At 73.5% G+C, this 56979-nt stretch carries 53 protein-coding genes and 1 riboswitch (2 of these 54 running past the window's edge); of the genes, 10 read left to right on the forward strand and 43 right to left on the reverse strand.

The window, feature by feature from the left end; all coding sequences use genetic code 11:
* Together WA788_RS26960 and WA788_RS26965 are read right to left on the reverse strand one after the other, a co-directional pair.
* Positions 1-275, reverse strand: the 5' portion of a protein-coding gene (locus tag WA788_RS26960; protein ID WP_335981508.1) for an ABC transporter ATP-binding protein. Its footprint begins 982 nt before the window's first position; the window shows 275 of its 1257 coding nt (coding positions 1-275); its start codon is at positions 273-275; its stop codon lies off the left edge, out of view.
* Positions 276-310: 35 nt separating this feature from the next.
* Positions 311-1540, reverse strand: coding sequence for a polyamine ABC transporter substrate-binding protein (locus tag WA788_RS26965; protein WP_335981510.1), 1230 nt, complete (start codon positions 1538-1540; stop codon positions 311-313).
* A 397-nt stretch (positions 1541-1937) separates the two neighbouring features.
* On the opposite strand from WA788_RS26965, the gene WA788_RS26970 reads away from it, so the two are divergent.
* A complete protein-coding gene (locus WA788_RS26970; protein ID WP_335981512.1) occupies positions 1938-3095 on the forward strand; it encodes an adenosine deaminase in 1158 nt (385 codons plus the stop codon).
* A gap of 4 nt (positions 3096-3099) precedes the next feature.
* Positions 3100-3807, forward strand: a complete 708-nt coding sequence (locus WA788_RS26975; protein ID WP_335981515.1) for a glycerophosphodiester phosphodiesterase — start codon at positions 3100-3102, stop codon at positions 3805-3807.
* A gap of 120 nt (positions 3808-3927) precedes the next feature.
* Here WA788_RS26975 and WA788_RS26980 read toward each other — a convergent pair whose 3' ends face one another.
* Complete coding sequence (locus WA788_RS26980) at positions 3928-5373, reverse strand: gamma-aminobutyraldehyde dehydrogenase (RefSeq protein WP_335981516.1); 1446 nt, start codon at positions 5371-5373, stop codon at positions 3928-3930.
* A 206-nt stretch (positions 5374-5579) separates the two neighbouring features.
* Between WA788_RS26980 and WA788_RS26985 the strand changes: the two genes are divergently transcribed.
* The 5 genes from WA788_RS26985 to WA788_RS27005 all read left to right on the forward strand — a co-directional run bounded on the left by WA788_RS26985 (position 5580) and on the right by WA788_RS27005 (position 11180).
* Positions 5580-6041: an Lrp/AsnC family transcriptional regulator gene (locus WA788_RS26985; protein ID WP_335981623.1), complete on the forward strand. Its 462-nt coding sequence runs from the start codon at positions 5580-5582 to the stop codon at positions 6039-6041.
* A gap of 2 nt (positions 6042-6043) precedes the next feature.
* Positions 6044-7423 (forward strand): aspartate aminotransferase family protein, encoded by a 1380-nt coding sequence (locus WA788_RS26990; protein ID WP_335981517.1) that lies wholly within the window; start codon positions 6044-6046, stop codon positions 7421-7423.
* A gap of 192 nt (positions 7424-7615) precedes the next feature.
* Complete coding sequence (locus tag WA788_RS26995; RefSeq protein WP_335981520.1) at positions 7616-8410, forward strand: ABC transporter ATP-binding protein; 795 nt, start codon at positions 7616-7618, stop codon at positions 8408-8410.
* 61 nt (positions 8411-8471) lie between these two features.
* Positions 8472-9662, forward strand: coding sequence for a hypothetical protein (locus WA788_RS27000; RefSeq protein WP_335981522.1), 1191 nt, complete (start codon positions 8472-8474; stop codon positions 9660-9662).
* Positions 9663-10103: 441 nt separating this feature from the next.
* Entirely contained in the window at positions 10104-11180 is a 1077-nt protein-coding gene (locus tag WA788_RS27005) for an LOG family protein (protein ID WP_335981625.1), read from the forward strand.
* Between the two features lie 6 nt (positions 11181-11186).
* Here WA788_RS27005 and WA788_RS27010 read toward each other — a convergent pair whose 3' ends face one another.
* From WA788_RS27010 to rpsB, 9 genes are all read right to left on the reverse strand, one after another.
* Positions 11187-12263 (reverse strand): ABC transporter ATP-binding protein, encoded by a 1077-nt coding sequence (locus WA788_RS27010; protein WP_443034100.1) that lies wholly within the window; start codon positions 12261-12263, stop codon positions 11187-11189.
* On the reverse strand, positions 12260-13867 hold the full coding sequence (locus WA788_RS27015; RefSeq protein ID WP_335981629.1) for an ABC transporter permease: 1608 nt from the start codon (positions 13865-13867) through the stop codon (positions 12260-12262). Before WA788_RS27015 ends, WA788_RS27010 begins: the two co-directional genes overlap by 4 nt.
* A 143-nt stretch (positions 13868-14010) precedes the next feature.
* Positions 14011-15117, reverse strand: coding sequence for a thiamine ABC transporter substrate-binding protein (locus tag WA788_RS27020; RefSeq protein WP_335981524.1), 1107 nt, complete (start codon positions 15115-15117; stop codon positions 14011-14013).
* Positions 15109-15252, reverse strand: a riboswitch (TPP riboswitch). Its footprint overlaps the gene before it by 9 nt.
* Before the next feature lie 81 nt (positions 15253-15333).
* The gene (rlmN, locus tag WA788_RS27025) at positions 15334-16452 is read right to left on the reverse strand and encodes a 23S rRNA (adenine(2503)-C(2))-methyltransferase RlmN (protein ID WP_335981526.1); all 1119 of its coding nucleotides are present in this window, start codon (positions 16450-16452) and stop codon (positions 15334-15336) included.
* Between the two features lie 79 nt (positions 16453-16531).
* Positions 16532-17575, reverse strand: a complete 1044-nt coding sequence (locus WA788_RS27030; protein WP_435130954.1) for a phosphatidate cytidylyltransferase — start codon at positions 17573-17575, stop codon at positions 16532-16534.
* A gap of 32 nt (positions 17576-17607) precedes the next feature.
* A complete protein-coding gene (gene frr / locus WA788_RS27035) occupies positions 17608-18165 on the reverse strand; it encodes a ribosome recycling factor (protein ID WP_335981631.1) in 558 nt (185 codons plus the stop codon).
* Positions 18166-18283: 118 nt separating this feature from the next.
* Entirely contained in the window at positions 18284-19093 is an 810-nt protein-coding gene (pyrH, locus tag WA788_RS27040; RefSeq protein WP_335981529.1) for a UMP kinase, read from the reverse strand.
* A 244-nt stretch (positions 19094-19337) separates the two neighbouring features.
* On the reverse strand, positions 19338-20174 hold the full coding sequence (gene tsf / locus WA788_RS27045; RefSeq protein WP_335981531.1) for a translation elongation factor Ts: 837 nt from the start codon (positions 20172-20174) through the stop codon (positions 19338-19340).
* A gap of 114 nt (positions 20175-20288) precedes the next feature.
* Positions 20289-21200 carry a 30S ribosomal protein S2 gene (gene rpsB / locus WA788_RS27050; protein ID WP_335981532.1) on the reverse strand — a complete coding sequence of 304 codons (912 nt, stop codon included), beginning with the start codon at positions 21198-21200 and terminating at the stop codon, positions 20289-20291.
* 533 nt (positions 21201-21733) lie between these two features.
* Between rpsB and WA788_RS27055 the strand changes: the two genes are divergently transcribed.
* Positions 21734-22198: a peptidoglycan DD-metalloendopeptidase family protein gene (locus WA788_RS27055; protein WP_335981533.1), complete on the forward strand. Its 465-nt coding sequence runs from the start codon at positions 21734-21736 to the stop codon at positions 22196-22198.
* A 108-nt stretch (positions 22199-22306) separates the two neighbouring features.
* Here WA788_RS27055 and WA788_RS27060 read toward each other — a convergent pair whose 3' ends face one another.
* The 18 genes from WA788_RS27060 to proS form a co-directional block, all read right to left on the reverse strand.
* Positions 22307-23191, reverse strand: coding sequence for an LLM class F420-dependent oxidoreductase (locus WA788_RS27060; protein ID WP_335981535.1), 885 nt, complete (start codon positions 23189-23191; stop codon positions 22307-22309).
* Positions 23192-23220: 29 nt separating this feature from the next.
* The gene (locus WA788_RS27065; RefSeq protein ID WP_335981633.1) at positions 23221-23778 is read right to left on the reverse strand and encodes a TetR/AcrR family transcriptional regulator; all 558 of its coding nucleotides are present in this window, start codon (positions 23776-23778) and stop codon (positions 23221-23223) included.
* A gap of 65 nt (positions 23779-23843) precedes the next feature.
* Positions 23844-24683 (reverse strand): RNA polymerase sigma factor WhiG, encoded by an 840-nt coding sequence (gene whiG / locus WA788_RS27070; protein ID WP_335981539.1) that lies wholly within the window; start codon positions 24681-24683, stop codon positions 23844-23846.
* A 279-nt stretch (positions 24684-24962) separates the two neighbouring features.
* On the reverse strand, positions 24963-26255 hold the full coding sequence (gene dprA, locus WA788_RS27075) for a DNA-processing protein DprA (protein ID WP_335981542.1): 1293 nt from the start codon (positions 26253-26255) through the stop codon (positions 24963-24965).
* Complete coding sequence (locus tag WA788_RS27080) at positions 26255-27964, reverse strand: YifB family Mg chelatase-like AAA ATPase (protein ID WP_335981545.1); 1710 nt, start codon at positions 27962-27964, stop codon at positions 26255-26257. The genes dprA and WA788_RS27080 overlap by 1 nt, the downstream gene beginning before the upstream one ends.
* A complete protein-coding gene (locus WA788_RS27085; RefSeq protein WP_335981548.1) occupies positions 27964-28326 on the reverse strand; it encodes a YraN family protein in 363 nt (120 codons plus the stop codon). Before WA788_RS27085 ends, WA788_RS27080 begins: the two co-directional genes overlap by 1 nt.
* A gap of 78 nt (positions 28327-28404) precedes the next feature.
* Positions 28405-28731 (reverse strand): DUF2469 domain-containing protein, encoded by a 327-nt coding sequence (locus WA788_RS27090; RefSeq protein ID WP_103890395.1) that lies wholly within the window; start codon positions 28729-28731, stop codon positions 28405-28407.
* Between the two features lie 89 nt (positions 28732-28820).
* Entirely contained in the window at positions 28821-29561 is a 741-nt protein-coding gene (gene lepB, locus WA788_RS27095) for a signal peptidase I (RefSeq protein WP_335981554.1), read from the reverse strand.
* Positions 29562-29613: 52 nt separating this feature from the next.
* Positions 29614-30510: a signal peptidase I gene (gene lepB, locus WA788_RS27100; protein ID WP_435173679.1), complete on the reverse strand. Its 897-nt coding sequence runs from the start codon at positions 30508-30510 to the stop codon at positions 29614-29616.
* 154 nt (positions 30511-30664) lie between these two features.
* Positions 30665-31825, reverse strand: coding sequence for a signal peptidase I (lepB, locus tag WA788_RS27105; RefSeq protein ID WP_335981557.1), 1161 nt, complete (start codon positions 31823-31825; stop codon positions 30665-30667).
* The gene (lepB, locus tag WA788_RS27110; RefSeq protein ID WP_335981559.1) at positions 31818-32525 is read right to left on the reverse strand and encodes a signal peptidase I; all 708 of its coding nucleotides are present in this window, start codon (positions 32523-32525) and stop codon (positions 31818-31820) included. Before lepB (WA788_RS27110) ends, lepB (WA788_RS27105) begins: the two co-directional genes overlap by 8 nt.
* 45 nt (positions 32526-32570) lie before the next feature.
* A complete protein-coding gene (gene rplS / locus WA788_RS27115) occupies positions 32571-32921 on the reverse strand; it encodes a 50S ribosomal protein L19 (protein WP_335981562.1) in 351 nt (116 codons plus the stop codon).
* Between the two features lie 147 nt (positions 32922-33068).
* On the reverse strand, positions 33069-33890 hold the full coding sequence (gene trmD, locus WA788_RS27120; protein ID WP_335981637.1) for a tRNA (guanosine(37)-N1)-methyltransferase TrmD: 822 nt from the start codon (positions 33888-33890) through the stop codon (positions 33069-33071).
* A 1-nt stretch (position 33891) separates the two neighbouring features.
* On the reverse strand, positions 33892-34464 hold the full coding sequence (gene rimM / locus WA788_RS27125) for a ribosome maturation factor RimM (RefSeq protein ID WP_335981563.1): 573 nt from the start codon (positions 34462-34464) through the stop codon (positions 33892-33894).
* 162 nt (positions 34465-34626) lie between these two features.
* Entirely contained in the window at positions 34627-34866 is a 240-nt protein-coding gene (locus tag WA788_RS27130) for an RNA-binding protein (protein ID WP_335981566.1), read from the reverse strand.
* A gap of 2 nt (positions 34867-34868) precedes the next feature.
* Positions 34869-35309: a 30S ribosomal protein S16 gene (gene rpsP, locus WA788_RS27135; protein ID WP_202236462.1), complete on the reverse strand. Its 441-nt coding sequence runs from the start codon at positions 35307-35309 to the stop codon at positions 34869-34871.
* A gap of 147 nt (positions 35310-35456) precedes the next feature.
* A complete protein-coding gene (locus WA788_RS27140) occupies positions 35457-36047 on the reverse strand; it encodes a hypothetical protein (protein ID WP_335981570.1) in 591 nt (196 codons plus the stop codon).
* Positions 36048-36336: 289 nt separating this feature from the next.
* Entirely contained in the window at positions 36337-37749 is a 1413-nt protein-coding gene (proS, locus tag WA788_RS27145; RefSeq protein WP_335981572.1) for a proline--tRNA ligase, read from the reverse strand.
* 126 nt (positions 37750-37875) lie between these two features.
* Here proS and WA788_RS27150 point away from each other — a divergent pair, with 126 nt between their 5' ends.
* Entirely contained in the window at positions 37876-38403 is a 528-nt protein-coding gene (locus tag WA788_RS27150; protein WP_335981574.1) for a DUF402 domain-containing protein, read from the forward strand.
* 112 nt (positions 38404-38515) lie between these two features.
* On the opposite strand, the gene WA788_RS27155 is transcribed toward WA788_RS27150, so the two are convergent.
* From WA788_RS27155 to nsdA, 6 genes are all read right to left on the reverse strand, one after another.
* On the reverse strand, positions 38516-39067 hold the full coding sequence (locus WA788_RS27155) for a GNAT family N-acetyltransferase (RefSeq protein ID WP_335981576.1): 552 nt from the start codon (positions 39065-39067) through the stop codon (positions 38516-38518).
* A gap of 116 nt (positions 39068-39183) precedes the next feature.
* Positions 39184-40731, reverse strand: coding sequence for a signal recognition particle protein (gene ffh / locus WA788_RS27160; RefSeq protein ID WP_335981579.1), 1548 nt, complete (start codon positions 40729-40731; stop codon positions 39184-39186).
* 108 nt (positions 40732-40839) lie between these two features.
* Positions 40840-43272 carry a [protein-PII] uridylyltransferase gene (locus tag WA788_RS27165; RefSeq protein ID WP_335981581.1) on the reverse strand — a complete coding sequence of 811 codons (2433 nt, stop codon included), beginning with the start codon at positions 43270-43272 and terminating at the stop codon, positions 40840-40842.
* A gap of 162 nt (positions 43273-43434) precedes the next feature.
* Entirely contained in the window at positions 43435-43773 is a 339-nt protein-coding gene (locus tag WA788_RS27170) for a P-II family nitrogen regulator (RefSeq protein ID WP_328469991.1), read from the reverse strand.
* Complete coding sequence (locus WA788_RS27175; protein ID WP_335981585.1) at positions 43770-45098, reverse strand: ammonium transporter; 1329 nt, start codon at positions 45096-45098, stop codon at positions 43770-43772. The genes WA788_RS27170 and WA788_RS27175 overlap by 4 nt, the downstream gene beginning before the upstream one ends.
* Positions 45099-45293: 195 nt before the next feature.
* The gene (gene nsdA, locus WA788_RS27180) at positions 45294-46763 is read right to left on the reverse strand and encodes a transcriptional repressor NsdA (RefSeq protein WP_435130827.1); all 1470 of its coding nucleotides are present in this window, start codon (positions 46761-46763) and stop codon (positions 45294-45296) included.
* A 191-nt stretch (positions 46764-46954) separates the two neighbouring features.
* Here nsdA and WA788_RS27185 point away from each other — a divergent pair, with 191 nt between their 5' ends.
* Positions 46955-47677 (forward strand): bifunctional DNA primase/polymerase, encoded by a 723-nt coding sequence (locus tag WA788_RS27185; RefSeq protein WP_335981589.1) that lies wholly within the window; start codon positions 46955-46957, stop codon positions 47675-47677.
* Between the two features lie 111 nt (positions 47678-47788).
* On the opposite strand, the gene ftsY is transcribed toward WA788_RS27185, so the two are convergent.
* From ftsY to WA788_RS27220, 7 genes are all read right to left on the reverse strand, one after another.
* Positions 47789-48997 (reverse strand): signal recognition particle-docking protein FtsY, encoded by a 1209-nt coding sequence (ftsY, locus tag WA788_RS27190; RefSeq protein WP_335981591.1) that lies wholly within the window; start codon positions 48995-48997, stop codon positions 47789-47791.
* A 16-nt stretch (positions 48998-49013) separates the two neighbouring features.
* Positions 49014-49589: a TetR/AcrR family transcriptional regulator gene (locus WA788_RS27195; RefSeq protein WP_335981639.1), complete on the reverse strand. Its 576-nt coding sequence runs from the start codon at positions 49587-49589 to the stop codon at positions 49014-49016.
* Between the two features lie 22 nt (positions 49590-49611).
* Positions 49612-50445, reverse strand: a complete 834-nt coding sequence (locus WA788_RS27200) for an alpha/beta fold hydrolase (RefSeq protein ID WP_335981593.1) — start codon at positions 50443-50445, stop codon at positions 49612-49614.
* Positions 50446-50546: 101 nt separating this feature from the next.
* Positions 50547-51977, reverse strand: coding sequence for a sugar porter family MFS transporter (locus tag WA788_RS27205; RefSeq protein WP_335981595.1), 1431 nt, complete (start codon positions 51975-51977; stop codon positions 50547-50549).
* A gap of 227 nt (positions 51978-52204) precedes the next feature.
* Entirely contained in the window at positions 52205-56011 is a 3807-nt protein-coding gene (locus WA788_RS27210; RefSeq protein ID WP_335981597.1) for an AAA family ATPase, read from the reverse strand.
* 380 nt (positions 56012-56391) lie between these two features.
* Positions 56392-56595 carry a hypothetical protein gene (locus tag WA788_RS27215; RefSeq protein WP_335981598.1) on the reverse strand — a complete coding sequence of 68 codons (204 nt, stop codon included), beginning with the start codon at positions 56593-56595 and terminating at the stop codon, positions 56392-56394.
* 309 nt (positions 56596-56904) lie between these two features.
* Positions 56905-56979: the 3' end of an acylphosphatase gene (locus WA788_RS27220; protein ID WP_335981600.1), read on the reverse strand. It continues 207 nt past the right edge of the window; only the last 75 of its 282 coding nucleotides appear in the window; the start codon falls outside the window, past its right edge; it ends in the stop codon at positions 56905-56907.

A 56979-nucleotide genomic window follows, 5' to 3' on the forward strand; every position in this document is an offset into this window, starting at 1 on the left:
ACCGGGCGCTTGTACGGCGGCAGGGCGGTGACGTCCTGGCCGCCGAGGTGCACCGCGCCGGTGGAGGGGGCCTCCAGGCCGGCGATCATCCGCAGGGTGGTGGTCTTGCCGCAGCCGGAGGCGCCGAGCAGCGCGAAGAACGAGCCGGCCGGCACGGCCAGGTCGAGCGGGTGGACGGCGGTGAAGGCGCCGTAGGACTTGCTGATCCCGGTGAGGCGGACGGCGTCGGCGGAGGGCTGCGGGCTCGGGCTCGGGCTCGTGCTGGGGGTCGTCATGGGGTGTCCTCGGGGGGTGCGGGTGCAGGCCGGGGTCAGGCGCCGATGAGCTTGGCGAACTTGTCCTCGTACCGCGCGTCCTCGGCGTCGCTGAGCGAGCGGAACGCGTGGCCGCGGGCGTCCATCGCCGCGTCGGGGATGATCAGCGGGTTGCTCGCCAGCTTCGGGTCGATCTTCGCCAGGTACGGCTTCACCCCGGCGACCGGGCACACGTAGTTGATGTACGCCGAGACCTGGGCGGCGACCGCGGGCTCGTAGTAGTAGTCGATCAGCCGCTCCGCGTTGGCCTTGTGCCGCGCCTTGTCGGGGATGAGCAGGTTGTCGGTGGAGGAGACGAAGCCGGAGTCGGGGAAGACGTACTCGATGTCCGGGTCGTCGATACGCAGTTGGACCAGGTCGCCGGCCCAGGCGACGCAGGCGGCGATGTCGCCCTTGCTCAGGCCGTCGGTGTAGTCGTTGCCGGTGAACTTCCGGATCTGCTGGCTGTCGACGGCCTTCTGGATGCGGGCGACGGCCGCGTCGAAGGTGTCGTCGGTGACCTTCTCGGGCAGCTCTCCCATGTCGAGCAGGGTCATGCCGATGGTGTCGCGCATCTCCGAGAGCATGGCGACCCTGCCCTTCAGCGAGCCGTCGTCGAGGAGCTGGGAGACGGAGGTGACCTTCCGGCCGCCGGTGGCCTTCTTGTTGTAGGCGATGCAGGTGCTGATGCCCTGCCAGGGGTAGGAGTAGGCGCGCCCGGGGTCCCAGTCGGGGCTGCGGAAGCGCTGTTCGAGGTTGGCGTAGGCGTGCGGCAGGTTGGCGGAGTCCAGCTGCTGCACCCAGCCGAGCCGGATCATCCGCCCGGCCAGCCAGTCGGTGAGCACCATCAGGTCGCGGCCGGTGTCCTGGCCGGCGGCGAGCTGCGGCTTGATCTTGCCGAAGAACTCGACGTTGTCGTTGATGTCCTCGGTGTACTTGACCTTGATGCCGGTGCGCTTGGTGAAGGCGTCCAGCGTCGGGTGGTGCTTGCCGTCGTCGCTGACGTCGATGTACTCGGTCCAGTTGGAGAAGTCCACCACCTTCTCCTGCGCCGAGTGGTCGGTGGAGGCGGTCTCGCCCTTGCGGCCGGCCGCGGGGATGCCGCAGCCGGTGAGGCCGGCGCCGGCCACGGCGCCGAGCCCGGCGACCCGCAGCAGCGAGCGGCGGGCGAGCGCGGCCCGCCGCCTGGTCATGCTGCGCGCCATGGCGGCACGCTGGGGCGGGGAGAGGGTCTCGAACTGCTCCATGGGTGGTGCCCTTCCGAGGGTTCGGCCGGGTGGCGCCGGGCGGGTGGGCCGGGGCGGCCGGATGGACCGGCCCGCTCGGGCCGGGACACCCCGCCGGGGTCGCGAATCCATGTACCAGCGTGGTCAAAGCCTGGATTGATCGCTGATCCTGGCAGAGCCAGCCGCCTCCAACAAGGGATTCCGTTGTTGCCTTTTGGTTAATCGACGGATTCTGTGCCCTGTCCGTTCATCGCACCGATCAGCCCGAAGCGCGCGTGAACAGCCACGCGCCGGCCGCCGGCCGCGCCTTCTCCCCCCGCCCCGGCGCGGCCCTCGGGACGGGCGGGCGCGCGGATTACGATGAACGGCACCGGCCGGCGCCCCGGCCGTCCCGCACGTCCCACCGGAGGAACCCCGCATGCCCGAGACCGCACCCGGCCCCTCCCCCGCCGCCGGGACCGCCCCCGCGGGCAGCGCCCCCGCCGCCGCACCCGCCACTGCGCCCGGCACCGCACCCGGCACCGGGCTGGACGCCTTCATCGCCGGGCTGCCGAAGGCCGAACTCCACGTCCACCACGTCGGCTCCGCCTCCCCGCGGATCGTCTCCGCCCTGGCCGCGCGGCACCCGGACTCCAAGGTGCCCGCCGACCCGGCCGCGCTCGCCGACTACTTCACCTTCCGGGACTTCGCCCACTTCATCCAGGTCTACCTGTCCGTGGTGGACCTGATCCGCGACGCCGAGGACATCCGGCTGCTGACGTACGAGGTCGCGCGGGACATGTCCCGGCAGCAGATCCGCTACGCCGAGCTGACCGTGACGCCCTACTCCTCGACGAACCGGGGCATCCCCGAGCAGGCGTTCATGGAGGCGATCGAGGACGCGCGCAAGGCCGCGGAGGCGGAGTTGGGCGTGGTGCTGCGCTGGTGCTTCGACATCCCCGGCGAGGCGGGCCTGGCCTCGGCGGAGCAGACCGCGCACCTGGCGCTGGACCTGCGCCCGGAGGGCCTGGTCTCCTTCGGCCTGGGCGGGCCCGAGATCGGGGTGCCGCGCCCGCAGTTCAAGCCGTACTTCGACCGGGCCAGGGCGGCCGGGCTGCACAGCGTGCCGCACGCCGGGGAGGCCACCGGGCCGCAGACGATCTGGGACGCCCTGAACGTGCTGGGCGCCGAGCGGATCGGCCACGGCACCAGCGCCGTGCAGGACCCCCGGCTGCTGGACCACCTCGCCGAGCACCGCATCCCGCTGGAGGTCTGCCCGACCTCCAACATCGCCACCCGGGTGGTGACCGACATCGAGGAGCACCCGATCCGGCGGATGGCCGAGGCGGGCGTGCTGGTCACCGTCAACAGCGACGACCCGCCGATGTTCGGCACCGACCTGAACACCGAGTACGCGGTGGCCGCCCGGCTGCTGGGGCTGGACCGCGCGGGGGTCGCGGAGCTGGCGAAGAACGCGGTGCACGCGTCCTTCCTGGAACCGGCGGGCAAGGCGCGGCTGGCGGCGGAGATCGACGCCTACACGCTGTCCTACGGCGCCGCCGCGGGCGGTCCCGGCGTCCCCTCCGCGCGGGGCTGACGCCGTGGCCGCGCGCCCTGGGCGCCGGGTAACGGTCGTCGCCCACAGGGGCGACCCTTACGCCCACCGCGAGAACACGCTGCCGTCGGTGCGTTCGGCGCTGCGCAAGGGCGCGGACGTCGTGGAGGTGGACGTCCGCCTCACCCGGGACGGCGTGCCGGTGCTGCTGCACGACCCGACGCTGGAGCGGCTGTGGGGCGTCGTGGCGCCGGTGGCCTCGCTGGCCTACGACGAGGTGGCCGAGGCGACCGGCGGCGGGGTGCCGTCCTTCGCGGCCGCGCTCGCCGAGCTGCTGGCCGGCCCGGACCGGACACGGATGCTGATCGACCTGACCGAGGCCGACCAGGCGCCCGCGGCCGTCCGGGCGGTACGGGAGGCGGGTGCGGCGGACCGGGTCTACTACTGCGGGAAGCTGGCCGCGATGCGCCAGGTGCGGGCCCTGGAGCCCGCCGCCGAGATCGCGATGACCTGGACGACGTCCGCGCGCCCGGCCGACGCGCTGCTGGACGGCCTCGCCCCGCGCTGGCTCAACCTCCGCTTCGGGCTGGCCGATCCGGCGACGGTGGCGTGGGCGCACGACCGCGGGCTGCTGGTCGCCGCCTGGACCGCCGACTGGCGCCGCTCGATGTCCCGCCTGGTCGCGGCCGGGGTGGACGCGGTCACCACCAACCGTCCGGAGGTGCTGCTGCGGCTGCGCGCGAAGGCGGCCTGAGCACCGTACGGTGCCCGGGCACCGTACGCGGCCCGGGCACCGTACGCGGCGCGTGGCCGTGACGCGCCGGCGGCCGGTCCGCACTCCTCGGTGCGCACCGGCCGCCGGCGGCGTTCGCGCTCACGCCTCCAGCGAGGTCATGACGTGCTTGATGCGGGTGTAGTCCTCGAAGCCGTACGCGGACAGGTCCTTGCCGTAGCCGGACTGCTTGAACCCGCCGTGCGGCATCTCGGCGACCAGCGGGATGTGGGTGTTGATCCACACGCAGCCGAAGTCGAGCTTCTTCGACATCCGCATCGCCCGGCCGTGGTCCTTGGTCCACACCGAGGAGGCCAGGCCGTAGTCCACGTCGTTGGCCCAGGTGACCGCCTGCTCCTCGTCGGTGAACGACTGGACGGTGATGACCGGGCCGAACACCTCGCGCTGCACCGCCTCGTCGTCCTGCCGCAGCCCGGAGACGACGGTGGGCGCGTAGAAGTAGCCCTCCTCGCCGACCCGGTGGCCGCCGGCCTCGACCTTGGCGTGCGCGGGCAGCCGGTCGACGAACCCGGCGACCTGGGCGAGCTGGTTGGCGTTGTTGAGCGGGCCGAAGAGCACGTCCTCGTCGTCGGGCAGGCCGGTCCTGGTGGCGGCGGCGGCCTTGGCCAGCGCCGCGGTGAACTCCTCGCGCACGCCCTCCTGCACGAGCACCCGGCAGGCGGCGGTGCAGTCCTGGCCGGCGTTGAAGAACCCGGCGAGGGCGATGTCCTCGGCGGCCTTGGCGAGCGCCTGGCTGTCGAGGTCGTCGAAGACCACCACCGGCGCCTTGCCGCCCAGTTCCAGGTGCACCCGCTTGACGTCCTTGGCGGCGGACCCGGCGACCTCGATGCCGGCCCGGACCGAGCCGGTGATGGACGCCATCGCCGGCACCGGGTGCTCGACCATCAGCCGGCCGGTGTCGCGGTCGCCGCAGACCACGTTGAACACGCCCTTGGGCAGCACCCCGGCGATGATCTCGGCGAGCAGCACGGTGGAGGCCGGGGTGGTGTCGGAGGGCTTGAGCACCACGGTGTTGCCCGCCGCGATCGCCGGGGCGAACTTCCACACCGCCATCATCATCGGGTAGTTCCACGGCGCGACCTGCGCGCACACCCCGACCGGCTCGCGCCGCACGATCGAGGTCAGGCCCTCCATGTACTCGCCGGCCGAGCGGCCCTCCAGCAGCCGGGCGGCGCCGGCGAAGAACCGGATCTGGTCCACCATCGGCGGGACCTCCTCGCTCGCGGTGAGCGCGAGCGGCTTGCCGGTGTTCTCGCTCTCCACCGCGACCAGTTCGTCCGCGCGCGCCTCGATGGCGTCGGCGATCCTCAGCAGCGCCTTCTGCCGCTCGGCGGGCGTGGTGTCGCGCCAGCCGGGGAAGGCCGCCCGGGCGGCGGCCATCGCCGCGTCGACGTCGGCCCTGCCGGACAGCGGCGCGGTCGCGTACGCCCGGCCGGTGACCGGACTGACCACCTCGGTGGTGCGCCCGTCGGCGGCGTCGCGGAATTCTCCGTCGATGTGGTTGCGCAGAGTACGGAGTTCGGTCACGGCGCTTGCTCCCTGGTCCATCCGGTTCGTGTCCATGTAGTGAGACGCCGCCCAGCTTAACGCCAGGACTGCCGTATTCGACACGCCCGCCGGGCTACAACAACCGATTCAGTGTTGCAGGCGGCTTAACACAACGGAATTCATCGTGCGGGGCTTGCGGGACCGTCGACCTCTCCTGCACAGTGGTGCGCGTGGCCACTCGTGACATGAACGGCGCCTCCGCCTCGATAGACGCGGTCTCGAAGGCGATCATCGAACAGCTCCAGGAGGACGGGCGCCGCCCGTACGCGGCGATCGGCAAGGCGGTGGGGCTGTCCGAGGCCGCGGTGCGCCAGCGGGTGCAGAAGCTGCTGGACCAGGGCGTGATGCAGATCGTCGCGGTGACCGACCCGCTCACCGTCGGCTTCCGCCGCCAGGCGATGGTCGGCGTCAACATCGAGGGCGACCTCGAGCCGGTCGCCGACGCGCTCGCGGCCCTCGACGAGGTCGAGTACGTGGTGCTCACCGCCGGCTCGTTCGACCTGCTGGTGGAGATCGTCTGCGAGGACGACGACCACCTGCTGGAGATGATCAACAAGCGCATCCGCGCGCTGCCGGGCGTCCGCACCACCGAGACCTTCGTCTACCTCAAGCTCCGCAAGCAGACCTACACCTGGGGAACCAGATAGCCATGACCGCTTCGCACGCCGAGCAGCCCGACCAGTCGAAGTCCGCCTACGACCACCTGTGGATGCACTTCACCCGCATGTCGGACTACCAGGACGCCCCGGTGCCGACCATCGTCCGCGGCGAGGGCGCGTCCATCTACGACGCGCGCGGCAAGCGCTACATCGACGGCCTGTCCGGGCTGTTCGTGGTGCAGGCCGGGCACGGACGCCACGAACTCGCCGAGACCGCCTACAAGCAGGCGCAGGAGCTGGCCTTCTTCCCGATCTGGAGCTACGCCCACCCCAAGGCGGTCGAGCTCGCCGAGCGGCTGGCCGGGTACGCGCCCGGCGACCTGAACAAGGTCTTCTTCACCACCGGCGGCGGCGAGGCGGTGGAGACCGCCTGGAAGCTGGCGAAGCAGTACCACAAGCTGACCGGCAACCCCACCAAGTACAAGGTGATCTCGCGGGCGGTCGCCTACCACGGCACCCCGCAGGGCGCCCTGTCCATCACCGGACTGCCCGCGCTCAAGGCCCCGTTCGAACCGCTGGTGCCCGGCGCCCGCAAGGTGCCCAACACCAACATCTACCGCGCCCCGATCCACGGCGACGACCCGGAGGCGTTCGGCCGCTGGGCCGCCGACCAGATCGAGCAGGAGATCCTCTTCGAGGGCCCCGACACCGTGGCCGCGGTCTTCCTCGAACCGGTGCAGAACGCCGGCGGCTGCTTCCCGCCGCCGCCCGGCTACTTCCAGCGGGTCCGCGAGATCTGCGACCGGTACGGGGTGCTGCTCGTCTCCGACGAGGTGATCTGCGCGTTCGGGCGGCTGGGCACCATGTTCGCCTGCGACAAGTTCGACTACGTGCCCGACATGATCACCTGCGCCAAGGGCATGACCTCCGGCTACTCCCCGATCGGCGCGTGCGTCGTCTCCGACCGGCTCGCCGAGCCGTTCTACCGCGACGGCAACACCTTCCTGCACGGCTACACCTTCGCCGGCCACCCCGTCTCGGCGGCCGTGGCCCTCACCAACCTCGACATCTTCGAGCGCGAGGGGCTCAACCAGCACGTGCTGGACCACGAGGCGGCCTTCCGCGCCACCCTCGACCAGCTGCGGGACCTGCCGATCGTCGGCGACGTGCGCGGCAACGGCTTCTTCTACGGCATCGAGCTGGTCAAGGACAAGGCGACCAAGGAGACGTTCACCGACGAGGAGACCGAGCGCGTGCTGTACGGCTTCCTGTCCAAGGCGCTCTTCGACAACGGGCTGTACTGCCGCGCCGACGACCGCGGCGACCCGGTGATCCAGCTCGCCCCGCCGCTCATCGCCGAGCAGCCGCTCTTCGACGAGATCGAGTCCATCCTGCGCGGCGTGCTCAAGGAGGCGTGGACGAAGCTCTGACCGGCCGCCGGCCGCTGAGCACGGACCGCAGCCCGCCCCCTGCCGCCCGGCAGGGGGCGGGCTGCGCCGATCGGGGGGTTCGCGGGGGCGCCTGCGGGGCGAGCGCGGCGGCCGCGCATAGCGTGCCGAGCAGTGACCGGACACGTCCCGGGCTCGTTGCCCGGGTGAACTCGCGATCCGCGGAGGTACGGCATGGAGGCCCCGCCCGACAACGACGTGCTCTGGGCTCGCGCCCTGCGTCACTCCTACCAGGGCTCGCCCGCGCTGCTCGGCGTGTCGGTCAGCGTGCGGGCCGGGGAGATCCTCGCGCTCGCCGGACCGCGCGGCGCGGGCAAGTCGACGCTGCTGCGCTGCCTTTCCGGACAGCTCGTCCCCGACGAGGGCGAGGTCTGGTTCAACAGCGGCCCGGTGCACACGCTGCCCGACCCCGCCCGCGAGCGGCTGCGCCGCGACCGGTTCGGCTGGGTCGGCACCGACCCGCACCTGCTGCCCGAGCTGAACGTGTGGGAGAACGCCGCCCTGCCGCTGCTGCTGCGCGGCGAGAGCAGCCGGACCGCGCGGACCGCCACCCGCGAGTGGCTGGAGCGCCTCGACATCGGCGACGTCGCCCGCAGCCGGCCGGCCGGGCTGTCCGCCGCGCAGCGCCAGCGCATCGCCGTGGCCCGCGCGCTGGTCACCGGCCCGGCCGTGGTCTTCGCCGACGAGCCGACCGCGACGCTGCACCGCGACGACCGGGCGCACGTGCTGCGCACCCTCACCAGCGCGGCCCGCTCCCACGGCATCACCGTCGTGCTGGCCACGGCCGACCCCGACATCGCCGCGCACGCCGACCGGACCGTGCCCTTCGCCGACGGCCGCGTGGTGACCGCCGCGCCGGAGCAGAACTCGGGCCAGGGCGCCGCCCAGGGCAAGGGGCCGGCCCAGGGCAAGGGCAAGGGGACGGGGCAGAACCCGGACCTGGCCGCTCCCCGCCCGGCCAGCGTATGAACGCCCGCGTACGGCGCCCGCGCCCCGGGCGGAGCGCGGCCGGCCGCGGGGGGTGCGGCCGGTGCTGAGCCTGCGGCTGCTGCGCGGGGCGAGTCCGGCGGCGCTCGGCCGGTGGGTACTGGCCGCCCTCGCGTCGTGCGGCACCGGACTGCTGCTGCTGGCGGCCCTCGGCTGGGCGCTGGCCCACCCGGGCGGCGCCTCGCACACGGTGGTACGCCTCGGCTGGTGCGTGGTGCCGGCGATCGTCAGCGTGCAGCTGGCGGTCGCGGTGGGCCGCGCCCAGTCGACCGGCTGGCCCCGGGCCGGGCTCACCGCGGTCGGCCTGGGCCGGAACGGCCTGGTGCTGCTCGCCGCGGCGACGGTGACCCTGGTGTGCGCGTGCGGCAGCGTGCTGGCGCTGCTGGTCTTCCTCCAACTGCGCGGCGACGTGACCGGTGTGCCCTACCACGGCGTCGGCCCCGGGCTCCTGGCGGCGGGCCACAGCCTGCCGCTCGCCGGGGCGGTCACGCTGCTGGCCCTGGTCCCGCTGGCGGCGGGCGCCGCGAGCGCGGCACGGCTGCGCACCGAGCAGCGCCCCGACGGACGGCGGACGGACGGGCAGCGGCCGGACCGGGGCCGTGCCCGCCCGGGCGGCCCGGACGCGGGCGCGATCGAACCGGACGAGCAGGTGCCCGCCGGGCTCCCGTGGGGCGTCGCGCTGATCGCCGTCGGGCTGGCGCTCGAGGCGACGGCCCCCGACCGGCACACCTTCCCGCTGCCCAGCGGCCTGGGCGCGATGGCGCCGGCCGCGGTCGGCGGCTGGGTGCTCACCGCCGCCGGGCTGGTGCTGGCCGGCCCCGGACTGGTCCACGCCTGCGGGCGGTTGCTCGCCGCCTACCGGCCCGGCGGGCTGCGGCTGCTGGCCGGGCGCGGGCTCCAGCACGAGGCGCGGCGGCTCGGCCGCCCGCTCGGCCTGCTCTCGGCGACCGTGGCGGCGCTGGTGGCCGGCTACGGCCTGCACCAGGACAGCGGCCGCAGCCTCGGGCCGGTCACCACCTTCGCGGTGCTGCTGATCTGCATGTGCGTGCTGGCCTCGGCCGCGCTGGCCGCGCGGGAGTCCCACGCCGCGCGCGCGTCCGCGCGGGCCGCGCTGCGCGAACTCGCGGCGCCCGCCGCGGTGCTGCGCGCGTCGGCGGCGGTACGGGCCGGCGTGCTGGCGGTCGCGTTCCTGGTGCCGGCCCTGCTGGTCGCGGCGCTCTCGCCGACGCCCTAGCGCTTCCTCTCCCGGTCCGTAGCCCGTCCCCTTCCCGGCCCGTAACCCGCCCCCTTCCCGGTCCGTAGCCCGTCCCCTTCCCGGCCCGTAACCCGTCCCCGTCCCGGCCCGTAGCCCCTCCCCTTCCCGGCCCGTAACCCGTCCCCGTCCCGGCCCGTGGCCCCTCCCCGTCCCGATCCGTCCCCGGCGCCGCGCGCGGTCCTCCCGCACGCGGCGCCGCGTCAACGGCGCGCCGCCGGTGTCCCTCTTCGCGGCGGCCCGGCGCCGACCTCGGCGCGCTATCGTGCTCGCGTGGCAGCGCCTACCTCCCCAGACTCGCCCCGTCCCTCCCGTCCGCGGCTGCCGCGTCCCGCGGCCGGCCCGTACCGCGGCCCGGTGCCGCCCGAGCCGCCGAAGGCGCCCTCCGGCGCCGCGCCGGAGGGCGTCCGCCGGACCCGCGAGGTGGAGACGCTGGAGGAGTTCGACGCGGTCGCGCTCGGCGGGTCCTTCGCGGACTGCCGGGTGCGGGCGGTGGACCTGACCTCCCGCACCTTCGCGCTGCTGGTCACCGACACCTCGCAGGCGGTCTTCCTCGGCTGCCCGATGGAACCGCAGGCGCTGGCCCAGGTGCGGGCCGGCGGCGCGCTGGTCTTCCCTCCGGTGCCCGGCCTGCCCTTCGACCCCTACCGCGCGGCGCCCTACCGGCCCGAGGAGCTGTACGCGGGCGTGGCCGAGAGCGGCTACGGCGCGACACCGGACGCGCTGACGTACGACTGGTGGCTGCGGACCGCCGCCGAGCGCGACGTGTTCGCCTCCATGCTGCGCTCCATCCACGACGACGCGGTCTCCGACGCCCTGGACGAGCAGCTCGGCGGCGAGCAGGTGGTGGGCGTGCTGGGCGGGCACGCCATGGAGCGCGGCACCCCGGCGTACGCGGGCGCCGCCCGGCTGGGCCGCGCGCTGGCCACCGCCGGGCTGACCGTGGCGACCGGCGGCGGCCCGGGCGCGATGGAGGCGGCGAACTTCGGGGCGTACGCGGCCGCGTACGACGACGTGATGCTCGGCAAGGCGCTCGACGTCCTCGCGGGCACCCCGTCCTTCGCGCCCTCCGTCGACGCCTGGGCGTCCACCGCCTTCGAGGTGCGCGAGCGCTGGCCGGACGGCGGGCCCTCCTACGGCCTGCCCACCTGGTTCTACGGCCACGAGCCGCCCAACCCGTTCGCCGCGCACATCGCGAAGTTCTTCGCGAACGCCACCCGTGAGGACGGGCTCCTGACGCGCTGCACCGCCGGCGCCGTCTTCCTTCCGGGCGCCGCCGGCACCGTCCAGGAGGTCTTCGACGCCGCCACCGCCAACTACTACGGCTCGCACGGCGACCCGGCCCCCATGGTCCTGGTCGACCACGCCCACTGGACCGCCGAGCTGCCCGTCTGGCCGCTGCTCCAGGCCCTCGCCGACGGCCGGCCCATGAGCGCGCGCATCACCCTGGTCGACAGCGTCGACGAGGTGCCCGCGGCGCTGGCCCGCCTCAGCGCGTAGCCCGCCTCACCCCGCGGCCGGGCGTTCGCCGGGAGCGGCCCGTACGGCGGAGCGGGCGAGGACGACGACGTCCTCGGGGGCGAACACCGCGCCCACCCGGGCGCCGATCTCCGGCGCGTCGCGCAGCGCGCACTCCGCTTCGAGGGCGGGCCCCTGCGCGGGCTGGAGCAGCACTCCCACGTGGCCGCCGCGGAAGGTCCGCGAGACCACCTCGCAGCGCGGTCCGGCGCCGTCGGCCGGCCCGAGCCGTACGCCCGAGGGCCGCACGAGCAGGCGGTGCTCGCCGTCGGGGGTGCCGTCGGGGACGGCGAGCTTGCCCCAGGCGGTCACCGCGACACCACCGCTGACCACGGCGTCGGTGATGTTGTCGAACCCCAGGAAGCGGGCCACGAACTCCGAGCCGGGCTGCTGCCACACCTCGAGGGGTGTACCGCTGCGCACGATTCGCCCGTCGCGCATCACCACCACCCGGTCCGCGAGCGCGAACGCCTCCCCCTGGTCGTGCGTGACGGCCAGCACGGTGGTGCCCAACTGCCCGAACAGCCGGCGCAGTTCGACCACCAGCCGTTCGCGCAGGGAGCGGTCGAGCTGGCCGAGCGGCTCGTCGAGCATCAGCAGCCGCGGCTCGGGCGCGAGGGCGCGGGCCAGCGCGACCCGCTGCTGCTCGCCGCCGGAGAGGGTGGCGACGGGGCGGGCCGCGGCGCCGGGCAGCCCCACCAGGTCCAGCAGTTCGGCGGTCCGCCGCTCGCGGTCCTGGCGCGGCATCCCGTGCATGCGCGGCCCGAACGCCACGTTGCCGCCGACGTCGCGCTGCGGGAAGAGCTGGTGGTCCTGGAACATCAGCCCGACCCCGCGGTGGTGCGCGGGCACGCCCCGCTGGTCGGCGCCGTCCAGCAGCACCCGGCCGCCGTCGAGCGCCTGGAGCCCGGCGACGGTGCGCAGCAGGGTGGACTTGCCGCTGCCGGACGGCCCGAGCACGCAGACGATCTCGTGCGCGGCCGCGTCCACGCTCACCTCGTCCAGCGCGGCGCGCGCCCCGAACCGTACGGTGGCCGCGTCCACGCGCAGCAGGGTGCCGGTCATCGCGACCTCTCCGACAGCGGGTACTCCAGGATCAGCAGGCTGGCCGCGCAGACCACCATGAGGATGGTGCTCAGCGCCATCGCCTGGCCGTAGTTCATCTCGCCGGCCCGGCCGAGCAGGCGGGCGACGGCGACCGGCAGGGTGGGGCTGTCGGGGCGGGCGATGAAGACCGTGGCGCCGAACTCGCCGAGCGAGACGGCGAACGCGAACCCGGCCGCGATGCCCAGGGCCCGCCGTACCAGCGGGAGTTCGACCTCGCGCCAGACCCGCAGCGGGGAGGCGCCCAGCATCGCCGCGGCCTCCCGCAGCCGTTCGTCGACGGCCCGCAGCACCGGCAGCATCACCCGCACCACGAACGGCGCGCCGACCAGCGCCTGGGCCAGCGGCACCAGCAGCCAGGAGTCCCGCAGGTCCAGCGGCGGCTTGTCGAGGGCGATCAGGAAGCCGAAGCCGACGGTGACCGCGGAGGTGCCCAGCGGCAGCATCATCAGCCCGTCGAACCCGCGCATCAGCCGGCCGCCGCGGCGGGTCAGGGCGGCCGCGGCCAGCCCGCCGACGACCAGGGCGATCACGGTGGCGGCGGCCGCGTAGCGCACCGAGTTCCAGACGGTCCGCAACGGTGGGACGAGGAAGGTGCCGTCGCCGCCGGTGGTGCCGAGCGCGCGGTAGAAGGCCAGGCCGTAGCCGTTCGGGCCGTCGAAGGAGCGGGCGGCGAGCACGCCGAGCGGCAGCAGGATCAGCAGCGCGACCGAGGCGAGGACGGCGGCCAGCAGCGCGCGTTCGCCCCGGCCGCGCGGGCGGTGCGCGGTGCCGGCCGGGTCGACCAGGCGCAGCGCGGACTCCCCACGCCGGGTGGTCCAGGCGTGCACGGCCAGGATCGCGGCCACGGCGGCGAACTGGAGCAGGGTGAGCACGGCCGCGGTGGGCAGGTCGAAGATCTCGGCGGTCTCCCGGTAGATCTCGACCTCCAGGGTGGCGCGGGTGGGGCCGCCGAGGATCTGGATGACGCCGAAGGAGGTGAAGGTGAACAGGAAGACCATCACCCCGGCGGCCGCGACGGCAGGCCCGAGCGCGGGCAGGGTGACGCGGCGCCAGGCGGCGAGGCGGCCCGCGCCGAGCATGCGGGCGGCCTCCTCCTGGCGCGGGTCGAGCTGGGCCCACAGGCCGCCGACGGTGCGGACGACCACGGCGTAGTTGAAGAAGACGTGCGCAATGAGGATCGCCCACACCGAGGTGTCCAGGCGCACCCCGAACAGGCTGTCGGTGAAGCCGCCCTGCCCCAGCAGCGCGAGGAACGCCGAGCCCGCGACGACGGTCGGCAGCACGAACGGCACCGTGACCACGGCCCGCAGCAGCCGCTTGCCGGGGAAGTCCAGCCGCGCGAAGGCGTACGCCCCCGGCAGGGCGACCACCAGGGTCAGCGCGGTGGAGGCGGCCGCCTGCCAGCAGGTGAACCACAGCACGTGCCGGACCGAGCCGTCGCCGAGGACGTCGCCGATCCGGCCGAGCTGCCAGCGGCCGCCCTCGTGCAGACCGCGGCCGACGATCGCCGCCACGGGGTAGGCGAAGAAGGCGGCGAAGAACGCCAGCGGCAGTGCGGCCAGGGCCGCTCCGGTGAGGACGCGGCGGCTACCGCGGTGGGAGTCGGCCCGCGGCGCGGCGTTGCGCGGTGCGGCCTTGCGCGGCAGCCCGTTCTTCGGCGCTCCCTCCCGCGGCGCTCCCTCCCGCGGCGCTCCCTCCCGCGGCGCTACAGGACGATCGAGTTCCACGACTTCACCCAGTCGTCCCGCTTCGCGGCGATCTTGTCGGGCGCCAGCGTCGTGGGGTGCGGGACCTTCGCGCCGTACTTGGTGAACACCTCGGGTTCGACCGCGCCCTTCACGACCGGGTCGACGTACATCTGGAGCGGCATGTCCTGCTGGAAGGTCCGGCTGAGCATGAAGTCGATGAACGCCTTGGCGCCGGCGGGGTTCTTCGCGCCGTGCAGCAGCCCGGCGAACTCGATCTGGCGGAAGCAGGTGCCGGTGGCCACCCCGACGGGCGACTGCGCGGGCTGCGGGGTGACGCCGACCACCTCGGCGGGTGGGCTGGAGGCGTAGGAGACGACCAGCGGCTTGCTGCCCTTGGCCTTCTTGCCGGCGGCCGACCCGGAGAAGGCGTTGTCGTACGCCTGCTCCCAGCTGTCGACGACCTGCACGCCGTTGGCCTTCAGCTTCTTCCAGTACGCCTGCCAGCCGGAGTCGCCGTAGGTGGCGGCGGTGCCCAGCAGGAAGGCGAGCCCCGGGGAGGAGGTGGAGACGTTCTCGGTGACGAGCAGGTTCTTGTACTGCGGCTTGACCAGGTCGGCGAAGGTCTGCGGCGGCGCGAGGTGGTGGGAGGTGAAGTAGGCGCGGTCGTAGTTGACGCACACGTCGCCGGAGTCGATCGGCGTCACGCGGTGCTTGGCGGCGTCCAGTTGCACGTCCGCGGCGACCTGGTCCAGGCCCTTGGCGGTGTAGGAGTCGAACAGGCCGTTGCTCAGGGCGCGGGAGAGCAGGGTGTTGTCGACGCCGAAGAAGACGTCGCCGCGCGGGTGGTCCTTGGTGAGGATGGCCTGGTTGACCGCGGCGCCCGCGTCGCCGCCGCGCAGCACCTTGACGGTGTAGCCGGTCTCCTTGGTGAACTGCGCGAGCACCGAGGAGGAGGCGGCGAACGAGTCGTGGCTGACCAGGGTGACGGTCTTGGAGGGCTTGCCGGCGGCCGAGGAGGAGCCGGAACCGGAGCCGGAGCTCGAGCCGCAGCCGGCGAGGACGGTGGCGCCGGCGGTGGCGAGGACGAGCGCGCCGATGGCACGCCGACGGATGGTGCTGTTCACTGTGTGACTCCCTACGCCGGTATGACCCGGATCAGGTGGGAGGGTCTGCGGCCTGGGTCCCTCGACGGTCCTGCCGTCGGATCGGGTCCCAGCCGCACTCTCAGCGCCGTCTCAGGCGCTCCCCTGTCGGATGTTCACTTGTCCTGCGGTTCTGCGGTCGTGCTTGTCACGCTGCCATGCATGCCGTTGGTACGACGAACACACCAGCGCACCGTATCAGCGTGCGGAGGCGGCGAGCTGACCGCAGGCCCCGTCGATCTCCTGGCCGCGGGTGTCGCGGACGGTCACCGGCACGCCGTGCGCCTCCAGTGCGGCCACGAACGCCCGCTCGTCCTCCGGCCGGGAGGCGGTCCACTTGGAGCCGGGGGTGGGGTTGAGCGGGATCAGGTTCACGTGCACCCGGTGGTTCTTCAGCAGCCGGCCGAGCCGGTCGGCGCGCCACGCCTGATCGTTGACGTCGCGGATCAGGGCGTACTCGATGGAGACGCGGCGGCCGGAGACGTCGGCGTAGTGCCAGGCGGCGTCGAGCACCTCGCGGACCTTCCAGCGGGTGTTGACCGGCACGAGGGTGTCGCGCAGCTCGTCGTCGGGGGCGTGCAGGGACACCGCGAGGCGGCATTTGAAGCCCTCGTCGGCGAAGCGGTGCATGGCCGGGACCAGGCCGACGGTGGAGACGGTGATGCCGCGCTGCGACAGCCCCAGCCCGTCGGGCGCCGGATCGGTCAGGCGCCGGATCGCGTCGACGACCCGGCGGTAGTTCGCGAGCGGCTCGCCCATGCCCATGAAGACGATGTTCGACAGCCGGTCCGGGGCGCCGGCCGCGCTGCCGGGCACGTCGCCGTCGCGCAGGGACCGCATCCCGGCGACGATCTGGTGCACGATCTCGGCCGTCGACAGGTTGCGGTCCAGGCCCGCCTGGCCGGTCGCGCAGAACGGGCAGTTCATCCCGCAGCCGGCCTGCGACGAGATGCACATCGTCACCCGGTCCGGGTACCGCATCAGCACCGACTCGACGAGCGTCCCGTCGAAGAGCCGCCACAGCGTCTTGCGGGTCTCCCCGTCGTCGCACGAGGCGTGCCGCACCACCGTCATCAGCTCCGGCAGCAGGTCGCCGGCCAGCTTCCCCCGGGCCGCCGCCGGAATGTCCGTCCACGTCGCCGGATCGTCCGCGTAGCGCGCGAAGTAGTGCTGCGACAACTGCTTCGCCCGGAACGGCTTCTCCCCCAGCGCCGCCACCGCCTCCCTCCGCTCCGCGGGCGAAAGATCAGCAAGATGCCGCGGCGGCTTCTTGGCCCCGCGCGGCACGGCAAACGTCAGTTCTCCGGGTACAGGCATGATGCCTACCAGTGTCGCAGACTCCGCGCGGTGCGCCGTTCGTGCTGCGCGCGGCCGGGACGGGGCCGGGAGGCGGGGGTCAGCCCTGGCCGACGAAGGAGACGAGGAGGAGCCAGACGACGGGGGCGGTGGGGAGGAGGGAGTCGAGGCGGTCCATGATGCCGCCGTGGCCCGGGAGGAGGGTGCCCATGTCCTTGATGCCGAGGTCGCGTTTGATCATGGACTCGCCGAGGTCGCCGAGGGTGGCGCTGACCGCCGCGGCCAGGCCCAGGAGCAGGCCCTGCCACCAGTGGCCGCCGTCGATGAAGTACTGCATGAGCAGGGCGCCGACGACCATCGCGAAGCTGATCGCGCCGACCAGGCCCTCGCGGGTCTTGCCGGGGCTGATCCGGGGCGCGAGCTTGTGGCTGCCGAAGCGCCAGCCGACCGCGTAGGCGCCGGTGTCGCTGATCACGGTGAGCAGCAGGAAGACCAGCACCCGCCGCGGACCGTCGTCGGCGGCGAGCATCATGACCACGAACGTGGCGAGGAACGGCACGTAGAACGCGGCGAACACGGCCGCGGTGACGTCCCGCAGGTAGTCCTCGGGCGGGGTGGCCATCCGCCAGACCAGCACCGCGAGCGCGGTGAGCGCCATCGCGATCCACGCGCCGTCGGCACCGCGGACGTACCCGGCGATCACCATCGCGGTGCCGCCGACCGCCAGCGGGACCAGCGGCGCGTGGATCTGCTTGCGCTCGGCGAGCCGGGAGGTCAGCTCCCACAGCCCGACGACCACCGCGACCACGACGATCCCGACGAAGACCGCCTTGACCACGAACAGCGCCGCCACGACCACCGCACCGAGGCCGACACCGACCCCTATCGCCGCCCGCAGGTCGCGCCCGGCGGACTTCTTCGCGGCCGGCGGTGGGTCCTGGGGCGGCGCGGACGGTGGCGGTGGCATGGTGGAGATCTTCCTCCTGACCCCGGGCTCCGTGGCGGAACCCGCCGCGTGACCGGCGCGTGGCGAAGCGCCCCAGGAAGAATCGTTCACGGAACGTCGCCTCGCGTCGTCGTCAGGTTGGTGGTCGGCCGGGGGGAACGTGCGGCGGTCCGGCCCGGACGCGCAGGGTCCGGCCAGGACACATCAGGTGCGCGGGAGCTCCGCGGAGGTCAGACCTCCAGCAGCTCCGCTTCCTTGTGCTTGAGCAGCTCGTCGACCTGCGCCACGTACTTCGCCGTGGTGTCGTCCAGCTCCTTCTCCGCGCGGCGCACCTCGTCCTCGCCGCTCTCGCCGTCCTTGACGAGCTTGTCCAGCGTCTCCTTGGCCTTGCGGCGGACGCTGCGGATGGAGATCTTCGCGTCCTCGCCCTTGGCCTTGGCGACCTTGATGTACTCGCGCCGCCGCTCCTCGGTGAGCTGCGGGAACACCACGCGGATGATCCGGCCGTCGTTGCTGGGGTTCACGCCGAGGTCGGAGTTGCGGATCGCCTCTTCGATGTTGCGCAGGCTGCTGCTGTCGAAGGGGGTGATCACGGCCATCCGCGGCTCGGGCACGGCGAAGGAGGCGAGCTGGTTGATCGGGGTGACCGCGCCGTAGTACTCGGCGACGATCTTGTTGAACATCGCCGGGTGCGCACGGCCGGTGCGGATCGCCGCGAAGTCGTCCTTGGCGACGACGACGGCCTTCTCCATCTTCTCCTCGGCCTCGAGGAGGGTCTCTTCAATCACCATGTGCTCCTGGTATTCAGAAGGCAGAGCCGTCGGGTCCGGGCCCCTGCGCGCGTCTTCGTGCTCTTCCTGCACGGTGTCGGACCGGGCAGCCTGTTGTCCATACCGGCCTCGCCGGTCACGCCCTGGTGCCCTGGTCGTTGACCAGCGTGCCGATCTTCTCACCCTTGACCGCGCGGGCGATGTTGCCCTCGGCGAGCAGTTCGAAGACCAGGATCGGCAGTTTGTTGTCCTGGCAGAGGGTGATCGCGGTGAGGTCGGCGACCCGCAGGTCGCGGGCGATCAGCTCGCCGTACTCCAGGGCGTCGAAGCGGACGGCGTTCGGGTTGTGCTTCGGGTCGGAGTCGTAGACCCCGTCCACCCCGTTCTTGCCCATCAGCATCGCCACCGCGTCGATCTCCAGGGCGCGCTGCGCGGCGGTGGTGTCGGTGGAGAAGTAGGGCATGCCCATGCCGGCGCCGAAGATGACCACGCGGCCCTTCTCCAGGTGCCGGACGGCGCGCAGCGGGATGTAGGGCTCGGCGACCTGGCCCATGGTGATGGCGGTCTGCACTCGGGTCTCGATGCCCTCCTTCTCCAGGAAGTCCTGGAGGGCGAGGCAGTTCATCACGGTGCCGAGCATGCCCATGTAGTCGGAGCGGGCGCGGTCCATGCCGCGCTGCTGGAGTTCCGCGCCGCGGAAGAAATTGCCGCCGCCGAGCACGACCGCGATCTCGTAGCCCTCGCGGACCACCGCGGCGATCTCCCGGGCGATGGCGTGCACCACGTCGGGGTCGACGCCGAGCCCGCCGCCGCCGGCGAACGCCTCGCCGGAGAGCTTGAGCAGGTAGCGGCGCGGAGCGGTCCCGTCGCGGCCTTCGTGCTGCTGCCCGCCGCCCTCGTGGGTGTGGTCGCGGGCCTTGCGGGCGCCTTCGGCACCATCATCCATGGGAGATCTCCTCGTGCACGTACCGAGGAGGCCATTGCCGTGGGTCCTTGTCGGTTCCCGGTACGGCAATGGCCTCCTCGTCACCTCTGCGGCCGGCCGGCGGGCGGCCGGCCGCGTACGGCCCTGGCGGACCGTCTGTCTTGCCCCGCGCGGCCGCCGGGCGGCCGTACGGACATCGGTGGCAGCCCGCGGCGGCCGAGTCGGTGTCTGCGGCCGGACCGGCGGGTGCCGGTGGGTGCGGACGTCAGACGCCGACGCGGAAGCGCGCGAAGGCCTTCAGGGTGACCCCGGCCTCGTCGAGCACCTTCTGCACGGTCTTCTTCGCGTCCTTGGCGAACGCCTGCTCCAGGACGACGTTCTCCTTGAAGAAGCCGTTGACCCGGCCCTCGACGATGCGCGGCAGGGCGGCGTCGGGCTTGCCCTCCTCGCGCGCGGTCGCCTCGGCGACGCGGCGCTCGTTGGCCACTGTCTCCTCGTCGATCTCGTCGCGGGTGAGGAACTTCGGGGCGAACGCGGCGATGTGCTGCGCGACGTCCTTGGCGGTCTGCGCGTCGGCCTTGTCCAGCTCGACCAGCACGCCGACCTGCGGGGGCAGGTCCGGGCTGGTGCGGTGCAGGTAGGAGGCGACGTAGCCGCCGGTGAACTGCGCGAAGCGGTCCAGCACGATCTTCTCGCCGAGGGTGGCGTTGGCCTCGTCGACGAACGCCTGGACGGTCTGGCCGTCCTTGATCTCGGAGGCGAGCAGCGCGCCGAGGTCGGCCGGCTTGGTGGCGGCGACGTGGGCGGCGATCGCGTCGGCGACGGCGACGAACTTGTCACCCTTGGCGACGAAGTCGGTCTCGCACTTCAGCTCGACGAGGACGCCCTCGGAGTTGTCGGCGGCGATGAGGGAGACGACGGCGCCGTTGGAGGCCGAGCGGCCCTCGCGCTTGGTGACGCCCTTCTGGCCCTTGACGCGGAGGATCTCGACGGCCTTGTCCAGGTCGCCTTCGGCCTCGGTGAGGGCGTTCTTGCAGTCCATCATGCCCGCGGCGGTGAGCTCGCGGAGCTTCTTGACGTCGGCGGCGGTGAAGTTCGCCATGGGTGTGAGTCTCTTCCCGGATGGTCGGTGGATCTACGGGTGAACGGCGGGGGCGCTCGGCCCCCGCCGTTGTCACGCGTGGTGCTGTTCCCGGACGCTCGCGTCCGCGGGCGGTCAGGCGCCGGTGGCGGCGTCGCCCTCGGTGGTGGCGGGCTTCTCGTCGGCCGGGGCGGCGGCGGGCGCCTCCTCCGCCGGGGCGGCGGCCTCGTCGGCCGGGGCGTCGGCAGAGGCGGGGGCCTCGGCATCGGCCTTCTTCTCGCCCTCGAGCAGGTCGCGCTCCCACTCGGCGAGCGGCTCGGCGGCGCCTTCGGCCTTCTTGTCGCCGGTGGCGGCGCCGGAGCGGGCGATGAGGCCCTCGGCGACGGCGTCGGCGATCACGCGGGTGAGCAGCGTGACGGAGCGGATCGCGTCGTCGTTGCCCGGGATCTTGTAGTCGACCTCGTCGGGGTCGCAGTTGGTGTCGAGGATCGCGACGACCGGGATGCGGAGCTTGCGCGCCTCACCGACGGCGATGTGCTCCTTCTTGGTGTCCACGATCCAGACGGCGCTGGGCACCTTCTGCATCTCGCGGATACCGCCGAGGGTCTTCTCCAGCTTGTCCTTCTCGCGGGAGAGGACGAGCAGTTCCTTCTTGGTGAGGCCGGAGGCGGCCACGTCCGCGAAGTCGATCTCCTCGAGCTCCTTCAGGCGCTGCAGGCGCTTGTAGACGGTCGAGAAGTTGGTGAGCATGCCGCCCAGCCAGCGCTGGTTGACGTAGGGCATGCCGACGCGGGACGCCTGCTCGGCGATGGCCTCCTGCGCCTGCTTCTTGGTGCCGACGAACATGATGGAGCCGCCGTGCGCGACGGTCTCCTTGACGAACTCGTAGGCGCGGTCGATGTACGACAGCGACTGGAGCAGGTCGATGATGTAGATGCCGTTGCGCTCGGTGAAGATGAAGCGCTTCATCTTCGGGTTCCAGCGGCGGGTCTGGTGCCCGAAGTGGACGCCGCTCTCCAGCAGCTCCCGCATCGTGACGACGGCCATGGCCGTACTCCTTGAGGTACTCGGTTACCGCGGCCGCCGGACGGTGGCCGCGCCTGACGTCCCGACGCGCCGTGCCACAGGGGACCGAGGGGCGCGGCCACCGCCCGTGACCATCAAGGTCCGGGGTTGGTGGCGGGGCGTGCGAAGTCGACCCGGTGACCCGGGTCGCCAGGGAAAGTGTACGGGACCGCCGGAGCCGCGGGCGACACCCGAGTTGTCCACAGGGCGCGGACCAAGATCATCGCGGGCGGGGCGCGGTGGGTCATCGTGGGGACATGGCGTACACGGCGGTGTGGTTGACGGTGGTGGCGGTGGTGCTGGCGGCGGGCGGAAGCGTGGCGGCCGGGGCCGAGGGCGGGGCGGGCACGGGAGTTGGGGACGGCACCCGGGCCCGGGCATGGGAGGCGGCGGGGCCGGGGCCCGGGTCTGGAGCGGGGTCGGCAGCGAGGTCGGGGTCGGCAGCGGGGTCGGGGTCGGCAGCGGGGTCGGCGGGCTGTACGGGGCCGCCGGGTCCGGCGGCGCGGTGCTGGCCGGTGGTGGGGCCGGGGGCGCGGGGCCGCCCGCTGGTGCTGCGTGCGTTCGAGCCGCCGGCGACACCGTGGGCGGCCGGGCACCGCGGGGTCGATCTGGCGGCCGGGGCGGGGGCTTCGGTGCGGGCGGCCGCCGCGGGCGAGGTGGCGTTCGCCGGGCCGGTCGGGGGCGTCCCGGTGGTGGTCGTGGCGCTGACCGGCGGTCTGCGCACCACCTACGAACCGGTACGGGCCGCGGTCGCGGTGGGTGCGGCGGTGGCGGCCGGGGACCGGGTGGGCGAGGTGGCCGTAGGGCGGCTGCCGCACTGCCCGGAGGTGTGTGTGCACTGGGGGCTGCTGCGCGGGGACGTCTACCTCGACCCGCTCACCCTGCTCCCGCCGGTGCTGCGCCGGGCCGGGCCGTCCCGGTTGCTGCCGGTGGCGGGGGCGGGCGGCGGCGGGAAAGGGGTGAGCGGGCGGAAGGGGTGAGCGCGGCTGCCGGGCGGGCGGCGGACGTGGGCGGGGCCGCGGAGTGGGGCGGTGGAGCGGGGCCGCGGAGCCGGGCGGGCCGCGCGGTGGCGGCCCGCCCGGGCCGGATCAGCTCAGCGGCAGTACGGCGGCCAGCTCGCGCCACTCCTCACGCGGCAGGGCGCCGTCGGGGCGCAGCACCTGGAGGGCCACGTGGTCGGCGCCGGCCTCGTGGTAGGCGGCGACGCGGGTGCGGACGTCGACGGTGTCGCCGATCGCGAACAGGGCCTCGAGCAGGGCGTTGCTGCCGCCGTCGGCGAAGTCCTCGTCGGTGAAGCCGAGCCGGCGCCAGTTGTTCACGTAGTTGGGCAGCTGGAGGTAGCCGGCGAGGGCGGCGCGCGCGGTCTGGCGGGCCCGGACGAGGTCGGCGTCGAGGACGACGCCCAGCTCGGGGGCGAGCAGCCGGTCCGGGCCGAGGGCGGCGCGGGCCTGTGCGACGTGCTCGACGGTGACCAGGTACGGGTGGGCGCCGGCGGAGCGGTCCGCGGCCAGCTTGAGCATGCGGGGGCCGAGGGCGGCGAGCACCCGCCGGGCGGGCGGCACGGGGACGGGTGCGGAGTCCAGGCCGTCGAGGAACTCGACCATCTTCGCGTACGGGTGCGCGTACCCCTCGGTGATCGGGGCGTGGCTGACGCCGAGGCCGAGCAGGAACCGCTCGGCGGCGCCGGGCTCCAGCGCGGCGACGTCCCGGGCGACTTCCTCGGCGGGCTGGTTCCAGACGCTGAGGATGCCGGTGGCCAGGGTGATGCGGCGGGTCGCGGCGAGCAGCGGCACGGCGCGGGCCACCCGGGGCGAGCCGCCGAGCCAGATCGCGCCGTAGCCGAGTTCGTCCAGCTCCGCGGCGGCCGCGCGGTTCTCGTCCGGGGACTCGGCGTTGTCCTGGCTGAGCTGGACGGCCCACACGCCGACCCGGCCGATGTTCTGCTGCGGTGTTCCTGGGGCTTGTGAAGTCATAACAGCGGCAACAGGGCGCTGTCGGCGGGCTATTCCGCGCTGTCCGCCGACCGGGTGACGCCGTGCAGGGCCATGGCGACGGCGGCCTCGACGATCTCGGTGGGCATCTCCGCCGCGCCCAGCTCGATCCGGCGGACCGCGGCGTCGACCACGCCTTGCAGCAGCATGGCGGTGAGCCGCGGCTCGGGGTGCCCCAGGCACGACAGTGCGGCCACCACCATGGCGACCAGGCCGCCGTGCGCGGCGCGGATCTTCTCCCGGGCGCCGGCGTCCAGCTCGCCGGCCGAGATCGCCACCACCGCGCGGTGCCTGCGGTCGCCGACCAGGGTGAGCTGGCTGCGGACGTACGCCTCGATCTTGTCCGCGGGGGTTTCGGCGGCCTGCATCGCGGCCTCGACCTCGGCGGCCCAGACCGGGAAGTCGACCGCGCACAGCTCCTCGACGACGGCGGCCCGCGAGCGGAAGTACTCGTAGACCGAGGAGCGGGCCAGTCCGGTGCGCTCGGCGAGGGCGGGGAAGGTGAGGGCGTCGGTGCCGCCCTCGGACAGCAGGGTGCGGGCGGCGTCCAGCAGGGCGCGGCGCTGCATGGTCCGGTGCTCGGCCACCGAGGCCGCTCGAATTCTCGGCATTACTCCACTGTAGACAGTCCGGCTCAGCGTGCCTCCATGTCGGCGAGCTTCGCCCGGAGTTGGAGGACGGACTTGGTGTGGATCTGGCTGACCCGGCTCTCGGTGACGCCCAGTACCTGGCCGATCTCGGCGAGTGTGAGCCCCTCGTAGTAGTAGAGGGTAACCACGGTCTTCTCGCGTTCGGGCAGGGTGTTGACCGCGCGGGCGAGCAGGCGGCGCAGCTCGCGGTCCTCGGCGACGTCGGACGGGTTGTCCGCGCCGGTGTCCTCCAAGGTGTCGACCAGGCTGAGCCGGTCGCCGCCGTCGGCCCCGACGTGCAGCAGCTCTTCTAGGGCGACGACGTTGGCGAGCGACAGCGCGCTGAACACGCCGTGCAGCTCCTCCAGGCCCACGCCCATCTCGGCGGCGACCTCGGGTTCGCTGGGGGTGCGGTGCAGCTTCGCCTCGAGCGTGGCATAGGCCCGCTCGACCGCGCGGGCCTTCTGCCGCACGGAGCGCGGAATCCAGTCCAGCGCCCGCAGTTCGTCGATCATGGCGCCGCGGATGCGGGTGATGGCGTAGGTCTCGAACTTGATCGCCCGGTCCGGGTCGAACTTCTCGATGGCGTCGATCAGGCCGAACACCCCGGAGGACACGAAGTCGGCCTGCTCCACGTTGGCGGGCAGCCCGACGCTGACCCGCCCGGCCACGTACTTGACCAGCGGCGAGTAGTGCAGGATCAGCTGCTCCCGCAGCCGCGCGTCCCCCGTGGACTTGTAGGTCCGCCACAGCGCGTCGAGCGAGGTGGGCGCGCCGGGCCGGGGGGTGGCCCGGGCGGTGGCCACGGCCGTCGCCTGTTCGGACCCGGGGGTGTGCTGGGGCATACGTTGTCGTGAGCCGTTCTGCCTTGGCGTGGGCGGGAGATCAAACCTCCGCGAGCGTAGCGTGACCATAGTGTCGCGGATTGCTACGGCATCCGTGTGGGACATGCGCAGATACGTTCCTCTACGGGTGCGGGCGGTCCGTGCGGGGCGCACGGGGGCGCACCGGACAGCGCGGGGGCATCAGGGCAATCATGCGCCGCCGGCCGCGGCCGCACCGTCCGCCCTGCGAACACCGCAGGTCAGCGAGGTTCCGTGTCACCTGATGGGGTGTCGGCCGCGTCAACCTGGCGACGTTTTCAGGCCGTCGCGCCCGGTACGGACCAACCGCCAGCGCCCGCACTCGCGTACGACGAACCCGAGTGCCCGCAACTCGTGGAGCCGGCCGAGCGTGTCGGCCGCCGAGAGGCCGAGCAGGTCGGCGAGGTCCTGCTCCGCCGCGTCGCCGCGGCCGGGCATCGCCTCCAGCACCCGGGCCGCCGCCGGGCGCAGCAGGTCCCGGGGCAGCACCGGGCCCTGCCGGGCCGGGGCGAGGTCGGCGCCGATCTCCCCGACCAGTTCGACTACTTCGGCCGCGTCGGTGACCATCTGCGCGCCGCCGCGCAGCAGTTCGTGCACACCTTCCGACATGCTGCTGGTGCAGGGCCCGGGCACGCCCATGGTGATCCGGCCCAGCTCCGCCGCCCGCCGCGCGGTGATCAGGGAGCCGCTGCGGTAGCGGGCCTCGACGACGACCGTGCCCCTGGTCAGCGCGGCGATGACCCGGTTGCGCAGCACGAACCTGGACCGGGTCGGGTGGTCGCCGGGCGGCAGTTCCCCGACCAGCAGCCCCTGTTCGGCGATCGCGGCGATCAGGTCGCTGTTCCCGGACGGGTAGGCGGTGTCGATGCCGCTGGCCACCACGCCGATGGTGGCGCCGCCGGCCGCCAGCACGGCCCGGTGCACGGCGCCGTCCACGCCGTACGCCGCCCCGGACACCACCGCCCAGCCCGCGCCCGCCAGCCCGGCGCCGAGCCGGACCGCCATGTGCCGGCCGTAGTCCGTGCAGGCGCGGGCGCCGACCACCGCCACCGATCGCAGGGCCCACAGCCGCAGCGACGGCCTGCCGCGCACCCACAGCCCGTAGGGCCGCTGCTCCGCCAGGTCGTCGAGCTGGCCGGGCCAGTCGCCGTCGCCCGGGCACAGGAACCGGCCGCCCGCCCGGTGCGCCGCGGCCAGGTCCGCGACCGGGTCGGCCCGCGCGGCCCGCGCCCGGTATTCCGCGGTCCGCTCCGGGCCGGCCCCGGGCAGCCGCCGCCCGCCGAGCGCCGCGGCCAGCGCCTCCCGCGGACCCGACTCCCGCACCGCCCGGCCCATCACCTTGTCGCCGGGGTCGGCCACCCTCGTCAGCGCGACCCGGGCCAGCCGCTCCGGCCACCCCACCACCGCGTCCGGCCCCGCGGCGCCGGTCGGCCCGCCCCGGGCGTAGACGGCCCGCAGCTGCTCCTCGACCGCGCCGGCGCCGGTTTCCGGCCCGGCCGGAGCAGCCGCGGCGCCCTCCTGCTCCGGGGTCCGGCCCGCCCCCTCCCCGGCCATCACGCCCTGCCCGCCACGGCCGCCGCTCCCCTTTGCACCCCGGTGCGCAACTGGAGTGCCAGCAGCACGTGTTCGGGGGTCGGCCGGTCCGCGCCCGCGAGGTCGGCGACGGTCCACGCCACCCGCAGCACCCGGTCCAGGCCCCGGGCGGTGAGCAGGCCGCGCTCCATGTCCCGCTCGACCGCGCGCAGGGCGCCGGGCGCGACATGCCACCGGGTGCGCAGTTCGTGGCCGGGCACCTCGCTGTTCAGCTTCCAGGGGGTGTCCTGGTAGCGGGCGGCGGCTCTGGCGCGGGCCTCGCGGACCCGCGCTCCCACCACCGCGGTGGACTCCCCGGCCGGGCCCTTACCGCCAGGTCCGATCAGCTCGGCCCGGCCGACCGGCTCGACGTCCACCCGCAGGTCCACCCGGTCCAGCAGCGGCCCGGACAGCCGGGCCTGGTAGCGCCGCACCGCGCTCGGCGAGCAGTCGCAGCCCCCGCCGATCACCGAGTACCGCCCGCAGGGGCAGGGGTTCGCCGCCAGCACCAGCATGAAGCGGGCCGGGAGCCGTATCACCCCCGCGGCCCGGGCCACGACCACATGGCCGGACTCCAGCGGCTGCCGCAGCGCGTCGAGCGACTGGGAGCTGAACTCCGGAGCTTCGTCGAGAAAAAGTACGCCCCGGTGAGCGAGGGAGACCGCGCCGGGGCGCGGCAGTCCGCTGCCGCCGCCGACCAGCGCGGGCATGGTGGCCGAGTGGTGGGGCGCGCAGTAGGGCGGGGTGTCGACCATGGGGCGGCCGAACGGGAGGATGCCGGCCACCGAGTGCACCGCGGTGACCTCCAGCGACTCCTGGCGGGTCAGCGGCGGCAGGATGCCCGGCAGGCGCTCGGCGAGCATGGTCTTGCCCGCGCCCGGCGGCCCGTGCAGGTAGAGGTGGTGGCCGCCGGCCGCGGCGACCTCCAGGGCGAGCCGGGCCGCCCGCTGCCCCGCGACGTCAGCCAGGTCGGGCCGGTGCCGGTCGCTGTCGGGGCCGGCGCCGCCTTCCGTGCCCGGGCCGCCCGTGAAGTCGGTGCTGCCGAACCCGGCGCCGCCGAACCGCGCCCCGCCGAAGACGCCGGCCCCGCTGCCGCCGAGCCCGTCTCCCACCCCCGCGGCCGCGGCCGGCAGCGCCCGCCGGCCCCCCGCGGTGTCCTCGGGCTCCTCGGGCACCACCTCGTCGTTGAGCACCGCGACGAGCTGGCGCAGGCTGCGCACGCCCAGCACCGACACGCCGGGCACGAGCGCCGCCTCCGACGTGGTGCGCTCGGGCACCACCACCTGCCGGTACCCCGCGTCGGCCGCGGCGAGCACCGCCGGCAGCACACCGCGCACCGGGCGGACCCGCCCGTCGAGCCCCAACTCGCCGATCATCATCAGGTCGGCGATGGCGCTCGGCGCGATCCGGCCGCCGGCGGCCAGCACCGAGCACGCCACCGCCAGGTCGAAGCCGGAACCGCCCTTGGGCACCGACGCCGGGCTCAGGCCCACGGTGAGCTTCTTCTGCGGCCAGGTCTCCCCGCTGTTCACGATCGCCGCGCGCACCCGGTCGCGGCTTTCCACCAGGCTCTTGTCCGGCAGCCCGACCAGCGCGAAGGCGGCCACACCCGGCTCCAGGTCGGCCTGGACCTCGACCACCACGCCTTCCACGCCGACCAGCGCGACCGAGCAGGTGCGGGCGAAGCCCATCACGCCACCCCCCGCACGTGCTCGACCCGCGGCGCGCCGCGCGCGGGCAGCACCACGCCGACCAGGTCGATCCGGACGCCGCCGGGCGGCGCCCCGCCGTGCTCGGCGGCCCACCGCTCGGCGAGCGACCGCAGCCTGGCCGCCTTACCGGGCGTGATCCCCGCCATGGGGTGCTGGTGGCCGCCCTCCCGGCGGGTCTTCACCTCGCACACCACCACCGCGTCGCCGTCGGCCGCGACGATGTCGATCTCGCCCCGGCGGCCCCACCGCCAGTTCCGCGCCAGGATGGCCAGCCCGGCGTCCTGCAGGGTCCGGGCGGCCACACCTTCGCCGTACCGCCCCAGCGCACCTCGTGCGTTCATCAGTACCACCTCCGTCACTCACAGTGACAGAAAGCGGCCCACCAAAGATGATCTTGAACGCCGGCCTGTGGAAAACTCTCAGTTGTTGAAGCCGGAGTCGTCCGACGGCAGATCCAGGTCCGCCTTGTTCAGCTCCTCGATGTTCACGTCCTTGAACGTGAGGACCCGGACCTGCTTGACGAAGCGGGCCGGCCGGTACATGTCCCAGACCCACGCGTCGGCCATGGACACCTCGAAGAACACCTCGCCCTGGACCGAGTGCACCTGCATCTCGTAGTCGTTGGTGAGGTAGAAGCGCCGCTCGGTCTCGATCACGTACTTGAACAGGCCGACGACGTCGCGATACTCCCGGTAGAGCTTCAGCTCCATCTCGGTCTCGTATTTTTCGAGGTCCTCGGCGCTCATGGCATGTTCCCCTTCAGCCGTACGTGACCCCATTGTGCGCTACGCGGGGACCGCCGGAGCCGCACACCGCCGTATCACCCGCCGCCGCCTCAGCCCGAGCGCCGCCGCACCAGGCCCGCCAGCGACGGGTACGCGGCCCCGCCGAGGATCAGCACCACCCCGGCCACCACCGCGGCCAGCAGCCAGCGCAGCGGGCCGTAGGCGGACGCGCCGCCGCCGGTCAGGCCGTCGAACGCGGAGGTGCGCGCCACCGACCCGGCCCGGCCCAGCGGCCACGCCGTGGCCTCCACCCGGGCCTTCACGTCGGAGGCAGGCACCGCGCCGCCCTCGGCGTCGTCCAGGTGCAGCCGGGAGTCCTGCGAGACCGCCCGGTTGTCGCCGACCAGGAACAGCTTGCCCGCAGGCACCTTCGTCTCGAACTTCGTCGCCGACGCCTGCCCGGTCGCGTCCAGGTACGTCTCGTCGACCGGCTTGCCGTCGACCATCAGCCGCCCGCGCGCGTCGCAGCAGGAGACCGTGTCACCGCCGACCCCGACGACCCGCTTGACCTCGGGCAGGTCGCCCCACAGCTTGTCCTTGAAGACCACGATGTCGCCGCGGTGCACCTCGCCGCCGGAGACCCGCTCGGCCAGCACCTTGTCCCCGGGCCGGACCGTGGGCTCCATCGAGTTCGTCGGCACCGTGTAGGGCCGGTAGACCACCGCGGCCCACGCGAAGCCGCCCAGGAAGAGGACGCAGCCCAGGGCCACGGCGATCCCGGACAGCCGGTGCCCGGTCCCGCCGCGGCCTTTGGATACCACCTGGCGGCTGCTCGTACGTGTCGCGCTCATGGAGCCGCACCCTATCCGGCGGCACGCGCCCCGGTCAGCCCTCTCAGCCCGCTCAGCCCTGCTCCGCGCCCGCCGCCTCGTGCCGGCGCAGCAGCCGGCGCCGCCGCAGCATCACCAGCGGGACCGCGCCGGCCACCCCGAGCGCGGTCGGGGCGACCGTGCCTGCGGCATTGATGCCCGACTGCGAGAACGTGCCGGGGATGCCCAGCCAGTCCCAGCGGTTGATCGGCCAGGCGACCACGATCGCGCGGCCGACGACCTGCTTGGTCGAGACGGTGCCGTCGGTGTGCTTGCCGTTGATCACCTCGTCCATGTGGTACCGGGAGTCGAGGGAGTCCTGGCGGTGGTCGCCCATCACCCAGATGTGGCCCTTGGGCACATGGACGGTGAACGGCTTGTCCGGGCTGCACGGGGTGTTCCCCGGGTAGACGTACGGCTCGTCGAGCGCCTTGCCGTTGACCATCACCGGGCCCGTGCCCTTGCAGCTGACGGTGTCGCCGCCGACCCCGATCACCCGCTTGATCAGGTCCTTCTCCTCGGCCGACGGCATCAGGCCGATGAAGCTCAGCGTCTTCTGCAAGCCGCGCACCACCGGATTGCTGCTCGGCGGCGGGTTCTCCGGCAGCCAGCCGCCCGGGTCGTGGAAGACGACGACCTCGCCGCGGGTCGGCTCGGAGCCGAACCACGGGGTGAGCTTGTCGACCAGCACCCGGTCGCCCCTGAGCAGGGTGTTGTTCATCGAGTCGGACGGGATCGAGAACGCCTGCACCAGGAACGTCTTGATCAGCAGCGCCAGCACCAGCGCGATGCCGATCAGCAGCGGCAGCTCCTTCCAGAAGGAGCGCGGCTTGCGCGCCGCGGCGGGCGCCGGCTCACCGCCCGAGGGGTCCTCGCCCTCCGGCCCGCCGGGCCCGCCGGGGCCCTCGGGGTCGTAGCGGTGCGCGCCCACGCCGTTCACGTCCTCCGGCCTGGTGCCCGCCACGGGGACATAGCCCGGCTCGTAACCGGGCTGGCCCGCCGCGCCGCCGTCACCGGGAACGCCCGGGTCGTACGCCGGGCCGCCCGGGTCGTAGCCCTGGCCGCCGGGCTGGTGGCCGCCGGGGTCACCGCCGCCCGGGTAGCCGCCGTCGGAGGGCCCGGGGACCCTGCCGACGGACGGGCTGCCGTATGCCGCGCTGCCCGTCGAGTCCGCGGGGACCACGCCGTCGGCCCGTGCGCCGTCCGCAGGGGGCACCGGGCGGCCATCCCCCTTCTCGGGCTCGCCGGAACCGGACCGCGCGCCGACCACCAGGTCCCCCACATCCACTCCTCATTCGATAACGTCGCCCGCGCCGGATTCGGCGCAGGCCCACCATTCCCATAACGAGCGGGAGTTCCGCAGGAGTCGGGAGCGGGTCGGTCCTTTGAGCATTGTTGGCCGAGTTGTCGGTCCCGTCCACCATAGTCCCGGCCGCTGTACGGCCCGGGAACGCCGCGTCGGCCCGCGGCACCGAGCCGAACGTCGCGGGCGCCTTCAGCCGCCGCCAGTGCCCGATCGGCCAGCCGATCACGACCGCCCGCCCGACCACCTGCTGCTCGGAGATGGTGCCGTCGGTGTGCTTGCCGTCGATCACCTCGTCCATGTGGTAGCGCGAGTCGGCGGAGTCCGAGCGGTGGTCGCCCATCACCCACAGCCGGCCCAGCGGTACGTGCACGGTGAACTTGATGGTCGAGGGCGGGTTGCCGGGGTAGAGGTAGGGCTCGTCCAGCGGCTGTCCGTTGACCGTCAGCCGGCCCTGGGCGTCGCAGCACTTCACGGTGTCGCCGCCGACGCCGATCACCCGCTTGATCAGGTCCTGCTCGCCGGAGGCGGGCAGCAGCCCGATGAAGCTGAACGCCTGCTTGACCTGCTTGAGCACCACCGGGTCGGGCTTGGGCGCGGGCTCGCCCTGCAGCCAGCCGCCGGGGTCCTTGAAGACCACCACGTCGCCGCGCTGCGGCTTCGCGCCGAACCACGGGGTGAGCTTGTCGACCAGCACCCGGTCGCCGATCCGGATGGTCTGCTCCATCGACCCGGACGGGATCACGAACGCCTGCACCAGGAAGGTCTTCAGCAGCAGCGCGATGGCCAGCGCCACCAGGATCAGCAGCGGCACCTCGCGGGCGGTGGCGCGGCGCCGTTTGCGCCTGACCTTGCGGGCGAGCTTGCGCCGCTCCACCCGGCTACCGCTGACCGGCACCGCGGGGGGCGCGTCGGTGCCGCGCGGGCGGCCCCGGTTACCCATGCGCACCGGCCGGCGCGGGCACGTGGGAGAAGGTGGCGGGGCGGCGCAGCCGGGTCCAGTGGCCGGGCGGCCAGGCGATCCACTCGGCGCGGCCGATCACCTTGCCGACCGGTACGGTGCCGCCGCCGGGGTCGCCGAGGTGGTCGCGGGAGTCGGCGGAATCGGCGCGGTGGTCGCCCATCACCCACAGCCGGCCCGCGGGCACCACGATGTCGAACGGGTCGCGGGAGGGCGCGTTGCCCGGGCGCAGGTAGCCGGTCTCGTCCAGGGCCCGGCCGTTGACGGTCATCCGGCCCTGGGCGTCGCAGCAGGTGACGCGGTCGCCGCCGACGCCGATCACGCGTTTGACGTAGTCGGTGCCGGCGGTGGTGGTGAAGGAGTCCTTGCCGTCGAACACGATCACGTCCCCCCGCCGGGGCGTGCCGCCGAACCGGTACGCCAACTTGTTGACCAGTACCCGGTCGCCGACCCGCAGTGTGTTCTCCATGGACGAGCTGGGCACTTCGAAGGGCTCCACCACGAAGTGGCTGACCAGCAGCAGCGCGGCGCAGCAGGCGAGCGCGAGCAGCAGCGTGCGGTGCCAGTCCTCCCAGAAGTCGGCGATCCGCTCGCTCACGACGGAACGCGACCGCTCCTCCGGTTCCGCCTGATCGGCGGTGGGGGAACGGTCGCGCTCCGGGGTCACTGCTTCGCTGTCCATCGGGGCGGAAGCTTATCCGGCCCGCCCCAAGGGAAGGTCAAGCGATCAGTTGTCGCGCTTCTCCTTGATCTTCGCGGCCTTGCCGCGCAGCTCACGGAGGTAGTACAGCTTCGCGCGGCGGACGTCGCCGCGGGTGACGACCTCGATCTTCTCGACGATCGGCGTGTGCACCGGGAAGGTGCGCTCGACACCGACGGAGAAGCTGACCTTGCGGACCGTGAAGGTCTCGCTGATCCCCGCACCCTGGCGGCGGATGACGACGCCCTTGAACTGCTGCACACGGGAGCGGTTGCCCTCGATGACGCGCACGTGGACGTTGACGGTGTCGCCGGGGCGGAAGGCCGGCACGTCGGTGCGCAGGCTCGCGCTGTTGACGCTGTCGATCAGGCTGCTCATGGTCGTTCGTCGCTTCCTCGCCGATGCCACAGGTCATCGGCGGCATGCTCGTGTCGGATGTTCATCGGTCCTACGGTGTGGCCGCCTCGCTCCGGGCGGCGGCTGTCCCCCTGTGGCAGGGGCGCTCGCCGGGCAGGCAACAGCGGGTCATTCTTCCACGGCGTCGGGGTTGCGCCCAAATCGGCCGTCGGGGCCGGGCTGCCAGCCCAGGATGCTGAGCATCTCGCGGTCCTTCTTGTCGAAGGCGGCGGGGTCGGCGCGCTCGACCAGGTCGGGCCGGTTGGCGACGGTCCGGCGCAGCGCCTCGTCGCGGCGCCAGCGGGCGACCTTGCCGTGGTGGCCGCTGAGCAGCACCTCGGGGATGCCGCGGCCGCGCCAGGAGGGCGGCTTGGTGTAGACCGGGCCCTCCAGCAGGTCGGCCATGGCGCCGGGGGCGAAGGAGTCGTCGGCGTGCGACTGCGCGTTGCCCAGGACGCCGGGCAGCAGACGGGCGACGGCCTCGGTGACGACCAGGACCGCGGCCTCGCCGCCGGCCAGGACGTAGTCGCCGATGGAGACCTCGCGGACCGGCATCCTGGTGGCGTACTCGGCGGTGACGCGGCTGTCGATGCCCTCGTAGCGGGCCGGGGTGAAGACGAGCCAGGGGCACCGCGACAGCTCCACCGCGGTCTGCTGGGTGAAGGGGCGGCCGCTGGGGGTGGGGACGACCAGGACGGGGTCGTGGGCGCCCTGCTCGTAGCCGTCGGCGAGGGTCTGGTCCAGGGCCTCGCCCCAGGGGCCGGTCATCATCACCATGCCGGGCCCGCCGCCGTACGGGGTGTCGTCCACGGTGTTGTGGCGGTCGTGCGCCCAGCCGCGCAGGTCGTGCACGCGCACGTCGAGCCGGCCGGCCGCGCGGGCCTTGCCGACCAGGGAGACGTCCAGCGGCGCGAGGTACTCGGGGAAGATCGTGACGACGTCGATCCGCATGTCAGGCACCGCCCTCACCCGGAGTACCACCCTCGCCCGGAGTACCGCCCTCGCCCGGCGCGGGAAGCTCGTCCAGCAGCCCGGGCGGCGGGTCGATCACGGCGCGCTGCTCGGCCAGGTCGATCTCCGGCACGATCGCCGAGACGAACGGCACCAGCACCTCGCCGCCCCCGGTGCGCGCCACCACCAGCAGGTCCTGGTACGGCAGGTGCGTGATCTCGGCGATCCGGCCGATCTCGCGGCCGTCGACGGTCACCACGTCCAGGTCGATGAGCTGGTGGTCGTAGAACTCCTCGGGGTCCTCCGGGGTCTCCTCCGGGTCGACCTCGGCGATCAGCAGGGTGCCGCGCAGCGCCTCGGCGCCGTTGCGGTCGGTGACGCCCTCGAAGCGCAGCATCAGGCGGCCGGAGTGCACCCGGCCGGTGGCGATGGTCAGCGGCCCGGTCGCGGCCGGGTCGGTGGCCAGTACGGCGCCGGGTGCGAGCCGCAGCTCCGGCTCGTCGGTGCGCACTTCGACGCTCACCTCGCCCTTGATGCCGTGGGCGCGTCCGATCCGGCCGACTACGAGCTGCACGTCCTGCTCAACTTCCGCTGGGGGAACGGTGGAGGCCGCGGCCGGTGCGGCCGCGGCGGGAAACGCGTCGGGCCGGAGGCGGTATGACCGCCTCCGGCCCGGTGCAACGAAAACCCGGTGTGCCGGCGGGCGCCGGCACCCACGGGGACGTGGCAGGCGCGCTCAGCGCACCTGGTCCACGTCGACGAGGTCGACCCGGACACCGCGGCCGCCGAGGGCGCCGACCACGGTGCGCAGTGCACGCGCGGTACGGCCGTTGCGGCCGATGACCTTGCCGAGGTCGTCGGGGTGGACCCGGACCTCCAGCACACTGCCGCGGCGCAGCGTCCGCATGCCGACCTGTACCTCGTCGGGGTTGTCGACGATGCCCTTCACAAGGTGCTCAAGGGCCTCTTCCAGCACGCTCAGGCCCCGGTGGACTCGGCCGAGGCGGTGGCCTCGGCGTCGTCGGCCTTCTTGTCAGCCTTCTTCGCCTTGGGGGTGATCGCCTCACCCTTCGGCTCGTCGGCGGTGTCCTTGGCCGCGGCCTCGAACAGCGCGCGCTTGTCGGCCTTCGGCTCCGGCTGGAGCAGCGGGGCCGGGGCGGGCTCGCCCTTGAACTTCTGCCAGTCGCCGGTGAGCTTCAGGATGGCGAGCACGGGCTCGGTCGGCTGCGCGCCGACGGAGAGCCAGTGCTGCGCGCGGTCGGAGTCGACCTCGATGCGCGACGGGTTCTGCACCGGGTGGTACAGGCCGATCTCCTCGATGGCCCGGCCGTCACGGCGGGTACGGGAGTCGGCGACGACGATGCGGTAGTGAGGCGCGCGGATCTTGCCCAGGCGCTTCAGCTTGATCTTGACTGCCACGGGAGTGGGTTCTCCTGGAGTTGACGTGTTTGGGCACGCGGACGGCCACGTGGGGTTGTGGAGGTCGTGCGCCCGGCGGACGCGTCAGCCGAAGGAGAGAGGGTTCCTGCACGGCTGTCGAGTTCTCAGCTGAACATTCTGCCACAGTCAGGCGACCCCAACGACCTCCGGGATGCGGAAGGGCTGCCCGCAGGCTCCGCACATGATCGGGGCCTGGGCGAGGACCGAGGGCACCACCCGGACATTCCGCCCGCAGTCGCAGACGGCCTTGACCCGCACGCCGCCGCCCGAGGAGCCGTGCCGGGCGGCAGGTCCGCGGAAGGAGCGGGCGGTGTCGGCGGTGGTGGCCGCGGAGTGCGCCTTCAGCGCGCGCTGGAGCCGCTCGATGGTGGCCCGGTAGCGCTTGCGGGTGTCGGGCCGCATCACCACGAGCGAGAAGCCGCTGCTGGGATGCGGCTCGTCGGCGTGGTCGAGCCCCATCTCGTCGGCGATGGTGAGGAATCTGCGGTTGTGGTAGCGGCCGGCGCGCGAGGTGTCGCGGATGCCGCGGGCCGCGGCGATGCCGTGCACGGCTTCGTGCAGCAGCCTTTCGAAGGAGAGCTCGGTGCCGCAGGCGGACGAGGACTCGCCGATCAGGGACTCGGGCGCGGCCAGATCGGGCAGCTCGGGGTGGTGCCGTTGAATATCGGCCCAGGCGACTGCCAGCTCGGCGGCGAGAACAGGTGGTGTCGTGCTCACGCCGTGACAACGAGCCGGGCGCCCCCGGTGTTCCTATTCCGGGCCAGCCCAATTAATTTGCACTGATCGGTCAGTTCCGGATGTTGCGCATGGATACGCATGACGCGGGGCGGGTGCGGAGGGACCGGAGTAACACCGGTGAACCTGCGCACCCGCCCCAAGCGCGGACGTATGAACATATTCCGTACGCCGACGGTCGGTCAGCGGACGCGGCCGGGAGCGCCGCGGGGAGCCGCCCGCCGGCCCGTAGGCGCCGCCCGACGGCGGCCCCGTGGGCGCGGGACGCGATCTAGTAGGCGCGGGCCGCGATCGCCACGGTGCCCGGGGCGTCGTCCGCGACCGGCACCGAGCCGTCCTCGGCGACCAGGCAGCGCACCGACACACCCTGCTCGGCGAGCTTGGCCTCGCCCTCGGGGCCGAGGTCGGCCCACGGGATGCGGGCCCAGCCGTCGGCCGCGGCCTCGACCGCCTCGCCGACCGACGCCACGTCCACGGTCCGGGCGAGCCGGCGGTCGCGCGACTCCTGGAGCAGCCGCGCCTGGTCCTCCTCCAGCACCTTCGGCAGCACCGAGGTGAGCGCGTCCAGCGCGACCGGCTCCTTGCCCCCGGGGATGCGGCGGGCCAGCATCGCGGTGCAGCCGGCCAGGTCGCGCGGGCCGATCTCGATCCGCACCGGCACGCCCTTGAGCTCCCAGTCGACCGCCCGCCGGCCGAACGGGGTGTCCGTCCGGTCGTCCACGACGACCCGCAGCCCGGCCGCGCGCAGCTGCTCGCCGACCTCGCGCACCTTCGCCACCACGGCCTCGTCGTCCTTGATCGCCAGGACGACGACCTGCACGTGCGCCAGCTTCGGCGGCACCCGCAGCCCGTTGTCGTCGCCGTGCATCATCACCAGCGCGCCGATCATCCGCGTGGTGCTGCCCCAGGACGTCTGCCAGACGTGCTCCTGGGTGCCCTCCTTGGACAGGTAGGAGGTGTTGAACGCCTTCGCGAAGTTCTGCCCCAACTCGTGGCTGGTGCCCAGCTGGAGCGCCTTGCCGTCACCCATCATCCCTTCCAGGGTGAGGGTGTTGATCGCGCCCGCGAACCGCTCCCTGGCGGTCTTGCGGCCCGGCACCACGTCCATCGCCAGGACGTTCTCCATGAAGTCGGCGTAGACGTCGTACTGGATGCGGGAGGCGAACTCGCGGGCGTCGGCCTGGGTGGCGTGGGCGGTGTGCCCCTCCTGCCACAGGAACTCGGTGGTCCGCAGGAACAGCCGCGGCCGCAGCTCCCAGCGCACCACGTTCGCCCACTGGTTGATCAGCAGCGGCAGGTCGCGGTAGCTCTGCACCCACTTCGAGAAGTACTCGTTGATGATCGTCTCGGACGTCGGCCGGACGACGATCGGCTCCTCCAGCTCCTTGCCGCCGCCGTGGGTGACCACCGCCAGCTCCGGCGCGAAGCCCTCCACGTGCTCGGCCTCGCGGGTCAGGTACGACTGCGGGATGAAGAGGGGGAAGTACGCGTTCTGCGCGCCGACCGCCTTGATCCGCGCGTCCATGTCGGCCTGCATCCGCTCCCACAGACCGTAGCCGTACGGCCTGATCACCATGGTGCCGCGCACCGGTCCGTTGTCGGCCAGTTCGGCCTTGTTGATCAGGTCCTGGTACCAGCGCGGGAAGTCGTCCGCCTGGGGGGTGAGAACGGGAGCCTTAGCCATGGGCCGATGGTACGGCCCCGCGCCGCCGCAGCGTGAATCGGTTGCCGCCCGGGCACCCGGCCGCCCGCGGCGCGGCACGGGGGAAAACGGCTGGCCGCCGGGCGCCGGCTCGGCCACAGTGGCCGCATGCCGACTCCGCCCGCCCCGCCGCACACCCAGCCGCCCGCACCGCTGCCCGCCGGCTCCCCCGCCGTCGTCCGCCTGCTGAAGGCCGGCCGGGAGAAGGTCCGCTACGACGCCACCGTGCGCTTCGACGACGGGGTGCGGGTGACCGTCACCGCGCCCTGGTCGCTGCCCGCCGTCCGCGACTTCGGCTTCGTGCGCTTCGCGCCCGGCGACGTGTTCACCGAGCACTACTGGCGCGACCGCTGGTACGCGGTCAAGGAGGTGCGCGACCCGGCCGGCGCCCTGAAGGGCTGGTACTGCGACGTCACGCGCCCGGTCGCCGTCGAGGGCGGCACGCTGCTGTCGGAGGACCTGGACCTCGACCTGTGGGTGTCCGCCGACGGCGCCGACGTGCTGCGGCTGGACGAGGACGAGTTCGCGGCGAGCGGACTGGCCGCCAGGGACCCGGCCGCCGCCGACCGCGCGGTGCGGGCGCTGGACGAGCTGGAGCGGGTGGCCAGGACCGACGGGCTGCCCTCCCTGCTGTGACCCGCGACCCGCGGCCTGTGATACGCGGCCTGTGACCTGTGATCCGCGACCCGCGGCCCTGACCCCTGCACTCCCTGCCCCGTGACCGCCCGCGCCGCGCCGCCGAACGCCGCTACGGCTGCGCGGCGCCCCACTCCTCGGCGGTGAGCGCGAACCGCTCGTGGTCCCGCCAGTCGCCGTTGATGTACAGCATGCGCGGGGAGAAGCCCTCGTGCCGGAAGCCCAGCCGCCGGGCCATCGCCAGCGAACGGTCGTTGTGCGGCTGGACGTTGATCTCCAGCCGGTGCAGCCCCAGCCCGCCCGGCCGGGCGGCGAAGCAGCGGTCGACCACCAGCCGCAGCCCGCGGGTCATCCGCCCGGTGCCCGCGTACGGCAGGTAGCTGTCGTAGCCGAGCGCCGCGTTGCGGAAGCGGCCCAGCACGATGTTGGCGACGTTGCACACGCCGACGATCCCGCCCCCGGCGGCGCCGGACGCGGCAGCCTCGTCCTCGTCCTCGTCGAGGATCAGGAACGTCCGCAGGCCGTCGCCCTGCCGCCGCAGCAGCTCGGGCAGCGCGTCCGGCTCGACCGGGTTCCACGGCCGCAGGTGCGCCGCGGACCGCAGCACGGCGGCGCGGTGTGCCTGGGCGTCCCCCAGCCGGGGCTCGCGGATCGAAATACGCATGATCGCATCATCCCAGCCGACCGCGGCCGCCGCGCGCCGTCCGCACGGGGCCCCGCACCGCGCACAGCGGCGGAGGCCGGCGGTCCGCGACCGCCGACCCCCTTGCTGACGCCGGGTCAGCCCATGAACTTCTTGAACTCGTCCGGCAGTTCGAAGTCCTTGCCGCCGGGCAGCTCCGCCGGGCCCGCGCCGCCGCCCTGCTGCTGCTGTTCGCGGCGCGCCGCGGCCGCGGCCGCCTCGGCCTTGCGCTTCATCGGGTTGCCCGACTGCCGCTTGCCCTTGGCCTGCTTCTGCTGCTTCTTCTGCCGGCCCGGGCCGCCGCCCATGCCCGGCATCCCGGGCATCCCCGGCATGCCGCCGCCCTGCGCCATCCGCGACATCATCTTGCGCGCCTCGAAGAACCGCTCCACCAGGCTCTTGACCGCGCTGACCTCGACCCCCGAGCCCTTGGCGATCCGGGCCCGGCGCGAGCCGTTGATGATGTGCGGGTCGGCCCGCTCGGCGCGCGTCATCGACTTGATGATCGCGGCGGTGCGGTCGACGTCCTTCTCGTCCAGGTTGTTGATCTGGTCCTTGATCTGGCCCATGCCCGGCAGCATGCCGAGCAGCTTGGAGAGCGAGCCCATCTTGCGGACCTGCTCCATCTGCGCCAGGAAGTCGTCGAGCGTGAACTCCTTGGGACCCTTGGCCAGCTTGGCGGCCATCTCCTCGGCCTGCTGCTGGCTGAAGGTCTGCTCGACCTTCTCGATCAGCGACAGGACGTCACCCATGTCCAGAATCCGCGACGCCATGCGGTCGGGGTGGAAGGTGTCGAAGTCGTCGAGCTTCTCGCCGTTGGAGGCGAACATGATCTGCTTGCCGGTGACGTGCGCGATCGACAGGGCGGCGCCGCCGCGGGCGTCGCCGTCGAGCTTGGAGAGCACCACGCCGTCGAACCCGACGCCGTCGCGGAACGCCTCCGCGGTGTTCACCGCGTCCTGGCCGATCATCGCGTCGACCACGAACAGGATCTCGTCGGGGCGGGTGACGTCCCGGATGTCCGCGGCCTGCTGCATCATCTCCTGGTCGACACCGAGCCGGCCGGCGGTGTCGATCACGACGATGTCGTACTGCTGCGTCCTGGCGTACTCGATGGAGTCCCGGGCGACCTGGACCGGGTCGCCCACGCCGTTGCCCGGCTGGGGCGCGTAGACCGCGACACCCGCCTGCTCGGCGACGACGGAGAGCTGGTTGACCGCGTTGGGGCGCTGGAGGTCGCAGGCGACCAGCAGCGGGGTGTGGCCCTCCTTCTTCAGCCAGCGGCCCAGCTTGCCCGCGAGCGTGGTCTTGCCGGCGCCCTGGAGGCCGGCCAGCATGATCACGGTCGGCGGCTGCTTGGCGAACCGCAGCCGCCGGGTCTCCCCGCCCAGGATCGTGACCAACTCGTCGTTGACGATCTTGATGACCTGCTGCGCCGGGTTCAGTGCCTGGGAGACCTCGGCGCCCAGGGCGCGCTGCTTGACGTTGGCGATGAAGGCCCGCACCGCCGGGAGCGCGACGTCGGCTTCCAGCAGCGCGACGCGGATGTCGCGTGCCGTGGCGTCGATGTCCGCCTCGCTCAGGCGGCCCTTGCCCCGGAGGCTCTTGAAGGTATTCGCGAGGCGATCAGACAGAGTGTCGAACACGGTGGTCGCAGGTCCTCAGGGGTCGGGGGCGGAAGACAGTCGCCCTCCAGGGTATCCGGCCCGCGCGCCGAGCCGGATGCCCCGGGCGGAACCCGCCGGAATCGGCCGTCAGCGCAGGGCGGCCTCGACCTGGCGGGCCACTTCCGCGGCGCGGGCCGCGGGCAGCGGGTCGCCGTCCTTGCCGACGAGGTAGAAGGCGTCGACCGCGTTGGCGCCCAGGGTGGAGATGCGTGCGGAGCGCACGGTGACGGCGGTCGCGGCCAGCGCCAGGCCGATCCGGTGCAGCAGGCCCGGGGCGTCATGGGCGCGGACTTCCAGCACGGTGGCGGTCTGCGAGGTGTGCCCCGGGGCGACGGTGGCCCGGGCCGGCGGCGGCACCACCCCGCGGCGGCGCGGGTAGGCGGCCTCCCGCTCGGCCAGCCGCGCCTCGATGTCCAGGGAGCCGTCGAAGGCGCGGGCGAGGTCGGCGCGCAGCCGGGCGGCCTCGGGCAGCGCCCCGTACTCCGCGGAGACCCGCCAGCTCAGCAGGGCCACCGGCCCCTCCCCCACCGGGTCGACCGCGCGCAGGTCGGCGGCGCGCACGGTGAGCCGGTGCAGGGCCAGCACCCCGGCGGCGTGGGCGAGCAGGCCCGGCCGGTCGTGTACGGCCAGCAGCAGTTCGACGCCGAGCGCCTCGTCCTGGGCGTCGCCTTCCGGTTCCGGCTCGGCCTTGGCGTGCAGGGCCAGTACGGGGCCGCCGGTGCGGGCCGCCTCGATGGCTAGGCGCTCCTCCTCGGCGGTGGGCTCGCGGTCGGCGCTGTCGGGCAGGTCGCCGGTGTCCAGGGCGCCGGCGACGCGTTCGACCAGGTCGGCCAGGAGGGAGGCGCGCCAGGTGCTCCAGGCGGCGGGCCCGGTGGCCAGCGCGTCGGCCTCGGTGAGGGCGGCGAGCAGTTCCAGGGTGGAGGTGTCGCGGACGGTCTCGGCGACCGTGCGGACGGTCTCGGGGTCGTCCAGGTCGCGGCGGGTGGCGGTGTCGATGAGCAGCAGGTGGTGGCGGACCAGCAGGGCGAGGGTGTCGGCGTCGGCCGAGCCGAAGCCGATCCGGGCGGCGACGTCGCGGGCGATCACCTCGCCGGCCTCGCTGTGGTCGCCCGGCCAGCCCTTGCCGATGTCGTGCAGCAGGGCCGCGGTGAGCAGCAGGTCGGGGCGCCCGACCCGGCGGGTGAGGCCGGACGCCTGGACGGCCGCCTCGACCAGGTGCCGGTCGACGGTGAAGCGGTGCACGGCGTTGCGCTGCGGGCGGCAGCGCACCCGCTCCCAGTCGGGGAGGAGCCGGGTGATCAGGCCCTCGGCCTCCAGGGCCTCCCAGACCGGCACGGCGGACTCGCCGGCGCCCAGCAGGGTGAGCAGCTGCTCGCGGGCCTCGGCCGGCCACGGCACGGGCAGCGGCCGGGCGGTGGCCGCCAGGCGCCGGACGGCGTGCAGGGACAGCGGCAGGCCGGCCTGGGCGGCGGCGGCCGCGGCGCGCAGCGGCAGCACGGGGTCGCGTTCGGGTTTGGCGGCCAGCGCGAGCACCGCCTCGCCCTCCTGCTCCACGACGCCCTCGGCGAGCGGGACGCGTTCGGCGGCCGCCTGGGGGCTGGGGGCTCGGCCGCGGCCGAGCAGGCCGCGGCGGCGCGGGCGGGACGCGCGGGCGCGCAGCACCCGGGCGACCTCGCGCCAGGTGACGTCGGAGGCGTAGGCGATCCGGCGGGCGGCCTCGTAGACCTGGCGGAGCAGGGCGTCGGCGTCGGGCAGGTCGAGGGCGTCGGCGACCTGGTCCTGCTCCTGGAGTGCGAGCCGGTCGGTGGCGCGGCCGGTGGCCAGGTGGAGGGCGTCGCGGGTGTCGAGCAGCCTGCTGCGGGCTTCTTCGAGGCCCTCGCGGGGGGCGTCGGCGAGCCAGGAGGCGGCGACGGCGCGCAGCGCGGTGGCGTCGCGCAGGCCGCCGCGGGACTCCTTGAGGTCGGGTTCGAGCAGGTAGGACAGCTCGCCCTGGCGTTCGGCGCGCTCGGCGCACATCTCGTGCAGGGCGGGGAGCCGTTTCGGGGCCTGGTTGCGCCAGTCGGCGAGGACGGTGCTGCGCAGGCCGGCGGTGAGGGCGGTGTCCCCGGCGATGTGCCGGGCGTCCAGCAGGCCGAGGTGGACCTTCAGGTCGTCCGCGGCGGTGCCGCGGGCCTCCGCCGGGGTGCGTACGGAGTGGTCGAGGGCGAGGCCGAGGTCCCACACCGGGTACCAGAGGCGGTCGGCGAGGGCGGCGGCGGAGCGTGGGGAGTCGTGCAGGAGCAGCAGGTCGAGGTCGCTGCGGGGGGACAGCTCGCCGCGGCCGTAGCCGCCGACGGCGACCAGCGCCCAGTCGGTGGCGCCGGTCTCGCGGGCGGCGTCGGTGGCCAGCGCGGCCAGCCACTGGTCGGTGAGGGTGGCGAGGGCGGCGCGGCGCGGCGGCCCGGACGGCCCCTCCTCGGTGAGGAGGCGCAGCCGGGCCGCCGCATAGCCGTGGCCTTCCGCTTCGACGCTGTCGGTCACTCGTGCTCCGCTGTGTCGTGGTCGGGCCGCGGCGCGAGGTGGCCGGGGCCTGCGGCCCGGGGTGCGGTCGGCGGCCGGCTGCCTGGCGCAGCCTGTCCCGCCCGGGGGGCCGGGCGCCGGGGAGCGCCGTGCCCGCCCGCCGCCGGTCGCACCCGCGGGTCGTCAGAGCGCGTCGGGGCCGCGCTCGCCGGTGCGGACCCGGACGGCCGTGTCGACCGGCAGGCTCCACACCTTCCCGTCTCCGATCTTGCCCGTCCTGGCCGCCTTGACGACGACCTCGATGAGCTGTTCGGCGTCGGCGTCCTCGACGAGGACCTCGATCCGGATCTTCGGCACGAGGTCGACGGTGTACTCCGCGCCCCGGTAGACCTCGGTGTGGCCGCGCTGGCGGCCGTAGCCGCTGGCCTCGGTGACGGTCAGGCCCTGCACGCCGAACGCCTGGAGGGCTTCCTTGATCTCGTCGAGCCGGTGCGGCTTCACGACGGCGGTGATGAGTTTCACGCGTCCACCTTCTTGGTCGCGGCGGCCTGGGTGCCCGCGGGGGCCGCGTGCGAGACGCTGCCGACGCCGGTGAAGTCGTAGGCGGTCTCGGCGTGCTCGGCCTGGTCGATGCCGCTGATCTCGACGTCCTCGGCGACCCGGAAGCCCATCGCCATGTCGATCAGCTTGGCGAGGATCGCGGAGCAGACCAGGGAGTAGCCCAGGACCGCGAAGACCCCGATGGCCTGGATGCCGAACTGGTGCCAGCCGCCGCCGTAGAAGACGCCCTTGACGTCCTGGCCGACGCCGCCGGTGGCCAGCAGGCCGATCAGCAGGGAGCCGACGATGCCGCCGACCATGTGGACGCCGACGACGTCGAGGGAGTCGTCGTAGTTGAAACGGTACTTCAGGCCGACCGCGGCGGCGCAGATGACGCCGGCGATGACGCCGACCGCGATCGCGCCGAGCGGGCTGACCGAGGCGCAGGAGGGGGTGATCGCGACCAGGCCGGCGACGGCGCCGGAGGCGGCGCCCAGGGTGGTGAAGGAGCCGTGGCGCAGCCGCTCGTAGGCCAGCCAGCCGATCATGGCGGCGGCGGTGGCGATCTGGGTGTTGATGAAGACGGTGGAGGCGACGCCGTCGGAGGTGATCTCCGAGCCGGCGTTGAAGCCGAACCAGCCGAACCACAGCAGGCCGGCGCCGAGCATCACCCAGGGCATGCTGTGCGGGCGCATCGGGTCGCGCTTGAAGCCGACCCGCTTGCCGATGACGAGGATCACGCCGAGGGCGGCCGCACCGGCGTTGATGTGCACCGCGGTGCCGCCGGCGAAGTCGATGACGCCCTTCTTGCCGAGCCAGCCGCCGCCCCACACCCAGTGCGCGACCGGGAAGTACACCACGGTCGCCCAGACGGCGATGAACAGCGACCAGGCGGTGAACTTCACCCGGTCGGCCAGGGCGCCGCTTATCAGGGCCGGGGTGATGACGGCGAACATCAGCTGGAACGCGGCGAACGCGAAGACCGGGGTGCCGGTGGCGCCCCACAGGTCGTCCGGTGCGATGTCGCGCAGGCCGAGCCAGCCGGTGCCGCCGAGGAATCCGCCGTGGTCGCCGTCGAACGCGAAACTGAATCCGTATCCGGTCCACAGCAGGGTGATGATCCCGAGGCTGATGAAACTCATCATCAGCATGTTCAGGGCACTCTTCACGCGGACCATTCCGCCGTAGAAGAACGCCAGCCCCGGGGTCATCAGCATCACGAGCGCGGAGCTCAGGAGCAGGAATGCGGTATTGCCGGTGTCGAGCTTGGGCGCGTCCGCGGCCAGTGTGATGATGGCTGGTGCCATCGGCGTCTCCTCGTCATCCGAACGGCCCGTGCGGGCGGTGCAGGGGTGGGCCGGTATGGGCCTAGAGGTTGGCCGAGGCGGGTTTCACCCGATGCCATAGGATGTTTCACCGCAGTGACGAAGAAGTCACCCGTGTTACGCGGAGATGAACCATCCGGGTGTTCGGTGAAGGATGTATACGGGTGGGGAAGCAGATTACGCGGACTCGGCGACTTCCGGGAGTTCCTCGGAAAGCCGCTCGGCGAGCTGAGCCACTTCGGGCACGTCGCCGAAGTCGCGGACGGCGGCATGGGTGGTCTTGCGGATACGGGTGTTCACGCGCTCGGAGCGGACCCGCTTGGCGACGGCGATGGCCTGGTCGGTGTAGTGCGCGGCCTGCTCGGGGTCGCGCATCAGCAGCTGCACGGTGCCCATGCCGACCAGGTTCAGCGCGTAGGCGCGCTGGTGGACGGGGTCGGTGCGGAAGCCCTCGACGGCCTGGCGCATCTCGGGCTGGGCGAGGGAGGCGTACGTCGGGCTGCGGCCGGCGACGTAGGCGAGGTCGCGGTAGGAGTGCGCGTTCTCCGCGTGCAGTTCGGCCTCGGTGAAGAAGCTGATCCAGGCGGGCTCCTCGCCGGGGCGGGCGTCGGTGAAGGTGTCCTCGGCCATCCGGACCGCGCGGTGGCACTTGTTGACCTGGCCCATGTTGGCGTAGGCGCGGGCCTCCAGCGCGTAGAGCATCGACTGGGTGGCGGCGCCGGCCGAGTCGCGGCTGCCGTACTGCGCGAGGTGGATGAGTTCCAGGGCGTCGTCGGGGCGCTCCAGATGGATCATCTGGCGGCTCATCGAGGACAGCACGAACGCGCCGAGCGGGCGGTCGCCGGCCTCCTTGGCCGCGTGGAGCGCGAGCACCAGGTACTTCTGGGCGATCGGTTGCAGCCCCACGTCGTAGCTCATCCAGCCGGCGAGGGCGGCCAGGTCGGCGGTGACGCGGTAGAGCCGGCGGGTGACGGGCTCGGGGTGCGGTTCCTGGAGGAGGTCGGTCACTTCGTGCAGCTGGCCGACGACGGCCTTGCGGCGCAGTCCGCCGCCGCACTGGCTGTCCCAGTCGCGGAACATCGCCGCGGTGGACTCCAGGAGTTGCAGCTCCTGCTCGGACAGCCGGGCCACCCGGCCGCCGCTCAGGCCCGCGGCCGCTGCGGGCGGGCGGGGCGCGGTGGAGGCCGGTACCAGCCAGCGCTGCATGGATTCGAGCAGGGCGGGTCCCGCGGACAGTGCGAGGGAGGCGCCGAGGAAGCCGCGGCGGCCGAGCATGAGGTCGCTGCGGGAGAACTCGTTGATCAGCTGGACGGTCTGCGGGCCGGCCCAGGGCAGGTCGATGTCGCCGCCGGAGGGCGGCTGCTGGGCCGAGCGCAGCCCGAGGTCCTCGACGGGGACGACGCAACCGAAGCGTTCGGAGAACAGCTCGGACAGGATGCGCGGGATGGGTTCGCGGGGCTGCTCGCCGTCCAGCCACCGGCGAACCCTTGACGTGTCGGTGCTGACGTGGTGGGCGCCCAACTGCCGTGCCCTGCGGTTGACTTGGCGCGCCAGCTCACCCTTGGACCAGCCGCTGCGCACGAACCACGAGGTCAACTGCGCGTTGGGCTGCTTGTCCGCTGTCCCGGTCACCGGCCGCGCCCCCATCCCGCTTCTGCTTCATACGTAACGTATCCCCCGGCCATATGCCGCGGGACCGCAATTGCGGAAACGCCACCATTCGCCACCCCATCGGATGAACTCCGGGGCGTCTGCGAGCGATTCACTTGACACATGCCGCCGGGACCGCCGCCTTGCGCGTGCGTAACCAACGGCCGACGCGATCCGTTGGAGGGGTCATGGTGTTCACGATCGGCAGCATGCGCGAGACGCGGGAGCAGCGGGCCGTCGTGCGGCACGCCGCACGGGCGGCGGCGCTCCCCGGCGGGTGGAGTGCCGTACGCCGCAGGGCTCGTGCGGCGGTGTGCGGCACCGTCGCCGAGTACACCGGGCTGTGCGGCTGGGCGGTGGCGCCGGGGGCGCGGGCGGGGCGCGGCGGCGAGGTGTGCTCCTGCGGGGACGTGCGGTGCAAGGAGCCGGGCGCGCACCCGCTGGACCCGATGGCCGAGGTCCCGGCCGGGGCGGGGCTCCAGGCGGCCGAGCGGATGTGGCAGCGGATGCCGGGCGCCTCGGTGCTGCTGCCGGTCGGGCGGACCTTCGACATCCTCGACGTGGCCGAACTGCCGGGCCGCCGGGCGCTGGTGCGGCTGGAGCGGATGGGGCTGCACCTGGGGCCGGTGCTGCTGACGCCCACCGGGCGGGCGCGGTTCTTCGTGGCGCCGGGCGCGGCGGCCGAACTGCCGCAGCTGCTGTACCGGATGGGCTGGGACGACGCGCGGCTGGACCTGCGCTGTCTGGGCCCGGGCGACCATGTGGTGGCTCCCCCGTCGGACTTCGGCGGGCTGGGGCCGGTGCGGTGGCTGCGCGAGCCGCGGCTGGACTCGCTGCCGCAGCCGCCGGAGGCCCGCCTCGTGCTGGGCACGCTGGCGTACGTGGCGCACCGCACGCGGGACTGCGGGTAGCCGCGATCGGCCGCGTACGCGGCAGCCGCCCGTCATGTGTAAGGGGCGCCCCTCTCAAGGGGCGCCCCTTACGCGTGCGCCGGGTGGGGTTCCGGCGTCACCATGGCTCGGCTACTCGCCGATCAGCGCGTCGACGAACGCCTCCGGCTCGAAGGGCGCGAGGTCGTCGGCGCCCTCGCCGAGCCCGATGAGCTTGACCGGGACGCCCAGTTCGCGCTGGACCGCGACCACGATGCCGCCCTTGGCGGTGCCGTCGAGCTTGGTGAGCACGATGCCGGTGATGTCCACCACCTCGGCGAAGACACGGGCCTGCACCAGGCCGTTCTGCCCGGTGGTGGCGTCGAGCACGAGCAGCACCTCGTCGACCGGGCCGTGCTTCTCGACCACGCGCTTGACCTTGCCCAGCTCGTCCATCAGGCCGGTCTTGGTGTGCAGCCGCCCGGCGGTGTCGATCAGGACGGTGTCGGCGCTCTCGGCGATGCCCTCCTTGACCGCGTCGAAGGCGACCGACGCGGGGTCGCCGCCCTCGGGGCCGCGGACGGTGCGGGCACCGACGCGCTCGCCCCAGGTCTGGAGCTGGTCGGCGGCCGCGGCCCGGAAGGTGTCGGCCGCGCCCAGCACCACGCTGCGGCCGTCGGCGACCAGCACCCGGGCGAGCTTGCCGGTGGTGGTGGTCTTGCCGGTGCCGTTGACGCCGACGACCAGCACGACGGCCGGGGACTCCTCGTGGCTGTCGGTGTGCAGGGTGCGGTCCAGGGACGGGTCGACCAGCGCGACCAGCTCCTCGCGCAGCAGGGTGCGCAGTTCCTCGGGGGTGCGGGTGCCCAGCACGCGCACCCGGGTGCGCAGCCGCTCGACGAGTTCCTGGGTCGGGGTCACGCCGACGTCGGCGGTGATGAGGGTGTCCTCGACCTCCTCCCAGGTGTCGTCGTCCAGCCGCTCCCGCGACAGCAGGGTGAGCAGGCCCTTGCCGAGCGAGTTCTGCGAGCGGGACAGGCGCGAGCGCAGCCGTACCAGCCGGCCCGCGGTCGGCTCGGGCCGCTCGATGACGACCTCTTCGGGGAGCTGCACCTCCTCGGGGGCCTCGGGCGCGGCGGTCGCGCCGGGGAGCGGGACCTCCTCGATGGTCCGGCGGGGCTCCTCCCGCGGGGGCGCGGCCTCATCCCCGACGTGCGGTTCGGCGGGAGGCTTGGTGATCGTCGGGGTGCTCGGGGGGGACGGCGGCAGCTGCTTCTTCTTGCGGCGGCTGCCGACCACCAGCCCGCCGGCCCCGAGGACCACGACCAGGGCAATGACGACGACAAGGATGACGGTTTCCATAGCCCCCCCAGTATCCCTACTCCCGGGTCGCCGCCGTCCCAACCGGCGCGACCCGCGCCGTGGCGGCCCGCAGTCCCTGGTCGGCGAAGGCGATCAGCCACTCGAAGCTCTCGTCGATGTCGGCGCTCCACTGGAAGCCGCCGGCCGCCTGGAGGGTGGCGAAGCCGTGGCAGAGGCTGCGCAGGGTGCGCAGCGCGTGGTCCACGTCCTCGGGCGCGACCGCGTAGCCGCGCAGCACCGCCATGAAGGAGTCGAGCAGCCGCCGCCCCTCGGCGGCCAGCGGGTCGTCCGGGCCGGCGGGTTCCACGCCGACGGTCGCGGCGTACCGACCGGGGTGCGCCACGACGAACGCGCGGAAGGCGCGTGCCGCGGCGGCCAGCGCGTCGCGGCCCGCGTACCCCGAAGCCGCGCTCCCGACGGCGTCCGCGGCCTGGGCCAGCGCCAGGACCGCGATCCGGCGGTTGAGGTCGTCCTGCCCGGCGACGTGCTTGTACAGCGAGGGGGTGCGCACGCCGAGCCGTTCGGCGAGCGAGCCCATGGTCAGCCGGGCCAGGCCCACCTCGTCGGCGAGGTCGGCGCCGGCGGCGACCACGGCCGCCCGGTCCAGTCCGGCCCTAGGCACGGGCGGCCTGCGTCCGCAGGAAGTCCAGCACCAGGGCGGCGACCTGGTCGGGGTACTGGTCGTGCAGGTAGTGCCCGCCGCCCTCGACCATCTCCAGCCGGCCGATCCCGTCCGGCAGTCCGGCCACGATCGCGGCGCCCTCGGCGTGCGGGTCGGCCCAGTCCGGGTCGAGCGTGCCCATGACCACCAGGACGGGCCGGGTGACGTGGGCGAGCTGCTCGCCGGCGTCCGCCGGGGCGGCGCGGCCCATGAGCTGCATCGCCTTCATCCGGCCCGGCTCGCGCATGGTCGCGTCGATCCGGCCGATCCGCTGCTGCCAGTCGGCGGGCTTGGTGGGGGTGGCCAGGTCGAGGTACGCCTTCCACAGCCGCACGCTGCCGAACAGCGCGGCCCCGGCCAGCCGCAGCAGGCCCTGCCGGTAGCGCTTCACGCGCAGGTCGCCCAGTGCGAACGACTGCTTGCGCGTGAACGGCCCCAGTTCGACCACCGCGCTGACCAGCGCGGGCTCCCGCGCGGCGGCGATGGTGGCGGCGCCGCCGGAGATCGAGTGCCCGACGATGACGGCCGGGCCGCCCAGGTGCCGGATCAACGCGAGCAGGTCCCCCGCGATCGCCGTACGGCTCCACTCCGGCCACCGCGTGCTGGACTCGCCGCAGCCGCGCAGGTCCACCGCGGCCACCCGGTAGCCCGCGTCCACCAGCGCGGGAACCACCGCGCGATACGAGGCGCGGCTGTCCCCCATCCCGTGCGCCAGCACGACCAGCGGGCCGGTTCCGCTCAGCTCGTACGCGATCGTGCCGTCCCCGACGGCGAGGTACTCGGTCATGGCGTCTCCTCCGGCCCAGCGCGGCTAACTCCGTTAGCTAAAAGCTAATCCCATTAACCGAGCTTGTCAACGGCTCCACCCGGCCGAGCGGGCCCGCGCGGTCAGCCCATCTCCTCCAGGGACTTGCCCTTGGTCTCCTTGACGAAGAGCAGGACGAAGGGGATGGAGACCAGGGCGAAGCAGGTGTAGATGACGTAGGTGCCCGACAGGTTCCAGTCGGCGAGGCTGGGGAAGCTCGCGGTGATGGCCCAGTTGGCGATCCACTGCGCGGCGGCGGCGACGCCCAGGGCCGCGGCGCGGATCTTGTTGGGGAACATCTCGCCGAGGAAGACCCAGACGACGACGCCCCAGGACAGCGCGAAGAACAGCACGAAGCAGTGCGCGGCGACCAGGGCGACGGTGCCCTCGGCGGTGGGAAGGGTCGCGCCGTGCTTGGAGGAGAACGCCCAGGCTTCCAGGGCGAGGGCGACGGTCATGCCGGCGGAGCCGATCAGGGCCAGCGGGCGGCGGCCGATCCGGTCCACGAAGATCATGGCGATCACCGTGCCGATGATGTTCACGATCGAGGTGGTGAAGGAGTACAGGAACGAGCTGCTCGGGTCGATGCCGACGGACTGCCAGAGCGTGGCGGAGTAGTAGAACGCCACGTTGATGCCCACGAGTTGCTGGAACGCCGACAGCCCGATGCCGATCCAGACGATGGGCAGGAAGTTGGGCATCCGGCCGGACCTGGGGTTGAGCAGGTCGCGGAAGCTCGCCTTGTGCTCGCGGCGCATGGCGGTGCGGATCTCGGTGACGCGCGCGTCGAGGTCGGTGTCCTTGCCCTCGACGTCGGCGAGCACCGAGCGGGCCTCCCGGTCCCGGCCGACCGACAGCAGGAACCGCGGCGACTCGGGGATGGCGAAGGACAGCAGCCCGTAGATGACCGCGGGGATGACCATCACCCCGAGCATGACCTGCCACGCCTCCAGGCCGATCACCGTGCCGCGCTGGTCGCCGTTGGCGGACTGCAGGATGCCGTAGTTGACGAGCTGGGAGATGGCGATGCCCAGCACGATGGCGCCCTGCTGGAAGGACGCGAGCCGGCCGCGGTAGGCCGGCGGCGAGACCTCGGCGATGTAGGCGGGGCCGATCACCGAGGCCATGCCGATCGCGAAGCCGCCGACGATCCGCCAGAACGCCAGGTCCCACAGGGCGAACGGCAGCGCGGAGCCGACCGCGCTGATGGTGAAGAGCACCGAGGAGATCTGCATGCAGCGGATGCGGCCGATGCGGTCGGCGATCCGGCCCGCGGTGGCGGCCCCGATCGCGCAGCCGATCAGGGCGATCGCGATGACCTGGGCGAGGGCCGCGGACCCGATGCCGTACCTGGACCGGATCGCCTCGACCGCGCCGTTGATCACCGAGCTGTCGTAGCCGAAGAGGAAGCCGCCCATCGCGGCGGCGGCGGTGATGAAGATGACGTGGCCGAGGTGTTCGGTCGGCGGCGGGACCCGGCCAGAGGTGCCGGCCGCTGATGCGGTGCTGGTCAAGTTGCGCTCCTGGGGCTCGGCGGCGAGCCCTCACATGAGGGTTCGGATCTTCCAGTGTTGGCCGCCGTTGGAGCGGCCACCACTCGGACGTATAGGCAAACGCTCAGAGATTATGCATACAACTTTCGAACACAAGAAATCAGAAGAGGGCGCAATCGTGCGCACGTTAGCTATCTCACCTGGGAAACCCAGGTGAGGCTGGCAAGACGAGTTCAGGTTGTGAAGGTTCAGTCGGCCTTGGCGGCCGTCCGCTTGCCGTCCCGCAGCCGCTGGCTGATCACCTTGGACACCCCGTCGCCCTGCATCGATACTCCGTACAGGGCATCGGCGACCTCCATCGTCCGCTTCTGGTGCGTGATGACGATCAGCTGCGAACTCTCCTGGAGCTCCTCCATGATCCGGATCAGCCGCTGCAGGTTGGTGTCGTCCAGCGCCGCCTCGACCTCGTCCATCACGTAGAACGGGCTCGGCCGCGCCTTGAAGATCGACACCAGCATCGCCACCGCGGTCAGCGAGCGCTCACCGCCCGACAGCAGCGACAACCGCTTCACCTTCTTCCCCGGCGGCCGTGCCTCAACCTCCACCCCTGTGGTGAGCATGTTGTCCGGGTCGGTCAGCACCAACCGCCCCTCGCCGCCCGGGAAGAGCCGGGAGAAGACGCCCTCGAACTCCCGCGCGGTGTCGTGGAAGGCCGCGGTGAAGACCTGCTCCACCCGCTCGTCGACGTCCTTGACCACCTGGAGCAGGTCGGCGCGGGTCTTGCGGAGGTCCTCCAGCTGCTCGGTGAGGAACTTGTGCCGCTCCTCCAGGGCCGCGAACTCCTCCAGCGCCAGCGGGTTGACCTTGCCGAGCTGCGCGTACGCCTTCTCCGCCGCCCGCAGCCGCTTCTCCTGCTCGGCGCGGACATAGGGCACCGGCTGGTTGCGCGGGTGCGCCGGGTCCTCGGGCAGCACCTCGCCCTCGGCGGGCGGCGACGGCGGCACCGGCAGCCCCGGCCCATACTCGGCCACGAGCCCGGCCGGCTCCATGCCGTGCTCCTCCAGCGCCTTCGCCTCCAACTGCTCGATCCGCAGCCGCTTCTCGGCGCCCAGCACCTCGCCCTTGTGCACATCCCCGGTCAGCCGGTCCAGCTCCGACTTCAGCTCCCGGCCGCGCCGCCGCTCCGCGCCGAGCTCCGCCTCCCGCTCGGCCCTGGCCTGCTCGGCGGCGACCCGCTCGGCCTCCGCCCGGCCCAGCGACACCTGAACGCACGCCAGCAGCCCGCGCGCGCCGGCCAGGACGGCCGCCGCCACCGACGCCTCGTACGCCAGCCGGGCCCGCCGCCGCTCGGCCCGCGCCCGGGTCTCCCGCTCGGCGCGGGCCGCCCGGTCCAGCCCGTCGGCCCGCCCGGCCAGACTCCTGACCCGCTCCTCGTGGGTGCGCACCTGCAGGCGCGCCTCCATCTCGGTCTGCCGCGCGTTCGCACCGTCGGCCGCAAGCCGGTCCCGGGCGAAGGTGTCCGGCTCCTCCTCGCCCGGCTCCTCCTGCGCCTCGCCCAGCCGGTAGGACAGCTCCTCCAGCTCCTCGCGCGCCGCGGCGACCGACTCCTGCGCCCGGACCACGGCCGCCGCCGCGCGCTCCGCCTCCCCGGCCGCCGCCCGCGCCTGCCCGCCGTACCGGCCCAACTGCTGCGCCACCGACGACTTCGCCTTCTCCGCCGCCCGGCGCCGCTGCCCCAGCTCGTCGACCTCGCGCGCCGCGGCCGCCCGGCGGTCCCTGGCCGCCTGCTGGCGCTCGGCCAGCTCCGCGCACTGACCCGCCAGCCGCTCCAGCTCCGCGTCCGCCTCGTCGACCTGCGCCTGCACCTCCAGGACGCTGGGCGCCTTCGCCGAACCGCCCTGCGCCATGTGCGCGGCCAGCACGTCGCCCTCGGCGGTCACCGCGGTCAGCTCCGGGTGCGCGGCGACCAGTTCCTGCGCGTCCTCAAGCGTCGGCACCACCACGAAACCGTCCAGCAGCCGCCGTACCGAGGGCAGCAGGCCGGCGTCCCCGGCGACCAGCTCCACCGCGGGCCGCGCCTGCCCGGGCAGCCCCGCCCCCTCCGGCCGCGGCGCCGGCACCCCCGAGCCCGCGACGGCCGCCGCCGTACGCTCCCGGTCGCCATACGGCGCGGCGCCCGGCCGGCCCGCGTCCCCGCGCTCCCCGGCCGCACCGCCGTACGGGGGCGCGCCGGCCGCGGGTGCGGCGGGCCCCGGCCCCGGCCCGTGCTCCGGCCGGGTACGGTCCCCCGCGCTCTGCCCGGGCAGGACCGGATCGGCGCCGCCGGACGGCAGGGCCAGCAGCAGCGCGGCGCGGCCGCCGTCCTCCTTGCGCAGCAGCCGCAGCGCGTCCGCGGCCGCGGCCGGGCCGGTGACGGCGACCGCGTCGGCGGCCGCGCCGAGGGCCGCGGCGAGCGGGACCTCGTACCCCGGGGCGACGTGCAGCAGTTCGGCGGCCGAGCCGAGGACGCCGTCCAGGCCGTCCGGTGTCCCGGCCCGCGCCAGCAGCGCGCCGGTGCCGTCCTTGCGCCGCAGCGAAGGGGCGAGCGCGTCGCGGCGGGCGGCGACGGCGGCGCGGCGGCGCTCCGCGGCGGTGGCCGCCTCCCGGGCGGCGCTGAACTCCTCGTCGGCGGCGGCCTGCGCGGCGCGGGCGGCCTCGAAGCGGGCTTCGAGTTCGCTGTCGTCGGCGTCCAGCCCCTCGACCTGGGCGCGCAGTTCCTCGTACTCGCCTTGCGCGGACTCGGCCCTCTCGCGGGCCTCGTCGCGGGCCGCGGCGAGCCGGCCGATCTCGGCCTCGGCCGAACCGGCCTTGGAACGGGCCGCGTTGACCTGGGCGTTCAGCCGGGCCAGACCCTCGCGGCGGTCGGCGATGGCGCGGGCGGCCTGGCGCAGCCGGCTCTCCTCCTCAGCGAGGCGGCGTTCGAGTTCGGCGCGGTGGCCGACGGTGTCCTCCAGGGCGCGTTCGGCCGCGTCGAGCGCTTCGGTGAGTTCGGCCTCCTGCTCCCGGATACGGGCGGCCTCGCGCTCCATGTCCTCCGGGTCGCGGCCGCGCCGCTCCTCGGCGGGCTGGCCGGTGGCGTGCCGGTGGCGCTGCTCGGCCAGCCCGATGGTGCCGCGCACCCGTTCGGTGAGCTGGGAGAGCGCGTACCAGGCGGCCTGCGCGTCGTTGACCCGCGGGGTCAGGGCCCGCACCTGCTCCTCCAGGCGGGCCTCGCGCTGCACCGCGGCGGCGAGTTCGGTCTCGACGGCGGCCCTGCGCTCCTTGAGCGCGGCCTCGTCGGCGACCTCGGCGCGCAGTGCCTCGCGCAGTGTCACCAGGTCGTCGGCGAGCAGCCGCAGCCGGGCGTCGCGCAGGTCGGCCTGGATGACGGCGGCGCGGCGGGCGACCTGCGCCTGCCGGCCGAGCGGTTTGAGCTGGCGGCGCAGTTCGCCGGTGAGGTCGGTGACGCGGGCGAGGTTGGCCTGCATCGCGTCGAGTTTCCGCAGCGCCTTCTCCTTGCGCTTGCGGTGTTTGAGGACGCCGGCCGCCTCCTCGATGAAGGCGCGGCGGCCCATCGGGTCGGCGTGCAGGACGGAGTCCAGCTGGCCCTGGCCGACGATGACGTGCATCTCGCGGCCGATGCCGGAGTCGGAGAGCAGTTCCTGGATGTCCAGCAGCCGGCAGGTGTCGCCGTTGAGCTGGTACTCGCTGCCGCCGTTGCGGAACATGATCCGGGTGATGGTGACTTCGGCGTACTCGATCGGCAGCACGCCGTCGGTGTTGTCGATGGTCAGCGACACCTCGGCGCGGCCCAGCGGGGGGCGCCCGGTGGTGCCGGCGAAGATGACGTCCTCCATCTTGCCGCCGCGCAGTGACTTGGCCCCCTGCTCGCCCATCACCCACGACAGCGCGTCCACGACGTTGGACTTGCCGGAGCCGTTGGGCCCGACGACGCAGGTGATTCCGGGTTCGAAGCGCAGCGTCGTCGCGGAGGCGAACGACTTGAAGCCGCGCAGCGTGAGGCTCTTGAGATGCACGCCGGTCGACTCTACCCGGCAGGTGCGGTTTCACCGAGGAATCCGCAGGGCAGATCAGACGTAGAACCGGGGCAACGGGTGATCGTCGCGCATGTGAAGCAGTTGGGACAAAGAGGCGAGGGGCGGGCAGCAGGGCCGGAGGGACATCCCTCCGGGGAACCACGAAGGGACGCCGCACGGGCGTCCCTTGAAGTGCCGTGACCGCGTACTGCCGCGACGGCGCCGACCAGCGGCGCCGCTGCGGACCGGCATGGGCGAGCCAGGCATGGGTAAGTCAGGGCAGCCGCGGGAAGCAGGCTGCCGAGGGGACGACGGGGACGGGAGTCCCTGGCCGCCGTCCGGCGACATCGGTGTGGGGGAAGGCCCCGCCACCCGCCGGATCAGGCGAGCGCGGGCTCCGCGCGAGTGACGTCGATGCTGCTGAGCAGCGACTCTTCACGCGATGCGACAGCCAGTGCGTCGTTCTCCGCCTGCATGCGGACGAGCTCGGACTCCAGGTCCTGAACGCGCTGCTGAAGCCTTCGCATCTCGGCGAGGAGTCGCGGGTCGGGGCCGCCGACGTAACCGAGAAGCGCCTTTGCCATGATGAATGGTCCTCCACGCTGAGTGACCGACCGGGGCGGGTGGGTCGTGGTTGAGGGGGGTCGCTCCCGCGCGACTGCCGAAATCGAGGCTGCCATGCATTCATCGGTGCCACGATGCGCGGGGCTTCCAGCGTCTCACCAAAACGGGGACCGGTCAACACGATCACAGCCCAGCCGTCGGGTCCGCCTCGGAATACACGGCGCCGACCTGCGCCGCGGGCTGCCCGCGTGGTCATCCGCGAGGTCTGACGATCATCCCCGCCCGGGGGCAGCCTGACACGCCGATCGCCGGAAGGCAACGGGTTGTGGTCATCGGATCTCGAAACCCTCGTATCCGCCGCGGGTGACCCCCCAGATTTCGGTCACCCCGTCCACCCGCCCGGG

Source organism: Streptomyces sp. CA2R106, assembly GCF_037034245.1.
In the GTDB taxonomy this organism is placed as follows: domain Bacteria; phylum Actinomycetota; class Actinomycetes; order Streptomycetales; family Streptomycetaceae; genus Actinacidiphila.

What these genes read in the sequence shown, in the direction of transcription:
- WA788_RS26995 (WP_335981520.1), top strand. Translation starts at nt 7,616, where the DNA reads ATGGAGGCCCCGCCCGACAACGACGTGCTCTGGGCTCGCGCCCTGCGT.
- WA788_RS27065 (WP_335981633.1), bottom strand. Translation starts at nt 23,778, where the DNA reads ATGCAGCGCCGCGCCCTGCTGGACGCCGCCCGCACCCTGCTGTCCGAG.
- WA788_RS27010 (WP_443034100.1), bottom strand. Translation starts at nt 12,263, where the DNA reads ATGACCGGCACCCTGCTGCGCGTGGACGCGGCCACCGTACGGTTCGGG.
- WA788_RS27150 (WP_335981574.1), top strand. Translation starts at nt 37,876, where the DNA reads ATGCCGACTCCGCCCGCCCCGCCGCACACCCAGCCGCCCGCACCGCTG.
- nsdA (WP_435130827.1), bottom strand. Translation starts at nt 46,763, where the DNA reads ATGGGGGCGCGGCCGGTGACCGGGACAGCGGACAAGCAGCCCAACGCG.
- WA788_RS27185 (WP_335981589.1), top strand. Translation starts at nt 46,955, where the DNA reads ATGGTGTTCACGATCGGCAGCATGCGCGAGACGCGGGAGCAGCGGGCC.
- lepB (WP_335981557.1), bottom strand. Translation starts at nt 31,825, where the DNA reads ATGGGTAACCGGGGCCGCCCGCGCGGCACCGACGCGCCCCCCGCGGTG.
- WA788_RS26965 (WP_335981510.1), bottom strand. Translation starts at nt 1,540, where the DNA reads ATGGAGCAGTTCGAGACCCTCTCCCCGCCCCAGCGTGCCGCCATGGCG.
- lepB (WP_335981554.1), bottom strand. Translation starts at nt 29,561, where the DNA reads ATGAGCGCGACACGTACGAGCAGCCGCCAGGTGGTATCCAAAGGCCGC.
- WA788_RS26985 (WP_335981623.1), top strand. Translation starts at nt 5,580, where the DNA reads ATGAACGGCGCCTCCGCCTCGATAGACGCGGTCTCGAAGGCGATCATC.
- whiG (WP_335981539.1), bottom strand. Translation starts at nt 24,683, where the DNA reads ATGCCCCAGCACACCCCCGGGTCCGAACAGGCGACGGCCGTGGCCACC.
- WA788_RS27175 (WP_335981585.1), bottom strand. Translation starts at nt 45,098, where the DNA reads ATGGCACCAGCCATCATCACACTGGCCGCGGACGCGCCCAAGCTCGAC.
- WA788_RS27080 (WP_335981545.1), bottom strand. Translation starts at nt 27,964, where the DNA reads ATGGGCTTCGCCCGCACCTGCTCGGTCGCGCTGGTCGGCGTGGAAGGC.
- WA788_RS27215 (WP_335981598.1), bottom strand. Translation starts at nt 56,595, where the DNA reads ATGGCAAAGGCGCTTCTCGGTTACGTCGGCGGCCCCGACCCGCGACTC.
- dprA (WP_335981542.1), bottom strand. Translation starts at nt 26,255, where the DNA reads ATGGCCGGGGAGGGGGCGGGCCGGACCCCGGAGCAGGAGGGCGCCGCG.
- proS (WP_335981572.1), bottom strand. Translation starts at nt 37,749, where the DNA reads ATGGCTAAGGCTCCCGTTCTCACCCCCCAGGCGGACGACTTCCCGCGC.
- tsf (WP_335981531.1), bottom strand. Translation starts at nt 20,174, where the DNA reads ATGGCGAACTTCACCGCCGCCGACGTCAAGAAGCTCCGCGAGCTCACC.
- lepB (WP_335981559.1), bottom strand. Translation starts at nt 32,525, where the DNA reads ATGGACAGCGAAGCAGTGACCCCGGAGCGCGACCGTTCCCCCACCGCC.
- WA788_RS27085 (WP_335981548.1), bottom strand. Translation starts at nt 28,326, where the DNA reads ATGAACGCACGAGGTGCGCTGGGGCGGTACGGCGAAGGTGTGGCCGCC.
- WA788_RS26970 (WP_335981512.1), top strand. Translation starts at nt 1,938, where the DNA reads ATGCCCGAGACCGCACCCGGCCCCTCCCCCGCCGCCGGGACCGCCCCC.
- rpsB (WP_335981532.1), bottom strand. Translation starts at nt 21,200, where the DNA reads ATGGCCGTCGTCACGATGCGGGAGCTGCTGGAGAGCGGCGTCCACTTC.
- ftsY (WP_335981591.1), bottom strand. Translation starts at nt 48,997, where the DNA reads ATGGAAACCGTCATCCTTGTCGTCGTCATTGCCCTGGTCGTGGTCCTC.
- rplS (WP_335981562.1), bottom strand. Translation starts at nt 32,921, where the DNA reads ATGAGCAGCCTGATCGACAGCGTCAACAGCGCGAGCCTGCGCACCGAC.
- trmD (WP_335981637.1), bottom strand. Translation starts at nt 33,890, where the DNA reads ATGCGGATCGACGTCGTCACGATCTTCCCCGAGTACCTCGCGCCGCTG.
- WA788_RS27090 (WP_103890395.1), bottom strand. Translation starts at nt 28,731, where the DNA reads ATGAGCGCCGAGGACCTCGAAAAATACGAGACCGAGATGGAGCTGAAG.
- pyrH (WP_335981529.1), bottom strand. Translation starts at nt 19,093, where the DNA reads ATGGATGATGGTGCCGAAGGCGCCCGCAAGGCCCGCGACCACACCCAC.
- WA788_RS26990 (WP_335981517.1), top strand. Translation starts at nt 6,044, where the DNA reads ATGACCGCTTCGCACGCCGAGCAGCCCGACCAGTCGAAGTCCGCCTAC.
- rlmN (WP_335981526.1), bottom strand. Translation starts at nt 16,452, where the DNA reads ATGCCTGTACCCGGAGAACTGACGTTTGCCGTGCCGCGCGGGGCCAAG.
- WA788_RS27200 (WP_335981593.1), bottom strand. Translation starts at nt 50,445, where the DNA reads ATGACCGAGTACCTCGCCGTCGGGGACGGCACGATCGCGTACGAGCTG.
- WA788_RS27155 (WP_335981576.1), bottom strand. Translation starts at nt 39,067, where the DNA reads ATGCGTATTTCGATCCGCGAGCCCCGGCTGGGGGACGCCCAGGCACAC.
- WA788_RS27060 (WP_335981535.1), bottom strand. Translation starts at nt 23,191, where the DNA reads ATGACTTCACAAGCCCCAGGAACACCGCAGCAGAACATCGGCCGGGTC.